At 32.9% G+C, this 57,671-nt stretch carries 54 protein-coding genes; 34 read left to right on the top strand and 20 right to left on the bottom strand.

All coding sequences use genetic code 11. From position 1 onward, the window contains the following. Nucleotides 1–82: 82 nt before the first annotated feature. Nucleotides 83–280: a cold-shock protein gene (locus tag BUC09_RS00270; RefSeq protein WP_073307553.1), complete on the top strand. Its 198-nt coding sequence runs from the start codon at nucleotides 83–85 to the stop codon at nucleotides 278–280. Nucleotides 281–364: 84 nt separating this feature from the next. Here BUC09_RS00270 and BUC09_RS00265 read toward each other — a convergent pair whose 3' ends face one another. Next, nucleotides 365–805, bottom strand: coding sequence for a nucleoside deaminase (locus tag BUC09_RS00265; RefSeq protein WP_073307551.1), 441 nt, complete (start codon nucleotides 803–805; stop codon nucleotides 365–367). A gap of 38 nt (nucleotides 806–843) precedes the next feature. Here BUC09_RS00265 and BUC09_RS00260 point away from each other — a divergent pair, with 38 nt between their 5' ends. Further along, complete coding sequence (locus tag BUC09_RS00260) at nucleotides 844–2,619, top strand: 1-deoxy-D-xylulose-5-phosphate synthase (protein ID WP_073307549.1); 1,776 nt, start codon at nucleotides 844–846, stop codon at nucleotides 2,617–2,619. A gap of 51 nt (nucleotides 2,620–2,670) precedes the next feature. On the opposite strand, the gene BUC09_RS00255 is transcribed toward BUC09_RS00260, so the two are convergent. The 10 genes from BUC09_RS00255 to BUC09_RS00210 form a co-directional block, all read right to left on the bottom strand. Further along, nucleotides 2,671–5,436 (bottom strand): T9SS-dependent M36 family metallopeptidase, encoded by a 2,766-nt coding sequence (locus BUC09_RS00255; protein ID WP_073307547.1) that lies wholly within the window; start codon nucleotides 5,434–5,436, stop codon nucleotides 2,671–2,673. An 87-nt stretch (nucleotides 5,437–5,523) separates the two neighbouring features. Further along, nucleotides 5,524–6,864: a deoxyguanosinetriphosphate triphosphohydrolase gene (locus tag BUC09_RS00250; protein ID WP_073307545.1), complete on the bottom strand. Its 1,341-nt coding sequence runs from the start codon at nucleotides 6,862–6,864 to the stop codon at nucleotides 5,524–5,526. A gap of 62 nt (nucleotides 6,865–6,926) precedes the next feature. Beyond that, nucleotides 6,927–7,370, bottom strand: a complete 444-nt coding sequence (locus tag BUC09_RS00245; RefSeq protein WP_073307543.1) for a GNAT family N-acetyltransferase — start codon at nucleotides 7,368–7,370, stop codon at nucleotides 6,927–6,929. After that, a complete protein-coding gene (locus tag BUC09_RS00240; protein ID WP_073307541.1) occupies nucleotides 7,367–7,591 on the bottom strand; it encodes a hypothetical protein in 225 nt (74 codons plus the stop codon). Before BUC09_RS00240 ends, BUC09_RS00245 begins: the two co-directional genes overlap by 4 nt. Before the next feature lie 74 nt (nucleotides 7,592–7,665). Continuing rightward, nucleotides 7,666–8,121: a hypothetical protein gene (locus BUC09_RS00235; RefSeq protein ID WP_073307539.1), complete on the bottom strand. Its 456-nt coding sequence runs from the start codon at nucleotides 8,119–8,121 to the stop codon at nucleotides 7,666–7,668. A 32-nt stretch (nucleotides 8,122–8,153) separates the two neighbouring features. Next, a complete protein-coding gene (locus BUC09_RS00230) occupies nucleotides 8,154–8,558 on the bottom strand; it encodes a hypothetical protein (RefSeq protein WP_073307537.1) in 405 nt (134 codons plus the stop codon). A gap of 383 nt (nucleotides 8,559–8,941) precedes the next feature. Then, nucleotides 8,942–11,365 (bottom strand): ribonucleoside-diphosphate reductase subunit alpha, encoded by a 2,424-nt coding sequence (locus tag BUC09_RS00225; protein WP_073307535.1) that lies wholly within the window; start codon nucleotides 11,363–11,365, stop codon nucleotides 8,942–8,944. 192 nt (nucleotides 11,366–11,557) lie between these two features. Beyond that, a complete protein-coding gene (locus tag BUC09_RS00220) occupies nucleotides 11,558–12,535 on the bottom strand; it encodes a ribonucleotide-diphosphate reductase subunit beta (protein ID WP_073308988.1) in 978 nt (325 codons plus the stop codon). 277 nt (nucleotides 12,536–12,812) lie between these two features. Then, entirely contained in the window at nucleotides 12,813–13,385 is a 573-nt protein-coding gene (locus BUC09_RS00215) for a DUF3109 family protein (protein WP_073307533.1), read from the bottom strand. Nucleotides 13,386–13,432: 47 nt separating this feature from the next. Beyond that, nucleotides 13,433–14,173, bottom strand: coding sequence for a hypothetical protein (locus tag BUC09_RS00210; RefSeq protein WP_143161833.1), 741 nt, complete (start codon nucleotides 14,171–14,173; stop codon nucleotides 13,433–13,435). A 92-nt stretch (nucleotides 14,174–14,265) separates the two neighbouring features. Here BUC09_RS00210 and BUC09_RS00205 point away from each other — a divergent pair, with 92 nt between their 5' ends. The 3 genes from BUC09_RS00205 to BUC09_RS00195 are packed head-to-tail and all read left to right on the top strand — an operon-like array spanning nucleotide 14,266 to nucleotide 15,696. Further along, nucleotides 14,266–14,841: a MarC family protein gene (locus BUC09_RS00205; protein WP_200778468.1), complete on the top strand. Its 576-nt coding sequence runs from the start codon at nucleotides 14,266–14,268 to the stop codon at nucleotides 14,839–14,841. Nucleotides 14,842–14,880: 39 nt separating this feature from the next. Next, nucleotides 14,881–15,084 carry a hypothetical protein gene (locus BUC09_RS00200; protein WP_073307530.1) on the top strand — a complete coding sequence of 68 codons (204 nt, stop codon included), beginning with the start codon at nucleotides 14,881–14,883 and terminating at the stop codon, nucleotides 15,082–15,084. Next, a complete protein-coding gene (locus BUC09_RS00195) occupies nucleotides 15,085–15,696 on the top strand; it encodes an FAD-dependent oxidoreductase (protein ID WP_073307528.1) in 612 nt (203 codons plus the stop codon). It abuts the gene before it with no gap. A 5-nt stretch (nucleotides 15,697–15,701) separates the two neighbouring features. On the opposite strand, the gene BUC09_RS00190 is transcribed toward BUC09_RS00195, so the two are convergent. From BUC09_RS00190 to BUC09_RS00180, 3 genes are read right to left on the bottom strand one after another with little or no spacing between them, the layout of a single operon-like run. Next, complete coding sequence (locus BUC09_RS00190) at nucleotides 15,702–17,279, bottom strand: S41 family peptidase (protein ID WP_073307527.1); 1,578 nt, start codon at nucleotides 17,277–17,279, stop codon at nucleotides 15,702–15,704. Then, complete coding sequence (locus BUC09_RS00185; protein ID WP_073307525.1) at nucleotides 17,280–17,708, bottom strand: deoxycytidylate deaminase; 429 nt, start codon at nucleotides 17,706–17,708, stop codon at nucleotides 17,280–17,282. A 1-nt stretch (nucleotide 17,709) separates the two neighbouring features. Continuing rightward, nucleotides 17,710–18,303: a HupE/UreJ family protein gene (locus BUC09_RS00180; RefSeq protein WP_073307523.1), complete on the bottom strand. Its 594-nt coding sequence runs from the start codon at nucleotides 18,301–18,303 to the stop codon at nucleotides 17,710–17,712. Nucleotides 18,304–18,427: 124 nt separating this feature from the next. Between BUC09_RS00180 and BUC09_RS00175 the strand changes: the two genes are divergently transcribed. Beyond that, nucleotides 18,428–18,859, top strand: a complete 432-nt coding sequence (locus BUC09_RS00175; RefSeq protein WP_073307521.1) for a tellurite resistance TerB family protein — start codon at nucleotides 18,428–18,430, stop codon at nucleotides 18,857–18,859. A 55-nt stretch (nucleotides 18,860–18,914) separates the two neighbouring features. On the opposite strand, the gene BUC09_RS00170 is transcribed toward BUC09_RS00175, so the two are convergent. Next, nucleotides 18,915–19,739, bottom strand: a complete 825-nt coding sequence (locus BUC09_RS00170; RefSeq protein WP_073307519.1) for a universal stress protein — start codon at nucleotides 19,737–19,739, stop codon at nucleotides 18,915–18,917. A gap of 175 nt (nucleotides 19,740–19,914) precedes the next feature. On the opposite strand from BUC09_RS00170, the gene rimP reads away from it, so the two are divergent. The 4 genes from rimP (at nucleotide 19,915) to BUC09_RS00150 (ending at nucleotide 25,204) form a co-directional block, all read left to right on the top strand. Continuing rightward, a complete protein-coding gene (gene rimP / locus BUC09_RS00165) occupies nucleotides 19,915–20,379 on the top strand; it encodes a ribosome assembly cofactor RimP (protein ID WP_073307517.1) in 465 nt (154 codons plus the stop codon). Nucleotides 20,380–20,394: 15 nt separating this feature from the next. Continuing rightward, nucleotides 20,395–21,636 (top strand): transcription termination factor NusA, encoded by a 1,242-nt coding sequence (gene nusA, locus BUC09_RS00160; protein WP_073307515.1) that lies wholly within the window; start codon nucleotides 20,395–20,397, stop codon nucleotides 21,634–21,636. A gap of 41 nt (nucleotides 21,637–21,677) precedes the next feature. After that, complete coding sequence (gene infB, locus BUC09_RS00155) at nucleotides 21,678–24,476, top strand: translation initiation factor IF-2 (RefSeq protein WP_073307513.1); 2,799 nt, start codon at nucleotides 21,678–21,680, stop codon at nucleotides 24,474–24,476. 131 nt (nucleotides 24,477–24,607) lie between these two features. Beyond that, entirely contained in the window at nucleotides 24,608–25,204 is a 597-nt protein-coding gene (locus BUC09_RS00150) for a murein L,D-transpeptidase catalytic domain-containing protein (protein ID WP_073307510.1), read from the top strand. A 51-nt stretch (nucleotides 25,205–25,255) separates the two neighbouring features. Here BUC09_RS00150 and BUC09_RS00145 read toward each other — a convergent pair whose 3' ends face one another. Beyond that, nucleotides 25,256–26,665 (bottom strand): APC family permease, encoded by a 1,410-nt coding sequence (locus BUC09_RS00145; RefSeq protein WP_200778467.1) that lies wholly within the window; start codon nucleotides 26,663–26,665, stop codon nucleotides 25,256–25,258. Between the two features lie 90 nt (nucleotides 26,666–26,755). Here BUC09_RS00145 and BUC09_RS00140 point away from each other — a divergent pair, with 90 nt between their 5' ends. The 20 genes from BUC09_RS00140 to BUC09_RS14995 all read left to right on the top strand — a co-directional run bounded on the left by BUC09_RS00140 (nucleotide 26,756) and on the right by BUC09_RS14995 (nucleotide 49,368). After that, the gene (locus tag BUC09_RS00140; RefSeq protein ID WP_073307506.1) at nucleotides 26,756–26,986 is read left to right on the top strand and encodes a (4Fe-4S)-binding protein; all 231 of its coding nucleotides are present in this window, start codon (nucleotides 26,756–26,758) and stop codon (nucleotides 26,984–26,986) included. Then, on the top strand, nucleotides 26,979–27,284 hold the full coding sequence (locus BUC09_RS00135; protein WP_073307504.1) for a GNAT family N-acetyltransferase: 306 nt from the start codon (nucleotides 26,979–26,981) through the stop codon (nucleotides 27,282–27,284). The genes BUC09_RS00140 and BUC09_RS00135 overlap by 8 nt, the downstream gene beginning before the upstream one ends. A 47-nt stretch (nucleotides 27,285–27,331) precedes the next feature. Next, on the top strand, nucleotides 27,332–28,354 hold the full coding sequence (gene ruvB / locus BUC09_RS00130) for a Holliday junction branch migration DNA helicase RuvB (RefSeq protein ID WP_073307502.1): 1,023 nt from the start codon (nucleotides 27,332–27,334) through the stop codon (nucleotides 28,352–28,354). Nucleotides 28,355–28,446: 92 nt separating this feature from the next. Continuing rightward, nucleotides 28,447–29,370 (top strand): tRNA epoxyqueuosine(34) reductase QueG, encoded by a 924-nt coding sequence (gene queG, locus BUC09_RS00125; protein WP_084127087.1) that lies wholly within the window; start codon nucleotides 28,447–28,449, stop codon nucleotides 29,368–29,370. Nucleotides 29,371–29,435: 65 nt separating this feature from the next. Continuing rightward, the gene (locus tag BUC09_RS00120) at nucleotides 29,436–31,727 is read left to right on the top strand and encodes an NADP-dependent malic enzyme (protein WP_073307498.1); all 2,292 of its coding nucleotides are present in this window, start codon (nucleotides 29,436–29,438) and stop codon (nucleotides 31,725–31,727) included. A 92-nt stretch (nucleotides 31,728–31,819) separates the two neighbouring features. Next, the gene (gene ruvA, locus BUC09_RS00115) at nucleotides 31,820–32,401 is read left to right on the top strand and encodes a Holliday junction branch migration protein RuvA (protein ID WP_073307496.1); all 582 of its coding nucleotides are present in this window, start codon (nucleotides 31,820–31,822) and stop codon (nucleotides 32,399–32,401) included. Between the two features lie 3 nt (nucleotides 32,402–32,404). After that, a complete protein-coding gene (gene sov, locus BUC09_RS00110) occupies nucleotides 32,405–39,625 on the top strand; it encodes a T9SS outer membrane translocon Sov/SprA (protein WP_073307494.1) in 7,221 nt (2,406 codons plus the stop codon). A gap of 66 nt (nucleotides 39,626–39,691) precedes the next feature. Continuing rightward, complete coding sequence (gene gcvH, locus BUC09_RS00105) at nucleotides 39,692–40,072, top strand: glycine cleavage system protein GcvH (RefSeq protein WP_073307492.1); 381 nt, start codon at nucleotides 39,692–39,694, stop codon at nucleotides 40,070–40,072. Beyond that, entirely contained in the window at nucleotides 40,062–40,427 is a 366-nt protein-coding gene (locus tag BUC09_RS00100) for a VanZ family protein (RefSeq protein ID WP_200778466.1), read from the top strand. The genes gcvH and BUC09_RS00100 overlap by 11 nt, the downstream gene beginning before the upstream one ends. Nucleotides 40,428–40,513: 86 nt before the next feature. Continuing rightward, the gene (deoC, locus tag BUC09_RS00095; RefSeq protein WP_073307490.1) at nucleotides 40,514–41,257 is read left to right on the top strand and encodes a deoxyribose-phosphate aldolase; all 744 of its coding nucleotides are present in this window, start codon (nucleotides 40,514–40,516) and stop codon (nucleotides 41,255–41,257) included. Between the two features lie 5 nt (nucleotides 41,258–41,262). Continuing rightward, nucleotides 41,263–43,383, top strand: coding sequence for an energy transducer TonB (locus BUC09_RS00090; protein WP_073307488.1), 2,121 nt, complete (start codon nucleotides 41,263–41,265; stop codon nucleotides 43,381–43,383). Nucleotides 43,384–43,422: 39 nt separating this feature from the next. Beyond that, a complete protein-coding gene (locus BUC09_RS00085; RefSeq protein ID WP_073307486.1) occupies nucleotides 43,423–44,154 on the top strand; it encodes a hypothetical protein in 732 nt (243 codons plus the stop codon). A 110-nt stretch (nucleotides 44,155–44,264) separates the two neighbouring features. Beyond that, nucleotides 44,265–45,167, top strand: a complete 903-nt coding sequence (cyoE, locus tag BUC09_RS00080) for a heme o synthase (RefSeq protein ID WP_073307484.1) — start codon at nucleotides 44,265–44,267, stop codon at nucleotides 45,165–45,167. 6 nt (nucleotides 45,168–45,173) lie between these two features. After that, the gene (locus BUC09_RS00075; RefSeq protein ID WP_073307481.1) at nucleotides 45,174–45,758 is read left to right on the top strand and encodes a cytochrome c oxidase subunit 3; all 585 of its coding nucleotides are present in this window, start codon (nucleotides 45,174–45,176) and stop codon (nucleotides 45,756–45,758) included. A 40-nt stretch (nucleotides 45,759–45,798) separates the two neighbouring features. Then, on the top strand, nucleotides 45,799–46,794 hold the full coding sequence (locus BUC09_RS00070; protein WP_073307479.1) for a cytochrome c oxidase subunit 3: 996 nt from the start codon (nucleotides 45,799–45,801) through the stop codon (nucleotides 46,792–46,794). 19 nt (nucleotides 46,795–46,813) lie between these two features. Further along, complete coding sequence (locus BUC09_RS00065) at nucleotides 46,814–47,164, top strand: cytochrome C oxidase subunit IV family protein (RefSeq protein ID WP_073307477.1); 351 nt, start codon at nucleotides 46,814–46,816, stop codon at nucleotides 47,162–47,164. 74 nt (nucleotides 47,165–47,238) lie between these two features. Further along, on the top strand, nucleotides 47,239–47,913 hold the full coding sequence (locus tag BUC09_RS00060) for a hypothetical protein (RefSeq protein ID WP_073307475.1): 675 nt from the start codon (nucleotides 47,239–47,241) through the stop codon (nucleotides 47,911–47,913). Between the two features lie 3 nt (nucleotides 47,914–47,916). Further along, nucleotides 47,917–48,600, top strand: a complete 684-nt coding sequence (locus tag BUC09_RS00055) for an SCO family protein (protein ID WP_143161832.1) — start codon at nucleotides 47,917–47,919, stop codon at nucleotides 48,598–48,600. Beyond that, a complete protein-coding gene (locus tag BUC09_RS00050) occupies nucleotides 48,600–49,139 on the top strand; it encodes a DUF420 domain-containing protein (RefSeq protein WP_073307471.1) in 540 nt (179 codons plus the stop codon). The genes BUC09_RS00055 and BUC09_RS00050 overlap by 1 nt, the downstream gene beginning before the upstream one ends. A 76-nt stretch (nucleotides 49,140–49,215) precedes the next feature. Beyond that, the gene (locus tag BUC09_RS14995; protein ID WP_394332997.1) at nucleotides 49,216–49,368 is read left to right on the top strand and encodes a hypothetical protein; all 153 of its coding nucleotides are present in this window, start codon (nucleotides 49,216–49,218) and stop codon (nucleotides 49,366–49,368) included. A gap of 4 nt (nucleotides 49,369–49,372) precedes the next feature. Here BUC09_RS14995 and BUC09_RS00040 read toward each other — a convergent pair whose 3' ends face one another. Further along, nucleotides 49,373–50,683 (bottom strand): DUF4403 family protein, encoded by a 1,311-nt coding sequence (locus BUC09_RS00040; protein WP_234972507.1) that lies wholly within the window; start codon nucleotides 50,681–50,683, stop codon nucleotides 49,373–49,375. 236 nt (nucleotides 50,684–50,919) lie between these two features. On the opposite strand from BUC09_RS00040, the gene BUC09_RS00035 reads away from it, so the two are divergent. The 3 genes from BUC09_RS00035 (at nucleotide 50,920) to tsaB (ending at nucleotide 54,467) form a co-directional block, all read left to right on the top strand. Beyond that, nucleotides 50,920–52,356, top strand: coding sequence for a TolC family protein (locus tag BUC09_RS00035; RefSeq protein WP_073307467.1), 1,437 nt, complete (start codon nucleotides 50,920–50,922; stop codon nucleotides 52,354–52,356). A gap of 7 nt (nucleotides 52,357–52,363) precedes the next feature. After that, nucleotides 52,364–53,701, top strand: coding sequence for an efflux RND transporter periplasmic adaptor subunit (locus tag BUC09_RS00030; RefSeq protein ID WP_073307465.1), 1,338 nt, complete (start codon nucleotides 52,364–52,366; stop codon nucleotides 53,699–53,701). Nucleotides 53,702–53,798: 97 nt separating this feature from the next. Further along, on the top strand, nucleotides 53,799–54,467 hold the full coding sequence (tsaB, locus tag BUC09_RS00025; protein WP_073307463.1) for a tRNA (adenosine(37)-N6)-threonylcarbamoyltransferase complex dimerization subunit type 1 TsaB: 669 nt from the start codon (nucleotides 53,799–53,801) through the stop codon (nucleotides 54,465–54,467). A gap of 4 nt (nucleotides 54,468–54,471) precedes the next feature. Here the strand turns inward: tsaB and BUC09_RS00020 are convergent, their stop codons facing one another. The 3 genes from BUC09_RS00020 to BUC09_RS00010 form a co-directional block, all read right to left on the bottom strand. Then, nucleotides 54,472–54,828: a YtxH domain-containing protein gene (locus BUC09_RS00020; protein ID WP_073307461.1), complete on the bottom strand. Its 357-nt coding sequence runs from the start codon at nucleotides 54,826–54,828 to the stop codon at nucleotides 54,472–54,474. Between the two features lie 99 nt (nucleotides 54,829–54,927). After that, nucleotides 54,928–55,128: a dodecin family protein gene (locus tag BUC09_RS00015; protein WP_073307459.1), complete on the bottom strand. Its 201-nt coding sequence runs from the start codon at nucleotides 55,126–55,128 to the stop codon at nucleotides 54,928–54,930. A 66-nt stretch (nucleotides 55,129–55,194) separates the two neighbouring features. Next, nucleotides 55,195–56,091 carry a NifU family protein gene (locus tag BUC09_RS00010; protein ID WP_073308980.1) on the bottom strand — a complete coding sequence of 299 codons (897 nt, stop codon included), beginning with the start codon at nucleotides 56,089–56,091 and terminating at the stop codon, nucleotides 55,195–55,197. 101 nt (nucleotides 56,092–56,192) lie between these two features. Here BUC09_RS00010 and BUC09_RS00005 point away from each other — a divergent pair. After that, a partial coding sequence (locus tag BUC09_RS00005; RefSeq protein WP_200778465.1) for a choice-of-anchor L domain-containing protein occupies nucleotides 56,193–57,671 on the top strand: 1,479 nt, incomplete at its 3' end.

The following is a 57,671-nucleotide window of genomic DNA, read 5'->3' as shown; positions in this document are numbered from 1 at the left end:
TTTATAAAATAAATTTGGCAAAAATTTTTTGTCTCGATAAAAAGTATATCTTTGATTTATTATTAATTTATTTTTTCAAAGAATGCGCACAGGCAAAGTTAAATTTTTTGTTGAATCTAAAGGTTTTGGATTCATAACTGATGATGAAACAGGGGCAGATATTTTTGTTCACGTTACTGGTACAAACGGTAAAGAACTAAAAGAAGGTCAAAAAGTTTCTTTCACAGAAGAAGACGGTCGTAAAGGTAAAGTTGCTACTAATGTAGTAGTTATCGAATAATATATATATAGTATTTTTTGATTACCAGAATGAAGGTTACACCACGCCAATAGGCGTGGTTTTTTATTTTAAAAAGAATTTTTTTTATCTTTTCCTTCTAAAAAAATCTTTCATTAAAGTAGCACATTCATTTTCCATGATACCAGAGACTAGCTCTGTTTTTGGATGAAGTTTTCCTCCCATAGCTCTAAATCCTCTATGCTCATCTGAAGCTCCATAAACAATTTTTGATATTTGGCTCCAGTATAAAGCTCCAGCACACATTTGACATGGTTCTAGAGTCACATAAAGTGTACAACCTTTTAAATATTTTCCTCCCAAGAAATTAGCCGAAGCAGTTATGGCTTGCATTTCAGCATGAGCAGTAACATCATTTAACATTTCTGTCAAGTTATGACTTCGAGCAATTATTCTATTTTCTACAACAATAACAGCTCCAACAGGTATTTCTCCTCGGTCAAAGGCTACTTCTGCCTCTTGCAGAGCTTTTTTCATAAAGTACTCGTCAGTGAAAATATTTTCCATGAAAACAAAAATACAATTTCATATTGTACATTTGCAGTATGTCAAGCAATCTCCTACAAAATATTAACTCTTCTTTGGATTTAAAGAAGCTAAAAGAGTCAGAATTACCAACTCTTGCTAAAGAACTTAGAGATTTCATAATTAAAATTATTTCCCAAAAAGAAGGACATTTAGGTGCTAGTTTAGGCGTTGTTGAATTAACTATTGCATTGCATTATGTATTTGATACTCCTAATGATTTATTGGTTTGGGATGTAGGTCATCAAGCTTATGGTCATAAAATTTTGACAGGTAGAAGAGATGTTTTTCATACTAATAGAGATCTTAATGGGATTTCAGGTTTCCCTAAGAGAAGTGAAAGTCTGTACGATACTTTTGGTGTTGGGCACTCATCTACTTCTATATCTGCAGCTCTAGGTATGGCATTAGCTTCTAATTTGAAAAATGAATTCGATAAACAACACATTGCAGTAATAGGAGATGCCTCAATTGCTTCGGGAATGGCTTTCGAAGCGTTAAATCATGCTGGTGTTACTGATGCTAATTTATTGATTATTTTAAATGATAATGCTATTGGTATCGATCCAAGCATTGGTGCTTTAAAAGAATATCTTGCTTCTTTTAAAGAAGGTGATGTGCATGAAGAAAACAATATTTTTAAAGCTTTAAATTTTAATTATTCAGGTCCAATTGATGGTCACGACTTGGACGCTTTAATTTTGGAACTAAAAAGATTAAAAGCGGTAAAAGGGCCTAAATTCCTTCATGTAATTACAACCAAAGGTAAGGGATTACAATTAGCTGAAGAAAATCAAGTAAAATATCATGCACCTGGGAAATTTGATCCGGAAACAGGTAAAATATATCCCAAGGAAGAAGAGGGTTTACCCCAAAAATTTCAGGATGTATTTGGGCACACATTAGTTGAATTAGCTGAAACTAATGAAAAAATTATAGGAGTAACACCTGCAATGCCTTCGGGTTCTTCGTTAAAATACATGATGGATAGATTTTCAGATAGAGCATTCGATGTTGGTATAGCAGAACAACATGCGGTTACATTATCCGCAGGAATGGCAACGCAAGGCATGATTGTTTTCTGTAATGTGTATTCTACTTTTTTGCAAAGAGCATACGATCAGGTAATTCATGATGTGGCTTTGCAGAATTTGCCAGTAATATTCTGTCTAGATAGATCTGGCTTTGTTGGTGAAGATGGAGCAACACATCATGGGCTTTTTGATTTGGCTTTTTTAAGTTGTGTGCCTAATATAATTATTTATGCTCCATTAAATGAGATAGAATTAAGAAATATAATGTTTACGGCTCAATTAGGATTAAATCATCCAATAGCAATCCGTTATCCAAGAGGTAGAGGATTTATAAAAGACAATTGGAAATTGCCTTTCGAAAAATTAGAAATTGGTAAAGGGTTTTGCCTGAAAGAAGGTAGTAAAGTTGCAGTCATTTCTACTGGGACAATAGGTAATAACGTTATAGAAGCTATTAAATTGGTTTCTGATAATTCAAAATTAGCGCATTATCATTTTCCTTTTGTAAAACCTTTAGATATAGGTTTATTAATAGAAATTGGAGGGAAATTTGATGTAGTAATTACAGTTGAGGAAGGTGTGATTAATGGTGGTTTTGGAAGTTTAGTTGCGTCTTTTTTTAATGAAAATGAATTTAAAATAAAGATTAAAAAATTAGGTATACTTGATGAATTTATTGAACAAGGTTCTGTTGCAGAATTACAGAAGAACTCAGGATTAGACATCCAGTCATTGCTAAAGATTTTTGAAAAGATGATATAAAAAAGGCACTCAAATTGAGTGCCTTTTTTATATCAATACATCTTAATTAATTTAGTTAAGAATAATTTTCTTAGTATAGTTAAGTTCATCACCGCTGATTTTTACAGCATAAACACCAGCTTGTAAATGACTTAGGTCAATAGATTTTTCATTATTGAATTCAGTACTGTTTAATGAATAAACAACTCTTCCATTTAAGTCAATAACTTGAACAGTTGCTTTCCCAATAAAGCTATTAATTTTAATATTTACTAAACCATTAGAAGGGTTAGGGTAAATGGTAATTTTATCGCTGTTGTCAAATTGACTTACACTAAGTGTACAATTTGGTCCAGGTGCTGGCTCAGTAAAGTCTTCAACCTGATCTTGAACTCCAGCAATACCAGAGTTAGTTCCTGATGAAGCGTTAACCCCCATTCCTCTTCTAGCAAATGTTTTCCAAATCATACAGTAGTCTTGTCCGCCAGTACTAGCCTGATCAGCTGCTATTATTGCATTTCTACAGTCAATAAGACTTGGATTTGCAGGAGTAAGTTTTAATGCATCCACAACTAGTCTCATTACTTTGTTATTTCCAGCAGTACCATTGTAGATGTTTGAGCTATAGCCATATTTGTCGATATAATTCCATGCTAAATCCCATAGCATAACTGCCCATATTGATCCTAAGCCATGAACATTTACATAGTCAACACCATTGTCTGTATACCATTGGTTGTTAGTATCTCCAAAAGTATGTGGATTCACAGCCATGTCAGTAGAGTATCTGTATTCTCTAATTCCATCACCATTTGTTGGTTGTCCAACTGCAAAAGTGCCAATTCCTCTAGCATCATTACGAGTATCTCCTGGTTTAATTTGCATCATTAACCAAAACCAATCTGACCATCCTTCACCAGGCTGTTCAGGTGAAGCTAATGCATTACCTCCGCCAACTAATCTAGTAGAAATTCCATGTCCGTACTCGTGAGCAATGATACCATTATCAAAATCACCATCTGCGTAAGCATAAGAGTCAACGGATGATAAGCTAACATTAACGGTTCCGCTTGATATAGCTGAAATTAATGCTTCACCTTCTGTTTGTGTAATACTTACAGCAGGAATTGTTATTGCTGGATTATCACCTGCCATTGAAATAGTTCCAGCTGTATTGTTTACAATAATTGCAGCTATAGCTCCAGCATCTTGAACAGCTTTTACTTTTAAATTAAAAGGACAAGAACCTCTTCTAATTACTGCTATTTTACCTGTCATTGAACCAGCAGGTAGGGATGCTCCTGTTGTAGTATCAGTACAAGCGTCTGATGTGTCCGGACTTCCATCATTAACTAATTGAAGTGTTCCGGTTAGTGCCGAAGGAGCAATGGGTAAATGTATGTGGCCTTCATTGAAAGCATTTTCAATTACTTGATAAGATGTTCCTGACAAAGAACCGCTAGTAACAGTTAAATTAGAGAATTTTCTTCCACTTGTCCAAAGAAACATTTGCATTCTAGGTCTAGAACCATCTCCAGGAGTGGCAAAATTTGCATTATTGTAAGTTGGAGTTGCTAAAAATGAACCATCTTGAGATTCTGCATTTACAGGATCGTTACCTCCATAATTAGCATTGTTAGGATTATTTGGGTCAATTTTTCTCCCATAATTAGAAGTTTGAAAATTTCTATTAACTTCATTAAAACCATACTGATACCATAAATCATGCATTATGTTATTCATGTAGAATAAGTTTGTATTTGCGGCGTTTACGTATGTTTTAGGAGATGTTCCAGTTCCATTGTATGGATAATCAAATGTTAGGTTTGGATAAGTTCCTGTTGAAGAGTTAGTGTAAGTGGCAGGACTACCTGGAGAATCAATGTCATTAAAGTCAGAATATACATTTACATTGTTTCCTCTTGTTGAGTTGAATTGTGTTGGTGTAGTTCCCCCACCAATTGTGTTGTTTGAGTTATGCCATCCATTTGGTGAAGCAGCAAGTGTAGAAGGGGCTAAAACTGTTGTAGCTTCAGGATTAGTGATTAACTGTCTTGCAGAATGATTTGGACTTTCGTAATTCCAAGGAATAACTCTGTAGTTTGTTGTTCCGGGGGTCAAGAAAGTAGATTTTGCTTCAGTTTTGAAGAAATTATTTTGAAACTCTGAATCTAATTCTTTTATATGATTATGACCAGAATGATTTTTCACTTCATGATTACATCTTAAAACCAAATCCCTTTTTTCTAAAATGTTTCCATCTTGAGCATCAATTTGAACATACCAAAGATGATCATTGCTTTGATTGTAAAATTCATAACTCCATGCTAAACGTAAGCTTTTTTCGGTAGTTTGATAATATACTAATTTAGCATTTATTGGATCTTCTGAAAGTAGACCATTGCTTAATTTGTATTTGTTGCCTTGATTTTCAATTATATTTGAATTGAAATTAGCTTCTCCTAGTTGTGTTAAAGCTCTTGAAAAACCTTCAACAACATTTAACTGAGGTTGGACTGTATTTACTTTTGAAGATAATTCAGAAATAAAACCAGAAGGGTTGTTTATAACTTGTTTGTCTTTTATCCAAAAATAAATATATGATTGAAAAATATCAATTCCTTGGTAAGACTGCTTAATATAACAATTTTCAATACCTGTTGTTTCAGAGCTCGTGATGTTTTCAAGATTCCAATCTTTTGATTCTTGGTTGTTTAGTTGATACTTTTGTGCGTTAGCATTAATGTATCTTTGAATAATCTCACCATTTGATTGAGAAAAACCAGAAACAAAAAATCCAAACCCAGCACAAAGTGACATAAGTAGATTTTTTTTCATAAAGTATAAGTTATAGTTGAATTAATTTTTGCAAATATATGATTTTGTACTAATTATGATAGTTAAATATTGAGTTATTTCTGTTTTTTATTTATTATCACTAATTATTTTGTTAAATTTTAAAGCATTTCCATCAGTAAGCATAGAAACAAAATGACAAATATGTAAAAGTCGTTCGTAAAGAGTTTCTTTATCGATGTGATGTTTTTCAGGTAGGATTTTAAGTAAAAGATTATCAAAATTTGAAGTTTTTCCTTCTGCTTTGTTATTATAGGCAGTAATGAATTTATCTAAAAGATTATTTATGATCTGGTAACCGTTAATTTCTTTTTCTATCACCTCTCTGCTTTGATATATATTTTTTACACTAAGCTTAATGATGTCATTCATCTGGGCTTTGTATTTACTTTTATCTGTAAGTGCAAATGGAAACAGACCTTTTAAAATTGCTTCTTCATTTTCTATAAATACTTGAACAGCGTCATTAATTAAGCTTCCTATAGCTAAAGCTCTTAAATAACTTATTCGATCTTCTTTAGTAGTAAGCGCTTTATATTTTGATGAATCGATAGAATCTTTTACGAGTTTTATTAAATATTCTAAGGCATAATCTTCAGAAACTAAACCTAAATTAATTCCATCTTCAAAATCAATAATGGTATAGCAAATGTCATCAGCAGCTTCTACAAGATAGGCTAGTGGATGTCTTTCGTAGCCAATATCATTCCCTGTTTTGTTTGGAATTAAACCAAGTTCATTGGCAACTTCTTTAAAAAAGGTTTTGTCTTGCTGGAAGAAACCATATTTTTTATCGGCTATATTTTGAGTCGGTTTTTTAGGAAGACTTTCTTTAGGATATTTCATAAAAGCTCCTAAAGTGGCATAAGTGAGACGTAAACCTCCTTCGACGCCTGGTCTGGTTCCTGTTACTACCGAAAAGCCATTGGCATTTCCTTCAAAATCGATTAAATCTTGCCATTCTTTCTCAGTCAATTGACTTTTATATTTTTGTCCGTTGCCAATGGAGAAATATTCGCCAATAGCTTTTTCGCCTGAATGTCCAAATGGCGGATTGCCAATGTCGTGTGCTAATGAAGCTGCGGCTACAATAGCTCCAAAATCATTGGCCTGATAACCATGGATTTCTTTAAGGTGTGGATGCTTTTCTAAAATTTTTTTTCCAACCAATCTTCCTAATGATCTCCCCACAACAGAAACTTCTAAGCTGTGAGTTAAACGAGTGTGAACGAAATCTGTTTTTGATAACGGAATAACTTGTGTTTTGTCTTGAAGACTTCTAAAAGCTGCCGAAAAAATGATACGGTCATAATCTACCTCGAATCCTAAACGAGTTTCATCTTGTTCTTTTCGTAATCTTTTACTTGTGTCGCCTTGACGTTTTAATGACAGCAATTGTTCCCAGTTCATCATAGGATTGTATTTTTCTAAATTTTAGAATAATTTTTTTAAAGAAGTCGAAGATAGTGATTTTAGCTATCTTTTTTCATGCAAATGCTATTTTCAACCCCAACGTATTGACCGTAATTTGGGATAAGATGATAGCCTGTTTTTTGGTATAAAGAAACTGCGCTAGTTAGTTTTGGTGAGGTTTCAAGAATATAGGAAGTAAATCCTTTTTCTGTTGCCCAGTTTTCTAATTCGGTTAGAATTATGCGAGCTATTCCTTTGTTTCTGTGGTTTGGGTGCACAAACATTCGCTTAATTTCAGCAGTGGTGTCATCGTATTTTTTAAATCCACCACAGCCAACAGCTTGTTCATTTTCGTAAATAACCAATACATTTTCTAGTACGACATTGTTGTAGAAGGCAAAAAATTCTCTTTCATCTCCATCAATATCAACTAAATATTCATCAAAGAGGGCAGATAGTTTTTTGAAATCTAGATTATCAGAATTGGTCTTTACAAGGTTCATTTTTTATCGTTGGCTAAAAAGAAGTTGCTTGATTTTTTAGGGTATTTATCGTAGCTTTTATCGCTAGGATTTTCAATTACAGTTTTTAGATTGACAATATCACCAATTTTAAAGTTTTTGGCAGTGTATTGATAATCCAACAAGAATTCGCCACAGAAATAATTTCCATCTGCATCTTGTTCTATAGCTCCTGTATACACTCCTTTTTTATCTTTTGACATAATTTTTTATTTCCTTCAAAGATACGTATTTGTTAACAAAAAAAAACAGCCATCGGGAGATGGCTGCTTGGAAATTATGCTGCAAATTTTAATAGCTCAAGAGATATTTGAATCATAGATTCAAACGTTGGCTCATTGTCTTTATAGATAATTAGACTACTAACATCGATATTTGATCTAATTTTCTCTTTATTCTTTATATAAAATGTTTTGCAGCTTTTATTGTAGCCTAGAACAAAAGCAATCTCGTCAAATTCGCCTTTATCTAAAAATGGAATTTTAGAATATTCGTTTAATTCCATATTATTAAATAGTTGTAGAAGAATTCCTTTTAAATGATTGCTATTTGAACCGTTTGAAACTTTAAATATTCTCTCTTCTTTACCAAAACCAATATTTTTTTCTGTTGGATTTTGGTTAACAAGTCTTACTTCTTTTAAGTTGCCATTTTCTAGATGATTCTTCAAGAAGTATCTAGGTGGAGCTTGCTTTAATTCTAAAGTATAATTTGAAACCCCTTTATTTCTCATGAAGTTATTAAAAGCCGAACTGAAAATTGTTTTTACACCATGATTTTCTTTTCTTTAACAATTAAATAACCATACTTTGAATTTTTAGGTATGTATATCAAAAAGAAAAAGCGCTTTGAAACTAAATTATCAGCTTTAATGTCGATAATTTTTTCATTCGTCGCTCTATCTTTTAATTTTCCTTTTTCACCCGTGTAAGACGAGTCAAAATAACCCGAAATTGTTCTGTTGTTATGATTTAATTTTTGAACGCCATCGAGTGTAAATGTTCTGTATTTACCTTGACTATCAATATAATCTCTTATGTTTTTGTTAATGTAAGCACAAAAATCATTCATTGTGTTTAATAAATCTTCTTCTTCATTGTAGAAGTTTAGTACCTGCTGTTCTTTCGCTTTGTTTAATATTGAAAAGCGATAAATTTCGATTTTTACCATTGTAAATTAAGAATTTAATTGTTGATAACTTTTCTCAATCCCTTATAAAGATTGGATTTTAGTTTTAAAATATTAACTGTTTTAAATTCTGTGAAAATTTAACTTGGAAAGAAGATTTCGATTTTCTACATTTGGTGTATGAAAAAAGTAGGTGAGGTAACCTCATCATCTTTATAACTTAAAATTAATGGCCGGCAAGCTTTAATCATTTAAGTTTCCAAGTTAGGGATGTCTCACAGATGTCCCTTTTTTTATTTTCTTTTTTTACCTCAGCATTAAATTAAAGGTTAAAATTCTATAAAAAGGCTTCTAAATAGAAGCCTTTAATTATTACAAAGATAATAGAAAGAATCGATATAAAAAATGTTCTATATAAACTTTTTCTATGACCCACACATTTCGCAGTCTTCAGGACCGGCATTTTTAGCCAGTTCAATCATAGCTCGGTATTCTTCGGCGCTCATTGGAGCAGGTTCGGCAACCACTTCCATAGTGATAGCTTGTGCTTCTTCTTTTATAACAACTGGTTCTTCTTTTTTGTCGTTATTCAAAGTAAACTTGATTGCATCTACAGCCGCTTTGGTTCTTAAATAATACATTCCAGTTTTTAATCCTGACTGCCAAGCATAGAAATGCATAGAAGTTAGTTTTGCATAAGTTGCTCCTTCCATGAATAAATTCAGAGATTGTGATTGGTCAATAAAATAACCTCTGTGGCGTGACATATCGATAATGTCTTTCATTGACATTTCCCAAACTGTTTTGTATAATTCTTTCAAGTCCTGTGGAATGGCATCGATATTTTGTACCGAACCGTTATGACGCATGATTTGTTGTTTTAAATCTTCGTTCCACAATCCTCTTTTTACCAAATCCTCTAGTAAATGTTTGTTTACTACAATGAATTCCCCCGAAAGTACTCTTCTTGTATAAATATTTGAAGTATATGGTTCAAAAGCTTCGTTGTTTCCTAAAATTTGTGATGTAGAAGCCGTTGGCATTGGTGCCATTAATAGCGAGTTACGTACTCCGTGCTCCATTACTTCTTTTCTAAGTGAAGCCCAGTCCCAACGCCCTGATAAGTCAGAATCTTGAATTCCCCAAAGGTTATATTGGAATTCTCCTTGTGAAATAGGAGATCCTTGGAATGAAGAGTATGGTCCTTCTTCTTTTGCCATTTCCATCGAAGCAGTAACTGCCGCGAAATACATCGTTTCGAAGATTTCCTGATTCAATTGTTTTGCTTCGTCGCTGGTAAAAGGCATTCTCAATAAGATAAAAGCATCGGCTAAACCTTGAACACCTAATCCAACTGGACGGTGACGCATGTTAGAGTTTTCGGCTTCTTTTACTGGGTAGTAGTTTCGGTCGATTACTTTATTTAAGTTGCGAGTCACACGTTTGGTTACACTATATAATAAATCGTGGTTGAATTTTCCGTTTTCAATAAACATTGGTAACGAAATCGAAGCCAAGTTACATACGGCAATTTCATCAGCCGAAGTGTACTCCATAATTTCAGTACATAAGTTTGATGAACGAATCGTTCCCAAATTCTTTTGGTTTGATTTACGGTTCGCCGCGTCTTTATATAACATGTAAGGAGTACCAGTCTCAATTTGAGATTCTAAGATTTTCTCCCATAATTCACGTGCTTTGATGGTTTTTCTTCCTTTGCCTTGTGCTTCGTATGAAGTGTATAATGCTTCGAACTCATCACCATATACGTCGTATAATCCCGGACATTCGTTAGGACACATCAAGGTCCAAGTAGAATCTTCCTGAACACGTTTCATAAACAAATCGGAAGTCCACATCGCAAAGAATAAATCTCTGGCACGCATTTCTTCTTTTCCGGTATTCTTTTTCAAGTCTAAGAAATCGAAAATATCAGCATGCCAAGTTTCTAAATAAATGGCAAAACTACCTTTACGTTTTCCTCCACCTTGGTCTACATAACGAGCGGTGTCATTGAAAACACGTAACATTGGAACAATTCCGTTAGATGTTCCGTTAGTTCCACGAATGTAAGATCCAGTAGCACGAACGTTGTGAATAGATAATCCGATACCTCCAGCAGATTGCGAAATCTTAGCCGTTGATTTTAGCGTGTCATAAATTCCGTCAATACTATCATCTTGCATTGATAATAAGAAACATGATGACATTTGTGGTTTTGGAGTACCTGCATTAAATAAAGTTGGTGTCGCGTGGGTAAAGAATTTTTTAGACATTAAATCGTATGTTTCAATCACCGATTCTAAGTCGTTTAAGTGAATTCCCACCGAAACACGCATTAACATATGTTGAGGGCGTTCTACAATTTTACCATTAATTTTTAATAGGTAAGAACGCTCTAAAGTTTTGAATCCGAAATAATCGTAATTAAAGTCACGATTGTAGATAATGTGCGAGTTTAGGAACTCCGCATTTTCCATAATTACTTTGTGTACTTCTTCTGATAAAAGAGGTGCTTCCTGATTGGTTCTAGGATTTACATAATGGAACATTTCATTCATCGTTTCTGAAAACGATTTGTTGGTGTTTTTGTGCAAATTAGAAATAGCAATACGGGCAGCTAATTGTGCATAATCTGGATGCGTAACAGTCATTGATGCAGCAGTTTCGGCAGCAAGATTGTCAAGCTCCGAAGTGGTTACTCCATCATATAATCCTTCAATAACACGCATAGCTACTTTTACAGCATCTACCATGTCATTTAAACCATAGCATAGTTTTTTAATTCTATCTGTGATTTTGTCAAACATTACTGGCTCTTTGTGGCCATCTCTTTTTACAACGTACATAAATGTTAGTTTTTTGAAAATAGACAATCCCTTCTCTATCTTCGGGTTCTTATTTGATTTTATTGATAATAACGCAAGTCTCCCGACTTTTTATGCGTTTTATTGTGAATGTTGTCTTCGAGAGCCTCAGACAACGCGAGAACCTCAGATGATTTTGGTGGTTGAGGTTCTCGAAACCACCTTTAGTTTATATTAAAAATCGGCGTCGAAACTAATTTTGTTAGCTTCAGTGTCATTGTTCATAACACCAGCTTTTTGGTATTCAGCAACACGTTTTTCAAAGAAATTTGTTTTTCCTTGTAATGAAATCATATCCATGAAATCAAAAGGATTTGTTGAATTATATTCTTTATTACAACCTAATTCTACTAGTAATCTATCAGCAACGAACTCTAAGTATTGAGTCATTAATGTAGCATTCATTCCAATTAAACTCACTGGAAGAGATTCTGTAATAAACTCTCTTTCGATGTTTAATGCATCAACAATGATTTCTCTAATTCTAGCTGTAGGAACTTTGTTCATTAAGTGATGATTGTGTAAGTGTACAGCAAAGTCACAGTGAACACCCTCATCACGAGAAATTAATTCATTAGAGAATGTTAATCCTGGCATTAAGCCACGTTTTTTTAACCAATAAATTGAACAAAATGCTCCTGAAAAGAAGATTCCTTCTACGGCAGCAAAGGCAATTAAACGTTCAGCAAATGAATCAGATTCAATCCATTTTAAAGCCCATTCTGCTTTTTTCTTGATAGCTGGAAATACGTCTAAAGCATTGAATAATTCATTCTTTTCATTGTCATCCTTTACGTAAGTGTCAATTAATAAAGAGTACGTTTCGCTGTGAATGTTTTCCATCATGATTTGGAAACCATAGAAAAATTTTGCTTCAGGATATTGAACTTCGTTTACAAAGTTTTCAGCTAAGTTTTCATTAACAATACCATCAGATGCTGCGAAAAATGCTAAAATGTGTTTTATAAAATATTTTTCGTCATCATTTAATTTATTGTTCCAATCTGACAAGTCTTGATGCAAATCGATTTCTTCGGCAGTCCAAAAACTAGCCTCCATTTTTTTGTACCATTCCCAAATATCATGATGTTTGATCGGGAAAATCACAAAACGGTTTTTGTTTTCTTGTAAAATAGGTTCAATAGTAGCCATAGCCATTTGAAAATTAGAGATTTAAAATTTTGATTTTTGTAACGATTGGGGTTTACAAAGATTCGAATTTGAAATCAAAAATGAAAGACATAGTTATTCACAATTAGCTTGAGTTTTTAACAACTCAGTAAAATAAGGGTCTCGCAAAGTTTTTAATTTAAAATACTGAAAATCAATATTTTAAAAATTGTATTTTTCTGAAAGTATTGTAAAATAAGGCCTTGAAGATTACTCTAAAAAGATGAAATTTTGCCTTAGAAGATTAATTGTTTTTTATCTATTTTCCAGATTGTAAATCTTTGGCTACTTTTTCTAATTCTTCGTACCACTCAATGCCAAAACGTCTAATTAAGGCTTCTTTTACAAATTTATAAACAGGAACTTCTAATTCTTTTCCAAGAGAACAAGCTGGAGAGCAAATATCCCAGCGATCATAATTAACAGCCTGAAAACTACTAAATTCTTTAACACGAATTGGGTATAAGTGACAAGAAACGGGTTTTTTCCAGTCAATTAGCCCTTGATTGTAAGCTTGTTCGATACCGCAAAGCGCTGTCTCTTTGTCAAAAATAACATAAGCACAGTCTTTATTGTCTATTAGTGGAGTTTCTAAATCTCCATCTTTTCCTTTCAACCAAGTACCTTGCTCCTCAATTGCTGCTATACCTTCAGGACGAAGAAATGGTTTTATAGTAGGGTATATTTTTTCCAAAATAGCTGTTTCTTCTTCTAAGAGTGGTGCGCCGGCATCTCCGTCTACACAACAAGCTCCTTTGCATGCAGTTAAATTGCACACAAATTCTTTTTCAAGAATATCCTCAGATACTATGGTTTTCCCTAATTGAAACATTTTGTCCTTTTTTTGAGGCGCAAAAGTACATGTTTTATTTGCAAATTTTACATGAACTGATAGTCTGATTTGTTAAAAGTATGACTCTGTTGTTTTAGAGATGTACAAGTCATGGTCATGTTTTTCGATTTTTCTTTCAAATCTGTATAATCCATAAACATGGTCAGTGCTTTTTGACCCGGCTTAAAAATATCTTTGATAGCTGCTGGTAGTGAATTGTTTTGTTGTGATTTAAACATTTCTGAAAAGCCAACTTTAGCTTCATCAGTGTAATAAATTATAATTTTAGAGTCTGAACTCGTGGCTTCAAGACCTTTACAGCTAAATCCTAAAAACGTTTTGTTTGGGAGTTTTTTATAAGTGTATTTTTTTGTGTTTGCAGAAGTAGATGAATCAATATTGTCTGGAATTTTTGAAGCCATGGCTATTTTTTTACCACTTTTATTGAATGAGTTTACCATCAATCTACTTTTAGTATCCATAATCATGAACATTTCAGAGCCTTTTTGATTCATGTTTGCTCCGTAGTAACTTGCATTAGGTTGTAAAAAATAATCAATATTCATTTCTTTTCCAGAAGATGTTTTCATTATCAATGTGTATTTCCAACTAAAATCATATTTGCTAGGAATTGAAGAAGCATCAACTTTGTTTTTACCATACATCATTGCATTTTGCATTGCTTTTTTTTGAGCTTCTGTTGGTTGTTGAGCCACAATATAATTGCTCATAAAAAGACTAAGGAATGCAATAAAAATAGTTTTTGGACTTTTCATTTTATGTATCATGTTGTTTTAGTTTGATTTACAGTAAATTTAAGAATTATATCTAATTGTTTAGTAGTTGTTTAATTTAAATATCTTTGTAAGAAAAATTGATTATGATTTTTGACTGGAAAGAAGTTTTTACTGTGGGAATGGTTTTGTTTGCTGTAATTGATATTGTAGGGACAATCCCAATTATTGTTGATTTGCGTAATAAAATTGGGCACATTCATGCAGAAAGAGCCAGTGTGGTTTCTGGATTAATCATGATTACCTTTTTATTTGTTGGGGAAGGAATGTTGAAGTTTATTGGTGTAGATGTTAAATCCTTTGCGGTAGCAGGTTCAATAGTTCTATTTTTTTTAGCACTTGAAATGATACTTGGAATTAGTATTTATAAAGATGATGAACCTAAAACGGCCAGTATCGTGCCTCTTGCTTTTCCACTTATAGCTGGAGCTGGAACTATGACAACTTTATTATCTCTTCGTTCAGAATACCAATCTATCAATATCGTTGTTGCTATACTAATTAATATAGTAATAGTTTACATGGTTTTGAAACTTTCAGGGAAAATTGAAAAATTACTTGGACCAACGGGTTTAGGAGTGGTTCGAAAGGTTTTTGGAGTAGTTTTACTTGCTATAGCTGTTAAATTATTCGCTGCTAATGTTAAAGGTCTATTTGTTTAGTAGTAAAAGTTTTAATTTTGTCTAATAATTAGTTTTAAAATGAAAATTTTTACTTACATAGTACTTGTTTTGGCTGTAATATCTATTGTTGTTAATATCACTATGCTGGATTTAGATAACTTATTTGAAGGCGATAGTTTAGTGGCGTTAATTGGGATATTAGCTATTTTGTGTGCTGTTGTAATCCTTTTAATATTTAGAATCTCTAAATCAATAGACGAAAAACTAAAAAGACAATCGTAAATGTTTGATGTTTTAATAATTGGAGGAGGAGTCTCTGGATTTTCTTGTGCCCTTGTTTTAGGGTCGGCTCACAAAAAGGCTTTTGTACAGGACAAAAAGATTGGAATTATTGCACATCAAAAGGCTTCTTCTTTACAAGATGCCATTTTTTACAATGCTTACGGAATAGAGTCTGGTAAATTAGGTTCGGACTTATTAGTTGAAAGTGTTGAACAACTTCAAAAAAATTATCCTCATATAAATCAAATTGAAGGGGAAAAAGTAATAAAAGTAATTTCTGTCAATGATGGATTCGAAATTGTTACCAATAAAAACACATACTCTTCAAAAATTATAGTTATTGGAGTAGGTTCTTCTAATTTGTTTACTATTGAAGGCTTGATGGATTATGTAGAGCCACATCAAAAGTCTTTGCCAGAGAAACAACGTATTCAACTTAAAAATATAGACCAAAAAGTTGCAGAAGGTATTTATGTGACGGGAACACTTGCTGGACACAGAAGCCAATTAGCTATCGCGGCTGGAAGTGGGGCGGCTGTTGCTACTGATATTTTGGTTTTATGGAATAACGGTATTGAAACTCATGCACACGACAGCATAAGAGTGAAGTAGTTTTATTAATGTTTCAACGCTTCTTTAAGCATTGTGTCATCTTTTAATATTACATGATAATATTGATTCTCACCTAAGAGTTGACGGCAAAACTCTGCTGCAAGATATCGCTTTACAAAAGTTGGATTAGAATTTAAATCTACAAACGAATCAGACCTGTGTATGAAATCACTAAACTTGAAAAAGTAGTCGTCTGTTATAGTTATTTCTTTAATCAAATCAGTGTAATTTAGTTTTTCAAAATATTTTCTGTTTTTATCTATTTCCTTAAACACATAATTAGTCACAACTCCTGACTGCATTAATAAAGGTACAATTTCATTTCCTTTAGAAGCTTCAAGCGGAACAAAAACATCAGGAACAATGCCTCCGCCACCATAAACAACTCTTCCCTTAGGGGTTTTAAATTTTAATGTGTCAGCAATTTTTATACTGTCTTTTGAGTACATTTCTCCGTTGTGGTATCTGTTCATGAAATCATTAAAATATTCTTCATTTCCTCCATGATCATAAGGTTTTTGTATTGATCTTCCCGTTGGAGTGTAGTAACGAGCTATTGTAAGTCTTACACTTGAACCATCTTTAAAAGGCATGTCACGTTGCACCAATCCTTTTCCAAAAGAACGTCTTCCAATAACTAATCCTCTGTCGTTGTCTTGTATGGCTCCAGCTATAATTTCACTGGCTGATGCTGTGTTTTCGTTTATTAAAACTGTTATTTTTCCATTTTCAAATGAACCATAATCTGTCGCAAATGTTTTATCTATGCGATTCTTTTTGTTTTTTGTAAAAACGATTAGTTTTTTTTCTGGCAGAAATTCATCAGCAATGGCAACAGCTTCTTCTAAATAGCCTCCTCCATTATCTCTTAAATCTAAAATAAGCTCCTTAGCACCTTGTTTAATTACTTTGGTAAGTCCTGATTTGAATTCTTTGAAAGTTGTTTCAGCAAATCGATTGATTTTTATATATCCAATTTTCTTATTAATCATTAATGCAATGTCAACGCTTTTTACAGGTATTGTGTTGCGATTAACTGTTGTGTTGAACTTTCTCTTCTCGGATTTTCTGTAAACTGTAAGTGATACCTTTGAGCCAATTTCTCCTTTTAGTTTTTTATAGAGTTTGTCTGTGTTTATTTTCTTTCCAAATAATTTTTCGCCATCTGCAGCTAATATTCTGTCGCCAGATTTTATGCCCGCTTTTTCAGAAGGGCCATTTTTTACAGGATTAATAACAATTACCGAATCATTTTCAATAAAAAAATTAACACCTATACCTACGAAGTCACCTTTCATTTCTTCTGCCACTTGTTGTGCTTCGTTTTTAGCGATATACACAGAATGTGGGTCGAGCTTTTCTAATATTCCAGTTACGGTTTGATCTACAATGGAGTCGGTGTCTATGTTGTCTACATATTCCGAATCAATAAATTCTATGAGTTTGTTTAGTTTTTGCTTTGTTTCGTTTTGAATAGATGTCCTGTCAGATGAAGGGGCTTTGATAAAAATTCCGCCCAATAAAAATCCTACAGCTATTGCTGAAAAGATAATAATTGGGAAATATACTTTATCAATTTTCATTTAATCTAGTTCTTCTATTAGTGTAAGTTCAACGCCAGCTTTTTTTAAAAATTCCAAACCCGAATTGTCTTTATACCCCTCGTGGTATACCACTCTTTTGATGCCGGATTGATGTATTAATTTACTGCATTCTTTGCAAGGTGAAAGAGTTATATATAATGTAGCGTCTTTACATGATTGGGTCGAATTAGCAACTTTTAAAATTGCATTTGCTTCAGCATGTAAAACGTACCAATGGGTTAAATTATTTTCATCTTCACAGCAATTTTCAAAACCTGAAGGAGTTCCATTGTAACCGTCAGATATTATCATTCTATCACGCACAATAATCGCGCCAACTTGTTTCCTCCTACAATATGAAAGTTTGCTCCACTCTTTTGCAAGTCTTAAATAGGCTTTGTCGTATTTGTTTTCTTTTTTTTCTGTCATTTTATCTATTCCAAATTGGGCTTTGTATGATTAAGGGAACCACGACTCCTATTATAAATGCAGACATTACTAGTGTCCAATCTCTTTTTGAAAACCTAAATACAGTTTGAACTAAATAAGAAATTATTAAAACCACAAAAACTACTATAATTTGTGCGGCTTCTATTCCTAATGCAAATTCACCTAATGGTAATAATTTGTCAGTTGCATTTCCTGGTAAAATAGTTTTAAAATAATTTGAAAAACCTAATCCGTGGATAATTCCAAAAAACAAAGTTACAATAGCAGAAACAGTTATGCTTTCATTTTTTCCAGATTTTCCAGCAGAAAAAAGATTAAATATGGCTACTATAAGTATTGTAATTGGAATGACAAATTCAACTAAATTTTCTTTAATGTAAACGATGCCGAAAACAGATAAGATTAGTGCTAATGAATGTCCAATGGTAAATAAGCTTACTAGTATAAACAGTTTTTTCCAATCGTTAAATGAATAAGGAACTGTTAGTGCAATTAAAAAAAGAACATGATCGTAGGCATGAATGTCTAAAACATGCTTCAATCCTATATTGAAGTATAGCCAAAACTCTTGCATAATTGATGGGTTAAAGGATTTTCAAACTTACAAATTTATTCGTTTATGCATTTTATAGAATGATACAATTTTTTGATAACATTTTTTTTATAAGTACATTTGTTAGAAATTAAAACTATACACCATGTCATTTTCAGATTTATTTGATAGCGAATTTAAGGCAAGAAATAAAGGTCATTTTTCAGCAATTGTGCGTGTTGCTATTGCAGATGGTGATTTAAGTGAGGAAGAAAAGCAATTTTTAGATAAGCTTAAAAACCGTTTAGAAATTTCAGATGCAGAATACGAAGAAATTTTAGATAATCCTTTAAAATACCCTATTAATCCACCTTCTTTACATACTCAAAGAATTGAGCGTTTGTATGATTTGTCAAGAATGGTGTATGTGGATCATGTTTTAGGGCCAAAACAAAAAGAGATTTTAACAAAGTTTGCATTAGCTTTGGGCTTTACTCCAGGAAACGTGAGTTATATTGTTGATAAAGCTTTTTCCCTTTTGATGCTTAATGTAGATTTAGATACATTTGTGTACGAAATGCAACACATGAATAAATAAAAAAGTCCCTTTTTAAAAGGGACTTTTTTGTTAATAACAATTGTATTTATAAAAATTAAATTTTAAAAGTAATTACTGGTTTAGATGCATGGTTTACTAAGCCTTCACTTATACTTCCATTAAAAAAGTGGTATAAACTTGTTCTTCCATGTGTTACCATTCCTATAACATCAGCGCCAACACTATTAGAGAAGTTTAAAATTCCTGTTTCAACATTAGAGTCGTTGTAGATATGTAGTGAATAATTAGTAATTGGGTAACTCGCCACAAAATCTTTCATAATTTTTTGTGCAGCGTGAGATGTTTTAAAGCTATTAGGTGTATTAATCATCACTAAATCAATATGTGATCCTAATACTTTTGCAAAAGCAACAATTTTTTCAAATGGTTTTCTAGCTTCTTCAGAAAAGTCAGAAGCGAAAACAAATCTGTCGGTTTTGAAATTAGTTGTTTCGTGTTTTATTATTAATACTGGCGCTTCAGAAGTTCTTACAATTTTTTCAGTTGTAGAACCTACAAACATTTCTTGAAAGCCAGAAGCTCCGTGCGATCCCATTACAACTAAATCTATGTCGTGTTTTTGGCTTGATTTTATGATGCCTTCAAAAGCCCTTTCGTATTTTATAGCTTCAGTAACTTTAATTCCTTCTAAATAATCTTTAGTTAATAATTCCTCTAGTTTTTCGTTAGCTTTTTTCATAAAAAGCATAATCTCTGGTATGTCTGCGCCGTGGCTTACTGCATCAGCCATTTGGCCCGGGAATTCAAGCATGTGTACAATGAAGATTTCTCCGTCGTTATCTCTAGCAATTTGTGCAGCAACTTTTAGGGCATACTCAGCGTGTTCGGAAAAATCCGTTGGAACTAATATTCGTTTCATAATTAGTGTATTTAATGTTAATACTTTAGTGAAAGTCAGAATTGTACATTAAAGGTAAGAAAATATTTAACATAACGCAAAATTTCATTTTTACAAAAAAAGTAGTATATTTGCGCCATTATTTAGTAGTTTTTTAAATAATGAGGCACGCACAGCGTGCCTCTTTTTATACAAAATGGGTTTTAAAGACAAAGTAAAACAATTGTTAGATGCAGGCTTGGAAGAACATCCAGACTTGTTTTTAATTGATTTAACAATTACCGATAGTTACAAAATTATTGTAACTTTAGATGGTGATAATGGTGTTCAGTTGCAAGATTGTATTAACATTAGTCGTGCTATTGAACACAATTTAGATCGCGAAGAGCAAGATTTTTCACTTGAAGTTGCTTCAGCGGGAGTTTCTGCACCACTAAAGCTTGTTCGTCAATTCAAAAAAAATATTGGCAGAACATTAAAAGTTAGAACAGCAAATCAAACAATTGAAGCATTGTTAATTGATGCTTCAGAGGAAGATATCACACTTGAATGGAGTTCAAGAGAGCCTAAAAAAATAGGAAAAGGAAAAGAAACCGTGCTTCACAATGAAAAAATTGCTTATAGCGATATTGTGGAGGCAGTAGTTACTATAATATTTTAAAATTAAAGAGTTGGCATGGAGAATTTAGCATTAATAGATTCGTTTTCAGAATTCAAAGATGATAAACTGATAGATCGCGTAACGCTTATGGCGATTTTGGAAGATGTGTTTCGTAATGCATTGAAGAAAAAATACGGATCAGATGATAATTTTGATATCATTATCAACCCTGACAAAGGGGATATGGAAATCTGGAGACGTAGAGTTATTGTTGCAGATGAGGATTTAGATTTTGAAAATGAAGAAATATCTCTTTCAGAAGCTCGTAAAATTGAGCCCGATTTCGAAATAGGAGAAGAAGTATCTGAAGAAGTGAAGCTTATCGATTTAGGAAGAAGAGCTATTTTGGCTTTACGTCAAAACTTGATTTCTAAAATTCACGAACATGATAATACAAATCTTTACAAACAATTTAAAGATTTAATTGGAGATATTTATACAGCAGAAGTACACCATGTACGTCCAAAAGCTGTAATTTTGGTAGATGACGAAGGAAACGAAATCGTATTACCAAAAGAAAAGCAAATTCCATCAGACTTTTTCCGTAAAGGAGACAACGTTCGTGGAATTATTGAAAATGTTGAGCTTAAAGGTAATAAGCCGCAAATTATAATGTCAAGAACATCTGAGAAATTCTTAGAGAAATTATTCGAACAAGAAATTCCAGAAGTATTTGACGGTTTAATTACTATCAAAAAAGTAGTTCGTATCCCAGGAGAAAAAGCAAAAGTTGCTGTAGATTCTTATGATGATAGAATTGATCCAGTTGGTGCTTGTGTAGGAATGAAAGGTTCACGTATTCATGGAATTGTTCGTGAATTAGGAAACGAAAATATTGATGTAATTAATTATACAAATAACTTACAGTTATATATAACAAGAGCATTAAGCCCTGCTAAAGTATCTTCAATCAAAATTGACGAAGAGAAAAAAACAGCAGAAGTATATTTAAAGCTAGAAGAAGTATCTAAAGCTATTGGTCGTGGAGGTCACAATATTAAATTGGCTGGTCAATTAACAGGATATGAACTAGATGTAATTAGAGAAGGAAACGTAGCAGAAGACGATGATGTTGAATTAACAGAGTTCTCTGATGAAATCGACGGATGGATTATTGATGAGTTTGCAAAAATTGGTTTAGATACAGCAAAAAGTATTTTAAGTCAATCAGTAGCAGATTTAGTTCGTCGTACAGATTTAGAAGAAGAAACCATTCTTGAGGTTATCAAGATTTTAAAAGAAGAATTTGAAGATTAATCACCATAATCCACAAATAAAATAAACCATAAATAAAATTTATGTCTGAAGGAACAATAAGAATAAACAAAGTTTTAAGGGAATTTAATATTTCGTTAGAAAGAGCTGTCGATTTTTTAAAGGACAAGGGCTTTACTATTGAGTCTAATCCAAATACAAAAATCACTGACGAAATATACAATATCCTTTCTAATCAATTTGCTGGAGACAAAGGAAACAAAGATGCTTCAAAAGAGGTTAGTGAAGAAAAAAGAAAAGAAAAAGAAGCACTTCGTTTAGAGCGCGAACATGAAATTGAGGAAAAACGCAAACAAGATGAAGAGCGTGCTCGTCAAGAAGTGATCAAAGCTAAAGCAAGTGTTATAGCTCCAAAACAAGTGGGTAAAATTGATTTAACTCCTAAGCAACAACAACCTGTTGCAGAAGTTAAACCAGTTGAGCCTGAAATTGTAGAGCCTAAAAAAGAAGAGGTTAAGCCAGTTGAAGAAGCACCAAAAGCGCCAAAGGTAGAGCCTGTTATAAAAGCAGAAAGTAAGCCAGTTATTGAGAAAAAAGTAGAGAAGCCAGTTTCAAATCCTTCAGACGAAACAGCTGCCGAAGAAACTCACGAAACACAATATCAAAAACTTTCAGGAACGACTTTTACAGGAAAAACAATTGACTTGTCTCAATTTAATAAGCCTAAAAAGAAACCAGAAGATAAAAATCAGAACCAAAATAAACCAGGGAATAATAACCAAAATGCTGGTGGTGCTGATAAAAAGAAAAGAAATAGAATTCCTTCAAAACCTGGACAACCAGGACAAGGTGGTGGACAGCAAGGACAGGGTGGTCAAAACAGACCTCAAGGACAAGGTGGTTTTAACAAACCAGGAGGAAGTAAACCTTTTGGAAAAGGAAACAATACTCGTCCTGCAATCGTAAAGGTTGAGCCTACCGAAGAAGAAGTTAAAAATCAAATTAAAGAAACTCTTGAAAGACTTCAAGGGAAAGGAAATAAATCTAAAGCGGCTAAATATCGTCGTGACAAGCGTGATTCACACCGTGAACGTACAGAAGCTGAATTAGCAGCACAAGAAGAAGGAAGCAAAACGCTTAAAGTAACTGAGTTTGTTACTGTTGGTGAAATTGCAACTATGATGGATGTGCCTATTACTAAAGTTATTGGTACATGTATGTCACTTGGTATCATGGTAACCATGAACCAACGTTTAGATGCAGAGACTTTAACAATTGTTGCTGATGAATTTGGATATGATGTAGAATTTATTACTACAGATATTGAAGAAAACATTGAAGTTGTTGAAGATAGACCAGAAGATTTAAAACCTCGCGCACCAATCGTAACTGTAATGGGTCACGTTGACCACGGTAAAACATCATTGTTGGATTACATCCGTAAAACAAATGTTATTGCAGGTGAGTCAGGGGGTATTACACAGCACATTGGAGCATACGGTGTAGAGTTAGATAACGGTCAAGAAATCGCTTTCTTAGATACACCAGGTCACGAGGCGTTTACCGCGATGCGTGCTCGTGGAGCCCAAGTTACTGATATTGCAATTATTGTAGTGGCTGCCGATGATGATATCATGCCACAAACAAAAGAAGCAATCAGTCACGCACAAGCAGCTGGTGTTCCTATTGTGTTTGCTATCAATAAAGTAGATAAGCCAACGGCTAACCCTGAAAAAATTAAAGAAAAATTAGCTGCCATGAACTTCTTGGTGGAAGATTGGGGTGGGAAATACCAATCACATGATATTTCTGCAAAAACAGGATTAGGTGTTAAAGAATTATTAGAAAAAGTATTACTAGAAGCTGAGGTGTTAGAGCTAAAAGCTAATCCTAATAAACCAGGAGTAGGAACTGTAGTAGAAGCATTCTTAGATAAAGGACGTGGATACGTTTCAACAGTATTAGTTCAAGCAGGTACAGTAAAAGTTGGAGATTATATCTTAGCAGGTAAAAATCATGGTAAGATTAAGGCAATGCATGATGAGCGTGGCAAAAACGTGAAAGAAGCAGGTCCATCTACACCAATTTCAATTTTAGGTCTTGATGGTGCGCCAACTGCCGGAGATAAGTTTACAGTTTATGAAGACGAAAGAGAAGCAAAACAAATTGCTGCTAAACGTACTCAATTAATGCGTGAGCAGTCAGTTCGTGTACAACGTCACATTACGTTAGATGAAATTGGACGTCGTATTGCTTTGGGTCAATTTAAAGAATTAAACATTATCCTTAAAGGAGACGTGGATGGTTCGGTTGAAGCATTATCAGATTCATTCTCTAAATTATCTACTGAAGAAATTCAAATTAATATTATTCATAAAGGAGTTGGAGCTATTACAGAATCTGACGTAATGTTGGCTTCTGCTTCAGATGCAATCATTATTGGATTTAACGTTCGTCCTGCTGGAAATGCTAAACAATTAGCAGAGAAAGAAGAAATCGATATCCGTCACTATTCAATCATCTATGCAGCGATTGACGATTTACGTGATGCGATGGAAGGAATGCTTTCTCCAGAAATGAAAGAAGAAATTACTGGTACTGCAGAGATCAGAGAATTATTCAAAATTTCTAAAGTGGGAACAATTGCTGGATGTATGGTTACTGATGGTAAAATCTTTAGAGCGAATAAAATCCGCTTAATCCGTGAAGGTGTTGTAATTTACACTGGAGAATTAATTGCGTTGAAACGTTTCAAAGATGACGTTAAAGAAGTTTCTAAAGGATATGACTGTGGTATGCAAATTAAAGGATACAACGATATTCAAGAATATGATATCATTGAAGGATTCACTGAAGTTGCAGTTAAGAAAAAATTGAAATAATCGTTAAAGATTTATCATAAAAAAAGCTCAATCGAATAGATAGGGCTTTTTTGTTTTTAACTGAATTACTGGTACTATTTTTGAGGACTTAAATAGTGTAAAATTATTCTTTAACAATATTAAAATCTTCTATGAAGTCTCTTCTAATCTCTCTGTTTATTCTTTTGTCTTTTTGTCAAAATTCTGAAAATAGAGAAACCTCAAAAAAAGAGTATAGTACATATTCTAAAGAAGCTTTACAGTTTTGTAAAAAGAATAAATTAGAAAGCAATTATTTTTTATTGGCTGATTTAGGTGTTCATTCAGGAAAAAAGAGATTATTTAAATATGATTTCAAAAAGGATACAATAGTTTCCTCTTACATGGTTAGTCATGGTTGTTGTGATAGTATGTGGGGTCAAACTTTTACAAAAAATGATCCAAAAATTAGCAATGAAGCCGATTCACATTGTTCATCTACTGGCAAATATATCATTAAGGAAAGAGGTGTGAGCCAATGGGGAATCAAAGTAAAATATCTTTTGCATGGTAAAGATAAAACCAATTCAAATGCTTTAAATCGAGCAATAGTGTTACATTCTTGGGAGGAAATTCCAAATGAAGAGGTTTATCCCAAAGGAACTCCCGAAGGTTGGGGGTGCCCAGCTGTTTCAAATGAAGCTATGCGAGAAATTGATAAATTATTAAACCAATCAAAAAAACCTGTGCTACTTTGGGTTATAAAATAAAACCCGATAGCTAAATTATCGGGTTCTTTTTAATTATTATGTAAGGAATTATTAAACTTCTTTTCCTTTGGTTAAATAATAAATTGGAATTCCTGCTAACATGATTAGCACTCCCCATCCACAAGTACTTGTTCTGTCAATTAACAGCATAACACAAATGGCTGATGCGACTATGATGTATAGAGCTGGGAGAAAAGGATAAGCAAAAGCCTTGTATGGTCTTTCGGCATCTGGCATTTTTTTACGTAAGATGAAAATCCCATAAATGGTAAGGATATAGAAAATGATAACAATAATCATTACAAAATCTAATAAATCACCATACTTTCCAGTCAAACATAAAGCAGAAGCCCAAATACACTGAATCCATAATCCCCATCCTGGAACACTTGCATTATTTAAGTTTGCAGCTTTTTTAAAGAATAACCCATCTTTTGCCATAGTGTAATATACACGCGATCCAGCCATAATTAGGCCGTTGTTACAACCAAAGGTTGAAATCATAATCATTATTGCAATAATAATGGTTCCAGTTGCTCCAAAAATATGTTCAGAAGCTACTACGGCAACTCTGTCAGAAGGAGCAAATGCAATTTCTTGTAAAGGCATCACTGCAAGGTACATTAGGTTGGCTAAAATGTAAATAATACTAACAATTAATGTTCCTAAGAAAAGACTTAGACCTACATTCCTTTCAGGGTTTTTTATTTCACCAGAAATAAATGTTACTCCATTCCAAGCGTCACTTGAAAATAATGACCCTACCATAGACGCGGCAATAGCTGAAAGTAAAGCATATCCTCCAACTTCCGTCCAAAGATTTGTTTCCTTATTAAATGATTGGGCAGTCCATGCATTTGTCCAATTGGCATTCCAGATATCACTTTTAGCAGCAAGTATTAATCCGAAGATAATTAATCCGAAAAGGGATGCTATTTTAGTAATCGTAAATATTTTTTGAATTATTTTTCCGTTTTTAACACCGCGACTGTTAATGTATGTTAGGATAATAATGGTTGCAATAGAAACCAACTGCGCAGCACTTAATTTGAAAGAATCAGTTTCAATCAAAAAATTATTTTCGCTAAATGCTGGAATTAGATAGGCAGCAAATTTTGAAAAAGCAACGCCAACCGCTGCAATTGTACCTGTTTGTATAACTGCAAAAAAACTCCAGCCATATAAAAAGGCAATCAGTTTATTGTACGCCTCTTTTAAATAAACATATTGACCTCCAGCTTGAGGAAACATTGAGCTTAATTCTCCGTAGCTTACAGCTGCGGTCATAGTAATTAGGGCAGAAACAATCCAGATAAGAATCAACCATCCAGCACTTCCTACATTTCTAGTAATATCAGCACTTACAATAAAAATACCTGAACCAATCATCGAACCTACAACAAGTAATGTTGCATCCATTAGACCAAGCTCACGTTTAAAATTTTGTTTTTCGTCTTGCATAATTTTTTGGTTAGTTTTGATAAAGATATAAAAACAAATAGTATAGCGAGTTTTTTTGTAACTTTAGTAAAACATTAATTTTTTGAAAAGATGGAACATGTAAAAGAGTATACTAATGGGGAGGTTACAATAGTTTGGAAACAAGAATTATGCGCTCACTCCGGAATTTGCGTTCGAGGGTTGCCAAATGTTTTTAAGCCAAAAGAAAAACCTTGGATTCATCCTCACACAAGCACTTCAGATGAATTAGTGAATCAAATTAAAAAATGCCCCTCTGGAGCATTGTCGTTTTATTATAATAAGGATAAAAAAGATGAGTAACATATCAGAAAAATCAATAGTAGTTAATCAAGAAAAAAAAAGATTTGAATTAGAAGTAGAAGGAAAAATCGCTTATATAGAATACATTTTAAACAATGAAAATATTATGTTTCTTACTCATACCGAAGTACCTGTTGGTCTAGAAGGAAAAGGTGTGGGTTCTGCAATCGTATCAAAAGTATTAGATTATATCAAAGAAAACGGATATACGCTAGCACCGCTTTGTCCTTTTGTGGCTGCATATGTGAAGCGTCATCCTGAACGAAAAGAAATTTTGGCTAAAGGTTACAATGTTTGATAGGATAATAACCTAATCCCACAATAAACTTTTTCTATCTTTGCTGAATGAATGAAAACTTGAATCCAAATAAAGAACGTTTTTCTCCAGAAGAAGTTGATATTGAAAAGGCACTAAGGCCTCTTTCATTCGATGATTTTACAGGTCAAGATCAAGTCCTTGAAAACCTTAAAATCTTTGTACAAGCTGCTAATCTTAGAGGAGAAGCATTGGATCATACTTTGTTTCATGGCCCTCCTGGACTAGGTAAAACTACATTGGCAAATATATTAGCTAACGAATTAGGAGTGAGTATCAAAATCACTTCAGGACCTGTGTTGGATAAACCTGGAGATTTAGCGGGTTTGCTAACAAATCTTGATGAGCGTGATGTTTTATTTATTGATGAAATTCACCGTTTGAGTCCTGTGGTCGAAGAGTACCTATACTCGGCTATGGAGGATTTCAAAATCGATATCATGATCGAGTCAGGGCCTAATGCAAGAACTGTTCAAATCAATCTTAATCCTTTTACATTGGTAGGAGCCACAACACGTTCAGGTTTGTTAACCGCTCCTATGCGTGCTCGTTTCGGAATTCAATCACGTTTACAATATTACAATACCGAATTGCTGACGACAATTGTACAGCGTAGTTCTTCAATTTTAAAAATGCCTATTTCGATGGAAGCGGCAATAGAAATTGCAGGCAGAAGTAGAGGTACACCTCGTATTGCTAATGCTTTATTACGTCGTGTGCGTGACTTTGCTCAAATAAAAGGAAATGGTAAAATTGATATCGAAATTGCTCGTTTTGCTTTAAAAGCCCTACATGTTGACGCTCATGGGTTGGATGAGATGGATAACAAAATCCTTACCACCATCATTGATAAATTTAAAGGAGGTCCTGTTGGGTTAACAACTCTCGCAACAGCAGTTTCAGAAAGTGGTGAAACTATCGAAGAGGTTTATGAGCCGTTTTTAATTCAGGAAGGATTCATTATTCGTACCCCTCGAGGTCGTGAAGTTACCGAAAAAGCATACAAACACTTAGGAAGAGTTCGTGGTGCCAATCAAGGCGAATTGTTTTAGGGCATTCCCCTTCGGGCAAACGGCTTCGCCTCGTGTCCCTTCGGGTCGGGCTTTACGCGCTACATGGTAGCTTGCTTCAATCCCTAATGCAAATGAATACTAAAGAAAAATACTCACAGTTAATTAAATCCGAAGCTTTACGCCTTGGGTTTCTTTCTTGTGGTATTTCTAAAGCTGGTTTTCTAGAGGAAGAAGCACCTAGGCTTGAAAATTGGCTTAATAAAAACATGCACGGCCAAATGTCGTACATGGAAAACCATTTCGACAAGCGACTCGATCCTACATTATTAGTGGATGGTGCTAAAAGTGTTATTTCTCTTTTGTTAAGTTACTATCCTTCAGAAATTCAAAATGAGGATTCCTATAAAATATCTAAATACGCTTACGGGCAAGATTATCACTTTGTAATCAAAGACAAACTCAAAGATTTATTGCGATTTATCCAAACTGAAATTGGAGAAGTTCAAGGAAGAGTTTTTGTTGATTCGGCGCCAGTTTTAGACAAAGCTTGGGCAGCCAAATCAGGTCTTGGGTGGATTGGTAAAAATTCAAATTTAATTACTAAACAAGTTGGTTCGTTTTACTTTATTGCCGAATTGATTATCGATCTGGAACTTGAATATGATTATGCTACAACTGACCATTGCGGTTCATGTACAGCTTGTCTAGATGCTTGCCCTACACAAGCCATTGTTTCACCGTATGTCGTTGACGGAAGTAAATGTATTTCCTATTTCACTATAGAACTTAAAGAACAGATTCCTTACGAAATGAAGGGAAAATTTGATGATTGGATGTTTGGTTGTGATGTGTGCCAGGACGTTTGTCCTTGGAACCGTTTTTCAAAACCGCATCAAGAACCTTTGTTTAATCCAAATTCTGAAATTTTATCCTACTCTAAAAAAGATTGGGAGGAAATAACCGAAGAAGTTTTTAAAGCTGTTTTTAAAAATTCAGCTGTAAAGAGAACAAAATTAGAGGGTTTAAAAAGAAATATTAGCTTTTTAAAAGATTAATCCATAAATCTTTCTTACTTCGCTTACATCTTTTAACTTTGCAAGTTCCAATTATTCTTAAAAATATGGCAGACGATAAAAAACGCAGAGAAGCTTTACTATATCATGCAAAACCACAACCGGGTAAAATAAAAGTGGTGCCTACTAAAAAGTATGCTACACAAAGAGACTTGTCTTTAGCTTATTCGCCAGGAGTAGCTGAGCCATGTATCGAAATTGCAAAAGATGTAGATAAAGTCTATAAATATACAGCAAAAGGTAATTTAGTCGCAGTAATCTCTAACGGTACTGCAGTTTTAGGTTTAGGTGACATAGGTCCCGAAGCTTCAAAACCTGTAATGGAAGGAAAAGCCTTGTTGTTTAAAATTTTCTCTGATATCGATGTGTTTGATATCGAGGTCGACGCAACAGATATTGATAAATTTGTTGACACTGTTAAGGCAATTGCTCCAACTTTTGGGGGGATTAACTTAGAGGATATTAAAGCTCCTGAATCTTTCGAAATTGAAAGACGTTTAGTAGAAGAATTGAATATTCCAGTAATGCATGATGATCAACATGGAACAGCAATTATTTCTTCAGCTGCTTTATTGAATGCATTAGAATTAGCAGAAAAAAATGTAGAGGATATTAAATTGGTAGTTTCTGGAGCAGGATCTGCAGCTTTAGCATGTGCAAATTTGTATGTTTTGTTAGGAGTTAAACCAGAGAATGTCATGATGTTTGATGTTAATGGAATGCTCACAACTTGTAGAGAAGATTTATCTGATTTACAAAAAAGATATGCAAAATCATGTGATCCCAAAACTCTAGCAGAGGCTTTAGTAGGAGCAGATATGTTTTTGGGTCTTTCGGCTGGAAACATTTTAAAACCTGAAATGTTGTTAACCATGGCAAAAAACCCTATCGTTTTTGCAATGGCAAATCCAGTTCCTGAAATAGATTATAATTTGGCCATAGCGACTCGAGAGGATATTATTATGGCAACTGGTCGTTCAGATTATCCTAATCAAGTAAATAATGTTTTAGGGTTCCCATATATTTTCCGTGGTGCACTAGATGTTCGAGCTACAAAAATTAACGAAGCAATGAAAATGGCTGCGGTAAAGGCTTTGGCATGTTTGGCAAAACAATCTGTTCCTGAACAAGTGAACATAGCTTATGGAGAAACAAAACTTAACTTCGGTCGTGATTATATCATTCCTAAACCATTTGATCCACGTTTAATTGCAGAAGTGGCACCAGCTGTTGCAAAAGCCGCAATGGAAAGTGGAGTAGCTCAAATAGAAATTACAGATTGGGATAAATACAAAGATGAGTTGTTAGAAAGATTAGGTTCCGATAACAAAATGGTTCGTTTGTTAGCCAATAGAGCTAAAACAAATCCAAAACGAATCATTTTTGCAGAGGCAGATCATTTAGATGTTTTAAAAGCAGCCCAAATAGTTCTTGAAGAAGGAATTGGAATTCCAATTTTGTTAGGTAATAGAGAAATTATTCTAGAGCTTAAAGAAGAAATAGGTTTTGATGCAGAGGTAACAATTTTAGATCCTAAAACTAAAGAAGAGGATGAACGCCGTTTGCGATATGCAGATTTATATTGGGAGTCGCGTAAACGAAGAGGAATTACTTTGTTAGATGCACAAAAATGGATGCGCGAGCGCAACTACTTTGCTGCTATGATGGTAAATAATGGAGAGGCAGACGCTTTGGTTACTGGATATTCTAGAAGTTATCCTTCAGTTGTTAAACCAATGATGGAATTAATTGGTAAAGCTCCAGGAGTGACTAGAATGGCTACTGCAAATATGATGATGACTCCTCGTGGTCCAATGTTTTTATCTGATACAGCAATCAATACAGATCCATCAGCAGATGACTTGGCTAAAATTGCATTAATGACAGCGAAAACTGTTAGAATGTTTGGAATGGAACCAGTAATCGCAATGATGTCTTTTTCTAATTTTGGTTCTTCAAATACTGAAAGCGCTTCAAAAGTAAGAGCAGCAGTAGATTATTTACATAATTATTATCCAGACTTAATAGTTGATGGAGAAATTCAAACAGACTTTGCTTTGAATCCAGAAATGCTTAAAAGTAAATTTCCATTTTCTAAATTAGCTGGTTATAAAGTAAATACTCTTGTTTTTCCTAATTTAGATGCTGCAAATATCACTTACAAAATGCTTAAGGAATTATATAAAGTTGACTCAATTGGCCCAATTATGTTGGGTATGGCTAAGCCAGTTCATATATTTCAATTGGGTGCAAGTGTTGAAGAAATGGTAAATATGGCAGCAGTTGCAGTTGTAGATGCTCAAGAAAAAGAAAAAAAGGGAAAAATAACCAAAAATTAACTTTTTAGTTTATCGATAAATCTAACAGTTAGACCGACAAAATAATTGAAATTGAAGAAAATTACTATATTTGGAGGTCAAGGAGACTAGTCATGATTGCACACATTCAAGGAAAATTAGTAGAAAAAAACCCGACAGAAGTTATAATAGACTGTAATGGAGTGGGTTATCAAATTAATATTTCCTTACATACCTTTGGCTTATTGCCAAATACTGACCAAATTAAACTGTTTACACATCTCTTAATCAAGGAAGATGGTCATACACTTTTCGGTTTTGTTGAAAAATCTGAAAGAGAAATTTTTAAATTATTAATTTCTGTTTCTGGTATAGGGGCAAATATTGCTAGAACAATGTTGTCTTCAATAGAACCTAAGCAAATAATTAACGCCATTGCCTCAGGTGATGTGTCAACGATACAGTCTATCAAAGGGATTGGTGCAAAAACTGCACAAAGAGCCATTTTAGATCTGAAAGACAAAGTGTTAAAGTTATATGATATAGAAGAAGTTTCACTTGTAGCAAACAATACAAATAGAGATGAAGCGTTATCTGCTTTAGAAGTTTTAGGATTTGTTAGAAAAGCATCTGAAAAAGTAGTAGATAAAATCGTTGCCAATACGCCTGACGCATCAGTGGAAACCATTATTAAACAAGCGCTAAAAAACTTATAATCGTTGAGACATTTAACAATATATTTTTCGAATACCTTTAAAAAGAACAGTCTAACTTTACTGTTTTTATTAATTTTTACCACTTCTTTTTCTCAAATCAATCAAGATACTGTTAAAGGATATAATACCGGAGCTTTAGATATGCCTAATCCTTCAAGTATTCTTGAGGCTTATGAATATGATCCTGTAAGTGATAGATATATCTACACTAAAACTTTTGATGGATTTAATATTGACTATCCTATTGTTTTAACACCTGAACAATACCAAAAACTTATTCAAAAAGAGGCTGTTAGAAATTATTTTCAGAAAAAATCCGATGCTGTAGATGGGAAAAAAGCGGCAAGTAAGGATGGAAAAAAAGATTTATTACCTAGATATTATATTAACTCAAGTTTTTTTGAGTCTATTTTTGGAAGTAACACTATTGATGTTAAACCAACAGGAACAGTAGAGATAGACTTTGGAGTAAGACATTCAAAGCAAGATAATCCTGCATTTTCCCCTAGAAATAGACGAACAACAACGTTTGATTTTGATCAACGTATCAGTTTAAGTTTGTTAGGACAGGTTGGGACAAGATTGAAAGTAAATGCAAATTATGATACTGAATCAACATTTGCATTTCAAAATTTAATAAAACTTGAATATACTCCTACAGAAGACGATATTCTTCAAAAAATTGAAGTGGGTAACGTAAGTATGCCTCTTAATAGTACTTTAATTAGAGGAGCGCAAAGTTTATTTGGAGTTAAGTTGCAATTGCAATTTGGAAGAACTACAGTAACAGGAGTTTTTTCAGAACAAAAGTCTCAAACTAAAACTGTTACTTCTCAAGGAGGTGGATTAATTCAGGATTTTAGTTTGTTTGGCTTGGAGTATGACTCAGATCGTCACTTTTTCTTATCACAATATTTTAGAAATCGTTATGATGAATCATTAAAGCAATACCCAATTATTGATTCAAGAGTGCAAATCACCAGAATGGAGGTTTGGGTTACTAATAGACAAAATAGAATTAATACGTCATCGGATGGTAATAATTTAAGAAATATTATAGCATTGCAAGATTTAGGAGAGTCGAGATCTTTGACCGTTCCTGACTCTCAAATTATAGGAATTGATTTGGCTGCAAATCCAAATTTTGTTCCTCCAACTGTGCCTTTTGATGCTCCTGCAGACAACGAAAACAATGGTTTTGACCCGGCAAAAATTGTTTCAGGTACTGGTAATTTGAATTCTGGGATAAGAGAAGTGGCGACTGCAGGTCAAGGATTTACAGGATTAGCAACAGCTCCAACAGAAGGTGTTGATTATTCTAAATTAGAGAATGCTCGTAAGTTAACTTCAAATGAATATACGTACCACCCTCAATTGGGTTATATTTCACTTAATCAGAGATTAGCAAACGATGAGGTTTTAGCAGTAGCTTATCAATATACAATTGCTGATCAAGTTTATCAAGTTGGAGAATTTGGTAATGATGGAGTTGATGCTACTAACACGAGTACTGGAGCGCCAACAACTCAAGCATTAATTCTTAAAATGTTAAAAGGGAATTTAACAAATGTAGACAAACCAGTTTGGAATTTGATGATGAAAAATATTTATCAAATCCCAGGAGCCTATCAATTATCCTCTGAGGATTTTAAATTAAATATTTTATATACAGATCCTTCTCCATTAAATTACATATCACCTGTTGCAGGAACTCCATTCCCAACTAATCCATCTGTTGAAAATGAAGTTGAAAGTACTCCTCTATTGAGAGTTTTTAATTTAGATAGATTAAATCCAACAAACGATCCTCAAAATAGAGGTGATGGTTTCTTTGACTTCTTGCCTGGGTTAACAGTAGATACTCAAAACGCTAGAATTATATTTACAACAGTAGAACCTTTTGGTAAACTATTGTTTGAAAAATTAAGAAATAGTGCTGCAGAAAATTATGATGGAAATCCATTAACAAGTGATTATAATGATAATCAAAAAAAGTATGTATTTAAAAACTTATACCGTAAAACTCAGGCATTAGCTCTTCAAGATAGTGATAAAAACAAATTTCAACTAAGAGGAAAATTTAAATCTTCTGGTGGCGAAGGAATTTCATTGGGTTCTGCTAATGTGCCAAGAGGTTCAGTAGTAGTTACAGCTGGAGGTAGAGTTTTACAGGAAGGAGTAGATTACACCGTAAATTATCAAGCGGGTAGAGTTCAAATTTTAGATCCATCATTGCAAGCATCTGGAATTCCTATTGAAGTTTCTGTTGAGAACAACTCTGTGTTTGGTCAACAGACAAGACGTTTTATGGGTGTTAATATAGAACATAAATTTTCTGATAAATTCCAAGTAGGTGCAACTTTCCTAAAAATGACAGAAAGACCATTTACTCAAAAAACGAACTATGGTCAAGAATCTGTTAATAATTTAATATATGGTGCTAATGTGAATTATTCTACAGAAGTACCATTGTTTACAAGATTAATTAACAAATTACCAAATATAGATACAGATGTTCCTTCTAATTTATCTTTTAGAGGGGAATTTGCAATTTTAAAACCAGGGACACCTAAGACAGATAAATTTGAAGGTGAAGCTACGGTTTATGTTGATGATTTTGAAGGCTCTCAGTCTACTATTGATATGAAATCATCTTTAGCATGGACATTGTCTAGTGTGCCTAAGGGTTTTGGTGGAGAACTACCGGAGAATGATTTAAATTACGGAAATAAAAGAGCTAAATTGTCTTGGTATACAATAGATCCAGTCTTTTATACGAACCAAAGACCTTCTGGATTAAATGATAATGATTTTTCTAGAAATGATACACGCCGCGTATATATTAACGAAATATTCCCTAATACAAATATTGCCGCAGGACAAACAACTGTTGTGACAACATTGGATATGACTTACTATCCAACTGAAAGGGGGCCGTATAATTTTAATCCATCTTCAGTAAATAATGTTTTGCCAAATCCACAAGATAACTTTGGAGGAATAATGCGTTCAATAAATTCTACAAATTTTGAGCAATCAAATGTAGAATATATTCAACTTTGGGTTCTTGATCCATATCATGGAACTGCTTCAGATGCTAATCCAGCGAATGTAGGTAAACTTACTTTCAATTTAGGGGAAATTTCTGAAGATATATTAAAAGACGGTAGAAAATTATATGAAAATGGACTTCCTGCTGGTGGTTCAAATCCAAACATTATAGACACTAACTGGGGGAAAGTACCAGCAGCTCAATCCTTGATTTATGCTTTTGATACTAATGAAGCAAATAGAACTCAACAAGATTTAGGTTTAAACGGTTTGACAGATGCAGAAGAGGCTGCTAAGTTCCCTGCATTTGCTGGTGATCCAGATCCAGCACAAGATAATTACCAGTACTTTTTAAATGCTAGTGGTCCAGTTATTGACAGGTATAAAAAATACAATGGATTACAAGGGAACTCGCCAGTAAATGTGTCTGACAGCAATAGAGGTTCGTCAACTAATCCAGATGTAGAGGATATTAATAGAGATAACACTATGAATACTATTGAGGCTTATTATAAATTCTCAATAGATATTAAACCAGGAATGGTTGTTGGAGATCAATATGTTTCAGATGTTAGAGAAACCCAGGTAACGTTAGATAATGGTAATACTACTCAAGCGAGATGGATTCAATTTAAAATTCCAATTCTCGAGGCTACAGCAGCAAACATTGAAGGAGGTATTTCAGATTTTAGATCTATTCGCTTTATGAGAATGTTTATGTCTGGTTTTACCGAAAAAATGACATTAAGGTTGGGTTCTTTAGATCTTGTTAGAGGAGAGTGGAGAAGAGTAAATACTTCTTTACAACCTACAGTTGATAATGATCCTTCTGATGATCCAACTGGGTTTGATGTTTTGGCAGTTAATTTGGAAGAAAATAGTTCTAGAAGTCCTATCCCTTATGTAATGCCACCAGGAGTTCAGCGTGAGCAATTATATAATAATAATTCGGTTGTAAATCAAAATGAACAATCATTATCATTAAGAGTTTACGATAAAAATAATCCACAGTCAGGGACACAAGGACTTGAGCCAGGTGATGCAAGAGCAACATTTAAAAATGTTAGTGTTGATATGCGTCAGTACAACAAATTAAAAATGTTCTTGCATGCAGAATCATTACCAACACCACCAGAGACATCACCTGTTCAGTCTGATCAAATGTCTGCTTTTATTCGTTTTGGAAATGACTTTACAGAGAACTTTTATCAGGTAGAAATTCCATTAAAAATAACTTCGCAAACTGCCAGAACAGCAGAGGAAATTTGGCCAGAATCCAATGAGATAGATTTAAAGACATCATTGCTTACTGCATTAAAAGTACTAAAAGTTCAAGGAGCATTATCGGCAGATCCTGAAGGTATTTCGTATTTAGATGAAGATGATCCACGTTTAGATCCATCGGCTTCAAGTAAACCTAATAAATTGAGATTGGGTATAAAAGGAAATCCAAATTTTGGTTTTGTGAGAACTTTAATGGTTGGAGTTAAAAATAATAGTTCAGGATATGTTAGAGGTGAAGTTTGGTTCAATGAACTTCGTTTGGCAGATGTTGATAATGAAGGAGGAAAAGCAGCTATAGCGAGCTTAGATACAAATTTAGCAGACTTTATGACCCTTTCAGCTACTGGAAGAATGAATACAATAGGATTTGGTGGTATCGAAGAAAGTCCTAATGAAAGAAGTCGTGAAGAAGCACAGCAATATGATATTGTTACTAATGTTAACTTAGGTAAGCTTTTACCCAAAAAATGGGGAATTAATTTGCCATTTAATTATGCTGTAGGTGAAGAAATTATAACTCCTGAGTATGATCCACTTTATCAAGATATCAGGTTAAAGCAATTGTTAGATGTTACGACAGATGAAGCTAAAAAAGACGAAATTAAAAATAGAGCTGAGGATTTTACTAAAAGAACTAGTATCAATTTCATTGGAGTTAAAAAGGATAGAGCCCCTGAACAAAAGCAACATTTTTATGATCCAGAAAATTTAACTCTTTCGTACTCGTTTAATGAATTGCATCACAGAGATTTTGAAATAGAGGCATTGCTTGATCAACAAGTAAGAACTTCAGCAGACTATGCTTATACATTTAAGCCTAAAACTGTTGAGCCATTCAAGAAAAATCAATTCTTGAAAAAAAGCGCATATTGGAAAATGTTAAGTGATTTCAACTTTAATTTTTTACCAAATAATGTCAATTTTAGTTCAACGATTTTGCGTCAGTTTAACAAACAGCAATTTCGTTTAGTCGATGATGTTCAAGGAATTCCAATTAGTCCATTGTATAAAAGAAACTTCATGTTTAATTATAACTACGGATTCAATTTTAATCTAACAAAATCACTTCGATTAAATTATACTGCAGCTACAGGAAATATAGTTCGTAATTATTTTGATGAAGAAAACAATCCTAGAACAGATTTTACTATTTGGGATGATTATTGGAATATTGGAACACCAAATCAACATAATCAGCAACTGACGGTTAATTATGAATTACCTATTAATAAAATTCCAGTATTATCATTCATAAAATCAGATTATACTTATACTGGAGATTATTCATGGACAAGAGCTTCAATACAAGCACAAAATTTTAATGGATATAATTTAGGGAATACTATTCAAAATGCTAATTCGCATAAATTAAATACTTCTTTCAATATGTCTACATTGTATAAGTATATTGGATTAGTAAAAAGAAGTGAGAGGGTTCAAAAATCAAAACAGCCAGTAACACCTCCTGTAGCACCTAAACCTGGAGAAAAAGTTGTGGCGAAACCTAAGACAAAAGTTGCGCAACCAAATATCTGGATTGATGGATTAATTGGATTAGCTACTAGTATTAAAAACGTTCAAATTAATTATAATGAAACTAACGGGACAATGCTTCCTGGGTATATGCCATCAATAGGTTTCTTGGGGTCTTCTCGACCTTCTGTAGGATTTGTTTTTGGTTTGCAAGATGATGTTCGTTTTGAAGCAGCTCGCAATGGATGGTTAACAAATTATCCAGAGTTTAATCAAAATTTCACGCAAATAAATAATAAACAAATTACGGGTACAGCTAATTTAGAACCTTTCCCTGATTTGAAAATTGATTTAACTGCTGATAGAACTAAAGCTGCAAATTTCTCTGAACAGTTTGACGCTGTTAATAATCAGTATACTTCGCACTCGCCGTATAATACTGGAAATTTTTCTATTTCGACAGTAATGATCGGAACTTCTTTTCAAAAAAGTGATGAAACATCTTTTGCAGCATTTCAAGCATTTAGAGGTAATAGAATTATTATTGCTAATAGGTTAGCTGTTCAAAGAGGTATCGATATAAATGACCCTGCTAACTTAGATGCTGATGGCTATCCTAAAGGTTATGGAAAAAATAGTCAACAAGTATTATTGCCAGCATTTTTAGCTACATATACTAGCGATTTTAGAAATGCGTCTAAAGTTCCACTAACACCATTCAGAAGCTTTCCAATTCCGAACTGGAATGTAAAATATACTGGCTTGATGAGGTATAAATTCTTTAAAGATAGATTTAAGCGTTTTTCTTTGCAACATGCATACAAAGCAGCTTACACTTTGAATTCATATCGTTCGAATTTCGAATATGATAAAGATCCTAATTCACTTGATGCAGGAGGCAATTATCAAAGTAAGATTTTAATTTCAAATGCAAATTTAACAGAACAGTTTAGTCCATTAATTCGATTAGATTTTGAAATGAAGAGTTCTATTAAAGTTCTTGCCGAGATGAAAAAAGACAGAACTTTATCGATGAGTTTCGATAATAATTTGATGACAGAATTGTCTGGTATCGAATATATATTTGGACTTGGGTATAGAATAAAAGATGTGAAAATTAGATCTAGACTAGCTGAAAATGCTCTAGGCTTAATTAAGAGTGATGTGAATATTCGTGCAGATGTATCTCTTAGAAATAATAAAACAATTGTTAGAAACCTTGACTATGATAATAATCAATTAGGTGGAGGACAAAAAATCATTTCAGGTAAACTTACTGCTGATTATGCCTTTAGTAAAAATTTAACGACACTATTCTTTTTCGACTACTCATTCTCAAAAACTGTAATATCTACGTCTTTCCCTATAACGAATATTCGTTCAGGATTTACACTTAGATATAATTTTGGAAATTAATCTTAAAAAAGAATTAATTATTGTTGTAATAATTTTACTTTTGTTTGAAATTAAAATACTAATAAAATGAACATACCAACTAATTTAAAGTACACTAAAGATCACGAATGGGTTAGCATTGAAGGAGATATTGCTACAGTAGGAATTACAGATTTTGCTCAAAAAGAATTGGGTGATATTGTATATGTTGAAGTGGATACTTTAGATCAAACATTAAGTAAAGATGAAGTTTTTGGTACTGTTGAGGCAGTAAAAACAGTTTCAGATTTATTTTTACCTCTTTCGGGAGAAATAGTTGAATTTAATGATGAATTAGAATCAAATCCAGAAGTGGTTAATTCTGATCCATATGGAGCTGCATGGATGATTAAAGTAAAAATTTCTGATGCTTCAGAAATAGATTCTTTGCTTTCAAGTGAGGACTATAAAGCACTTATTGGCGCCTAATAAATATACGTTTTGGGTTGCGGTCTTTTGGACAACTATAATTGTTTTTCTTAGCTTTAAAACACCAAGTTCTGAACCAAAATTGTATTTCGAAAATGCAGATAAAATTGTGCATTTTACATTCTATTTTGGTTTTGTTTTCTTATGGTTTAGATTTCTCCTTTTTCAAAAAAATGGAATATTTAGAAACTTATTTGTTTTGGTTTTAATAGCTATTTTTTTAGGTGTTTTGATTGAGATATTACAAGGTTTATTAACCACAACTAGACAGCCAGATGTGTGGGATGCAGTTGCAAATAGCTTTGGAGCTTTAATGGGGGCAATTGTTTCCTATAAAATTGTTTATAAGAGCTAGACTAAATCAAATCGCTTTCAAATAAAATTAAAAAAACATCCCACTTCGGTGGGATTTTTCTATTTTTATAACCTTATAATTATGTTATGAATATTAAGCAATATTTAGATTCTACTTACTTAAAAACTGCAGAGCAAGCGGGTTTGTCTGAAAAAGATAATACCAAGGTTGTAGAAGGGTTTATTCAAGAAGCAATTGAAGAAGGATTTAAGCTTATAATGATTCGTCCTGATAAAGTTTTACTAGCTCATCAGATGATTACAAAAGCTAAATCAGATGTTTTGGTTGGAACTGTAATCGATTTTCCAGATGGAACTTCAGAATTTGATGTTAAGATCCAAGAAGCTCAATCTGCAATTAATAATGGAGTTGATGAGTTAGATTATGTGATAAACTATAGAGCTTTTCAAAAAGGAGAAATAAATTTGGTTAAAAACGAAATTATTGAATGTACAAAACTTGGACTATCTAATAAAAAAGTGGTTAAGTTTATTATTGAAGTAGCAGCGCTTACTGATCAACAAATAATACAAATTTCCGCTTTGATTAAAAATACTATAATTAGTAACTTTAAGGAAAATGATTATCAAAATGTGTTTGTGAAGTCTTCAACTGGATTTTTCAAAACAGAAAACGGATTGCCAAATGGAGCTACTGTACATACAATAAAAATGATGCTTGAAAATTCATGTCCTTTGCCTGTTAAAGCTGCTGGAGGAGTGCGTACTATTGAAGAGGCTATCGAGATGATAAAATTAGGGGTGAAGCGAATAGGTACTTCGTCTGCAAAAGCAATTTCTCAAGGAGAAATTTCAAATGATAATTATTAGACTACATGAAAAAAATCTTTCTTCTTATATTTTTTGTTGGCCAAATAGCTTTTTCTCAAGTAAGTAATCAGGAAAAGTTTCCTGTTTTTTCTGCTTGTGAAAGTACTTTCGATAAAGATTTGGAAACTTGTTTTTATAATCAAATACAAGATTTTGTTTTTCAAAATTTTCAAGTTCCAGAAGTAGCAAAACAAAATAATTTCAAGGGGAGAGTAATTACTCTTTTTGAAGTAGATACTGCTGGTGTTTTTAAGGTTTTATATGTAGATGCACTTTATCCTGAATTAATAACAGAAACAAAAAGAGTGTTTTTGGCAATGCCAAAAATAAAGCCAGCAACATATAACGGAGTGCCAACTTATGCAAAATATACTATAAATATTGCAATACCTTTAAAGAGCACTGCTGATATTGATGAAGAAAAAAGAATGGAGATAGAAAGAAAGGAAAACGATCCTAAGTTTCTAGCAAATAAAGTTCATCCTGAATACGATCAAGTATCAATAAATTATAAAGAATTTAAAAATCCTAATTTTTCTAGTAATCTAAATATTCCGTTTTCACATAATTATTACTCTCAATTTGATCAACAAATCAATCAAATTGGGACAAATAATCACACTGGTTCTAAGCCTTATACTTATAATGAGGTGGCAAAGTACTATGATTTTAATGAAGCTTACAATCAAATAAAATTAAATAAGCAAAGTTGGGTTGGAAGAAAACTTTTTGATGAAAACATGGTTGCTATTCAAGGTGAAGATTATTGGTTCACAATTAATCCGGTTTTTGATCTTCGTTTAGGAAAAAGCAATCCTACTAAAGAAGATTATACTTTTGTGAATACGAGAGCAATTAATATTCAAGGAGGTTTAGGAAGTCAGCTAAATTTTACTACAACAATCTATGAGAGTCAAGGAGTGTTTGCTGATTACTATAATAGATATGCTGTTTCAATAAAACCATCAGGAGGTAATCCAGCTATTGTTCCAGGCATAGGTCCAGCAAAAGAATTTAAAGAGACTAAATTTGATTTCCCTTCGGCTGATGCCAATATTACTTTTAAACCTAGTAGGTTTTTTGATTTTCAGTTAGGTTATAGTAGAAATTTTATTGGTGATGGATATCGTTCATTGCTGGAAGGTGATGGTGCAAGTCCGTATCCGTTTTTTAAAATAAATACTACTTTTTGGAAAATTAAGTACACTAATACTTATATGTGGTTAAAAGATGTTAGGTCTGATGTAACTGCAGATAGAACTTATGCAACGAAGTACATGGCTAACCATTATTTGAGTTGGAATGTTTCTAAAAGGTTGAATATAGGTTTTTTTGAATCAGTTGTTTGGTCTAATCAAAACGAGAGAGGATTTGATGTGAATTTTGTTAATCCAATTATTTTTTATCGTTCTGTAGAGTTTGCTTCGTCATCAAGAAGTGGAAATGCTGTTTTGGGTGTTACTTCAAAATATAAATGGAACAATTTTATTAATTTTTATGGCCAATTTTTGTTAGATGAGTTTGCAGTTGGAGATATGAAGGCAGGAGAAAGAAGTTGGCGTAATAAATTTGGTTATCAATTAGGGGCTAAATATTATAATGCTTTTGGTGTAAAAAGACTTTATTTACAAGCTGAATACAATCATGTAAGACCTTATGTTTACGCTCATAGTAATCCTTTAACAAATTATGGGCATAATAATCAAAGTATGGGTCATATTTGGGGTTCAAACTTTAGAGAAATTACAGCCATTGCACGATACAATAAAAAAAGATTATTTGGTGAGTTAAAAGTTAGTGCAGGAGTAAGAGGATTTGATATTGACACTCCAGACCCTAATGATGTTGAAGCAAATTATGGGTCTAATATTTATTTGAGTTACGAAGATAATCGTCCATACGATAAAGGGGTGACTATTGGTCAGGGAAATAAAGCTAATATCGTAATTGCTGATTTTCAAGCAGGATACTTATTGAATCCGTCAACAAATATGAAGTTGTTTGGAAATTTCATATATCGAAAATTTACTCCTCAAGTTGATACTCAAAATGTTTTTAAAGAAAATACAACTTGGTTCTCTGTAGGTTTACGATCTGATTTGTTTAATTGGTACTTTGATTATTAATTGTATTAAATAATAAGTTTAACATTTTTTATTTTCGTTATGAAAAAAGCATTAGCCTTTTTAAGTCTTTATTTGTTTTTAAGTTGTAGTACAAGTATTTCTACAAAATTGGTGAACAAAAGTTTTGAAAAATTAAATGATGTTTCTAAAATAGTTGTTTTAGAAGAAAATGAAGAATTACCTATTAATTCTGAGTTTGTGGGAGATGTTAAAATAGGAGATTCCGGATTTACTACAGATTGTGATTACAATAAAGTAATTTCGGATGCTAAAAATGAAGCTCAGAAAGCTGGCGCTAATTTGGTAAAAGTGATAAAGTTGAAAAAGCCTACGGCTCTAGGTAGTACTTGTTATCGGTTAAAAGCAAAAATGTATAGAAACTTAAATGATGATCAGCTTTTGACCTTAATTAATAAAAGACAAGAAAAAAACAAATCAAGACTTCCTGCAGATGCGGACTATGCATTAATTCATTTCTATAGACCTGTTTTGGGTTCAGGAGCATTACTTTACTACAGTATTAAGGATAATAACGATTCAGTTGTTGGGAAATTAGAGAATGGAAGAAAATTCGTATATAAAACGAAAAAGTTTGGAGATCAAACTTTTTATGCTCGTTTAGAAACAAAAGAAGAGATAAAGATTAATGTAGAAAAGGGAAAAGAATATTTTGTAAGATGTGCCATAAAAATGGGGGTGGCTGTTGGTAGACCAGTTCTTGATGTTGTGGAAAATCATAAAGGCATTGAAGAGTTTAATTCCTTAAAATAAATTTTTGTTCTTTTTGTTTTCTTTTGTTAAAAGTGTAAATTATCCTGATTTGATTTGATTTTTCACATGGCTTATCCCTATCTTTGCACCAGTTTTAAAAGTATGCTGTCTTGAGCAATTCAAATACGTCATTTTCAATACAATCTGTTCTAATAGACTTTAAAGAGATAACTAAAGCTGGTCTTGCGATTAGTGTAGTTTTTTCATCACTCGCTGGATACTTGTTGGGTGTTGATGGATTTTCTACAGATAATATATATGTCTTGTTAATGCTGGCTATTGGTGGATACTGCATGGTTGGGGCTTCAAATGCATACAATCAAATCATAGAAAAAGATCTTGATGCTTTAATGGATAGAACGAAAAATCGTCCTATTCCTTCTGGAAGAATGTCTGTTAAAGCTGCGTTTGTTATCGCTTCTCTTTTAACTATAATAGGATTAACTATCCTTTATAATATTAACGAAAAAACAGCCATGTTTGGCGCAATTTCAATTTTCTTATATACTTGCGTATACACACCACTTAAAACAATAACACCACTTTCTGTTTTTGTTGGGGCTTTTCCTGGGGCTATTCCTTTTATGTTAGGTTGGGTTGCTGCAACTGGAGAATTTGGAATTGAAGCAGGGACACTTTTTTTAATTCAGTTTTTTTGGCAATTTCCACATTTTTGGGCTATTGGTTGGTTTTTATACGAAGATTATAAAAAAGGAGGTTTTTATATGCTTCCAACAGGGCATAAAGACAAATCAACTGCAATGCAAACTATTTTGTATACAGTTTGGTTAGTCGTGGCTTCAATTTTACCTACTTTTGGTTATACTGGTCAATTGTATCTGTCGACAGTGGCTACAATTATTGTTGTTTTACTAGGATTATGGATGTTAAGAGCGGCAGTAATGTTGTATCAAAAGCGAGATGATAAAACGGCTAAAACATTAATGTTGGTTAGTGTTTCGTATATTTCACTTTTGCAAATAGTGTATATAACAGATAAATTTTTAAGATAAAAAGATATGGAGGCGATGACAATGCAAGAGCATAAACAAAAGACAGCAAGATCATACAAGTTAATTTTGCTTTTTGGGATGCTAAGTATGTTTATGATGTTTGCGGGTTTAACAAGTGCGTACTTGGTGAGTGCTTCAAGAAAAGATTGGGTGCATAATATGGTGATTCCACCTGTTTTTACTATTAGTACAGTAATGATTGTTTTAGGTAGTATAACATTTCATTTGGCAAAAAAGTCAATTCAAAAAGATAATCGAAAAAGAACTACTTTTTTTTTACTCACTACTTTAATTTTGGGTATTGGTTTTGTTATTTGTCAATTTGAAGGGTTTGATTATCTTTTTAAAAAGAATTTATTTCCAGTTGGAGGTGTGGGGTCAATCAATGTTGCTTTTCTGTATGTTTTGGTTTATTTACACATGGCACACTTGTTTGGAGGAATAATTTCTTTACTAATAGTAATTTATAATCATTTTAAACAAAAATACAACTCAACTCAAACCACTGGAATTGAGCTAGGTGCAATGTTTTGGCATTTTTTAGACTTTCTTTGGGTATATTTGTTTTTGTTTTTGTATTTCGTGAAATAAGAAAAAAACGTACATTTGACAACTTTTTAATTATAATTCTATGGCAACGACAGTTACTACAAGTGCTGAAGGTAAAACTTGGGGCGGCGGAAATGAGCCGATGAATGCAAGCTATGGTAAAATGATGATGTGGTTTTTCATCGTTTCCGATGCTTTAACATTCTCTGGATTCCTTGCTGCTTATGGTTTTTCAAGATTTAAATTTATTGAAACATGGCCTTTGGCTGATGAAGTGTTTACTCACTTCCCATTCATGCACGGAGTGCCGGCGCCAATGTATTATGTGGCGTTAATGACTTTTATTCTAATTTTCTCATCTGTAACTATGGTATTAGCTGTAGATGCAGGACACCAAATGAAAAAGAATAAAGTAGTTTTATATATGTTCTTAACCATTATTGGTGGTTTAATTTTCGTTGGTTCTCAGGCTTGGGAGTGGAAAAACTTCATTAACGGTGAGCATGGGGCTATCGAAACAAAAGGAGGGTCGTTATTACAGTTTGTGAAAGTTGATAAAACTCAACCTTCTGGTTATGCTAGAGTTTCACTTTCTGAATTTGCTTCAAATACTCCAGAAGAGAGAATTCAACACAAGAGAAGTAATGGAGTTTGGTTTTTTGATGAGTCAGCTTTACCTTCTGTTTCTGTGAATCAAGTTGTTGAAGGTTTCAAAGCTAATGAAGAAATTTTAGTGCGTTCTGAAAAGATTGACGCTGCTACAAAACATAAAATCGTTTTATCTCGTGAAGAGTCTTTGAAATTAGTAGAAAATGCTAAATATGTAGTAGAGGGAGCTAATTTAAAACGTAATGAGTACGGAAACAGATTGTTTGCAGATTTCTTCTTCTTTATTACAGGTTTCCACGGTTTCCACGTATTCTCAGGAGTAGTTATTAATATTATCATTTTCTTAAATGTTTTATTAGGTACTTACGAAAGAAGAGGAAGCTATGAAATGGTAGAAAAAGTTGGATTATACTGGCACTTTGTAGATTTAGTTTGGGTATTCGTATTTACATTCTTCTATTTAGTGTAATTAAAAAGATTAAATTATTATGGGACACGCACACGAATCAAACGTTGGTAGAATCTGGAAAGTTTTCGGAATTTTATCTTTAATTACTATAGTTGAAGTTGCATTAGGTATTTATAAACCACATTCATTGCATTTTACAAACGTGTTAGGGATGAACTTGTTAAACTGGATTTTCATCATTTTAACAATTGCTAAGGCTTACGGAATTATGTGGGCATTCATGCACTTAGAGGGTGAAACTGCATCGCTTCGTTGGTCAATTGTAGGGCCGCTAGTATTTTTGATTATCTATTTGGTTTTCATTTTACTTGTTGAAGCAGATTATATTTATGACGTATTTAAAACTTCTACTATTAAGTGGAATTTTTAACAACATATTATTGAAAATTAAATCCCGATTCGTCGGGATTTTTTTATTTTTGTACCCACTAAATTTCTTTTCTAATGAAGAAAAAAATAATACTCCTTACTTTGTTGGCGTTGCCAATAGTTATTTATTTAATATTTGCATCAGCAACACACAATCAACTTTTTTTACCGACAATTTCTAAAAATAATAAAGAGCTTCCTGAGTGGTCTTCTTTAGATGGGAAAAGGGTTTCTTTAAAAGATAAAATTACGGTCTTAGGGTTTATTGGAAGTGACATAAAAAGAAATCAAGGAAATATCTTTAATCTTAATCAAAAAATATATGACAAGTATGTTGGGTTTAAAGATTTTCAGGTTGTAATGATTGCCAAAGATGGATCTCAGGATCAGGTTAAAGAATTGATCGAAAAGTTGTCTGGATTTACAGAAAATATGAGTGCTTGGAAATTTGTTTTTGCAAAACCCGATGAGATTCAATCGTATTATGATAGTTTTCATTTGGTTGGAAAGCTTGACGCTGACAAAAGTACTTCTGAAGTGATAATTCTAGATAAGGATAGGAATCATAGAGGACGAAAAGGTAAAAACAAAGAAGGAATAGAAGAGTACAAAGAGAGTTACAATACAATTTCGGCTGCGGATTTGCATAATGATATGTCTGACGATGTTAAAATAATGCTTCGCGAATATAGATTAGCTCTTAAAAGAAATAACAGCAAGAAGAATTTCCGTTTACACGAAAAAAAATAAATAATGAAAAATAAGTCTTACATAGGAATGGCTTTTGTCATTTTAGTTTTTGGAATCTTTTTTATCCCTAAAATAGTTGAACGTATAAAGAACAATGATGTTGTTAAAGGAGACCGTCTAAATTCTATTGGTGATGTTAGTACAGCTAAATCAGATTTGATGACTATTGGACCAGTGCCTAAGTTTTCTCTAACTAATCAAGAAAATAAAACGATCACAAATGATACCTATAAGGGGAAAGTATATGTAGTTGAGTTTTTCTTTTCAACTTGTCCTACAATATGCCCTATTATGAATAGAAATATGAAGTTTATTCAAGAGAGTTTTGCATCTAATACTAATTTTGGTATAGCTTCAATAACAATCAATCCGGAAAATGACACTCCTGAAGTATTAAAAAAGCATGCAGAGGATATTCAGGCAAAAGGAATAAATTGGAATTTTTTAACAGGTGATAAAGCTACAATTTTTGATATTGCCAATAAAGGATTCAATTTATATGCAGGTGAGAATAAAAACGTAAATGGGGGTTTTGAGCATTCTGGTTTATTTGCATTAATAGATAAAGAGGGTAACATTAGAAGCCGTAAAGACGATTTTGGAAATCCAATAATTTATTATGATGGGTTAAAAGAAGAAGGAGTGAAACAGTTAAAACAAGACATAACAAAATTATTAGCAGAATAATGGAAAACAATACAGAAAAAAAGTATAACGTTTGGATTACAATTTTATCAGTTGCTATTCCTTTAGTAGTGGCACTTTTGTTTAAAGTGAAATTGAAAGATTTTGGTTTTGATGTTGAGCCTCTTTCTTTTCTTCCTCCTATTTATGCGACTATAAACGGTATTACAGCAGTTATTCTAGTTTGGGCGGTTATTTCTATTAAAAATGGAAAAAGAAAGCTTCATGAGAATTTAATGAAGACGGCAATTGGTTTGTCTGTTGCATTTTTAGGAATGTATGTTGCGTATCACATGACAGCAGACGCAACTCCCTACGGAGGAGAAGGTGCTATGAGAGCAATTTATTTCTTTATTTTGATTACTCACATTACCCTTTCAATAGCGATTATACCATTAGTTTTAATTACTTATGTTAGGGCTTTGGCAGAGCGTTTTGATAGACACAAGAAAATTGCAAAAATCACATTTCCTATTTGGTTGTATGTTGCTGTTACTGGAGTAGTGGTGTATTTAATGATTTCTCCGTATTATGTTAATTAGTCAGAAGTTAAAAAAAATTCTTCTTTTACTTATCACTTTTTGCTTACTGCCAATTGTTTCAAATGCTCAGTGTGCAATGTGTCGTGCTTCTTTAGAAAGTACTGGTGATGTTTCTCAAGCGGAGGCAGTCAATGATGGTATAGTGTATTTAATGGTAATTCCTTATATCTTGGTTGGTCTTATTGGGTTTGCTGTTTATAGAATGTATCAAAAGAAAAAAAGTAGTTAAGGAATTATAGTCCATTAACTGTTACTTTTACGTTTCCAGTAATATTTAGAAATGCAATTATTGATGAATTGGTAAGTTGCACTTTTTCAAAAGTGATATCATTCATTTTTCCATTCACAAAAACGCCTGTTACAGGAGAATAATTGTTTAAATATTGAAGCATTGTTTTCTTTCCTTCTTCTAAATTGGGTTGTATTGAATAGCGGCAACTTTCTTTGATTTTAGTCAAAACCATGCCTTGAAAAAGCCAATTGGCTGTTTTCATTAAGCGACTTTTAGTTTCTAAAGCATAGTCTAATTCATCAAAATACAATTCTTTTTTATCTGCATCAAATTGCGGAAATCCAGAAAGATAAATTCTTCCGTTAAGGCTACCGGTCATATCCAATGCTATAATCATTTTTCCTTGTTTGTGCCAAATTTGCACATTTTGAACCACTACTTTTCTTTTGCCTGAGCCAAATACTTGCCCTTTGAAATTTTGTGTCATAATTCTAGATGCATCTTGGTAGGTAGATACAGCAGTAATATTGGCAACAACTCTTTCAGGTAAGTTGGATGTGGTTTTTAGAACAATTTTGTTTCTGTCAAAGTTTGATTTTGGCTTTAAGCCAATACTTGATTCCATCAAACATTTTAATCCAACAGTCAAGTTAACCGAATTTGATTTAAGTTGCGCCTCTGTAGTGTATAGTTCTTGTGGTGTAACTTTTAACCAAGATTGATAGGTTTGGCTCATTTCGATTGGATCGCTTACTTTTTGCATTAAGTCAAGCATGTTCGATTTGAAATCTAATGTTTTATTGAGCGATTCGTCTATTTTTCTCTCAATTTTAGATTTGAATATTTTAATTGTAGGATTTACTAAATACGTTATATAAACTTGTTTTCCTGCTATAGTTACTGTTGGGCTTTCTTGCCAATCGATATTTTCTAGAGAAGTAGTTGTAGAAACTTTCCAATTACTCATTTTTACATCACTCAAAAGAGTGACAGTTCCATTCAAATTGAATTCTCTAATATCGAATAAATTCATGCCTAGCGCATCTGTTCCATATTTTACTTTGGCCCATATTTTTAAAGGAACTATAGTTTTAAGCTTATTGTTTTCTTCTGAAATTACAATAGGAGCACTTTTCCAAATTTTCATTTGAGTTTTATCGTCTTCTAAATTCGAATCCTCATAAATTAATCCATTTAATGACTTGTTAGTTTGAGTTTCAATGTCTTTAAGAGATAAGTTTACAGGAAAACTAATATATGAGGATGTAATGGGGTATTTTATGGGTAATGCCTCATCTGGTTCGGGTTTCATCAATTCAATTTTTTGAGAACTTGAACAGCTATTAAATAAAAATCCTATGAAACTGAAGGCCATAGCAAACAAAAATCTTTTCATAACAATATCTTGATGAGCAAATGTAAATTATTTTCTAAAAAATATTGTTTGTGAAATGTAACAAAAAAGAGAAATCGATGTCTTATTGAGAAAATTATGTAAGATTTAATTGGTAAAAACAATTAGGTTTTGAGATATACTTTCAAATACAAATGAAGAACTTAAAAATTAGCGGTTTACTTGTAATTCTTTTCATGTCGTTTCAGTCTTTTGGACAACAAAAAAAATGGACATTAGAAGAATGTGTAGATTACGCCATTAAAAACAATATTTCCATTAAGCAAATCTCTTTAGATAATCAAACGTCTAGAATAAGTAAGAGTGATGCGATAGGTAATTTTTTACCTACAGTAAACGGTCAAGCCTCACACTCATGGAATATTGGTTTGAACCAAAATATAACAACTGGTTTGTTAGAAAATCAAACAACTCAGTTTACTTCGGCGGGATTAAATGTTAATGTTGACATTTATAAAGGTTTGCAAAATCAAAATCAACTTAGAAAAGCAAATCTTTCTATTATTTCTTCGCAGTATCAGTTAACTAAAATGCAAGAAGATGTTTCGTTAAATGTGGTAAATGCTTATTTGCAGATTGTTTTCAACAAGGAAACTTTAAAAGTGCAACAAGAGCAATTGGCCTATGACACTAAACAGTTAGAGAGATCTAATGAATTGTTAGAAGCTGGTGTAATACCTAAAGGAGATATACTAGACATTAAGGCAACTGTAGCTTTGGATAATCAAAGATTGATTGCTGCCGAAAATGCATTGCTAATTTCAAAACTAAGCTTGGCTCAGCTATTACAATTAAAAGATTTTAAAGAGTTTGATATTGTAGATGGAGATACAGTTGTTCCAGAGAGTTCAATCCTGCTTCAGGATCCAAAAGCAATAGTGGATAAAGCTAAAGAGTTAAGAACAGAACTTAAAATTGCTCAAACTAATGTTTCAATTGCTGAAAAAGATGTTAAGATTGCTCGCGGTGTATATCAGCCAACCTTAACAGGTTTTTACAGTTTTAATACAAGAGCTGCTTATTCAGATAGAGTAGTGGGTATTGTTCCAAATGCTTCTAATCCAACTTCAGTGATTGGATATGTTGATGGGACAGGTCAGCAAGTAGTTCAACCAAATTTTTCCCCGATTCTAGGAAAGCCTGACGCTATTTTTAATCAGTTTAGTGATAATAAAGGTCAAAACTTTGGATTGTCACTTCAGGTGCCAATTTTTAATGGTTTTGCAGCTAGAAATAATGTTTCAAGATCAAAGATTGCTTTAGAGCGTTCAAAAATTGCATTGCAACAATCAGAAATTGATTTAGAAAGAACAGTTTACACAGCTTATACAGATACAAAAGGTGCACAAAAATCATACGAAGCAGCTTTAGTAACTTTTGAAGCTAGACAAAGCGCTCTTGAATATGCAAAGGAAAGATATGAAGTAGGACTTATGAATGTTTTTGACTACAATCAAGCACAAAATATGTTTATTAATGCTCAATCGGAAGTATTAAGAACAAAATACGACTATATTTTTAGAACCAAAATTTTAGAATTTTATTTCGGTATTCCGATTTTTTCAAAATAATACTATCATGACAAAAAAGACTAAATATATACTACTTGGAGGAACTGTTTTGTTCATAGTTGCTTTACTAGGTTTAAGCAAAAGTGGAGTAATTGGTAACAAAAAGAAGGGTACTGAGGTTGAAATTACTAATGTTGAACAACGAACTGTTGTTGAAACTGTTTCGGCTACAGGAAAAATTCAACCTGAAGTAGAAGTTAAAATATCTTCAGAAGTTTCGGGTGAAATTATTGCTTTGCCAGTTAAAGAAGGGCAAATAGTTAAAAAAGGAGATTTGTTGGTTAGAGTTAATCCAGAATTATATGTTTCAGGATTAAATAGATCAAAATCTGGATTGTCTAATACTAAAGCAGGTTTAAGCCAAGCAGATGCTCAGTTTAAAGAAGCAAAATCAAATTACGATCGTAATAAGAAACTTTTTGATAAAGGTGTTATTTCACGTTCAGAATGGGAAAAAACAGTAGCTACTTTTGAAGGAGCTCAAGCAGCCAAACAAGCAGCATATTATAATGTTGAGAGCGCAGCAGCAACTGTAAGTGAATCAAAAGAAAACTTAGGGAAAACCGCTATTTATGCACCAGTAGACGGGACTATTTCGAAACTCGATGTTGAGTTAGGTGAACGAGTTTTAGGAACACAACAAATGGCAGGTACAGAAATGATGCGTGTAGCCAATCTAAACAATATGGAGGTTGAAGTTGATGTAAATGAAAATGATATTGTAAAAATTGAGATTGGAGATTCTGCAAAAGTTGAAGTAGATGCGTATCTAAAAAAAGAATTTAAAGGTGTAGTAACAAGTATCTCAAATTCTGCAAGTACTGCACTTTCTGCTGATCAAGTAACTAATTTTAAAGTAAAAGTTAGAATTTTAAAAGAGTCTTATGCAGATTTGGTTAAAGGGAAACCATCAAATTTTTCACCGTTTAGACCAGGAATGACAGCTACAGTTGATATCATCACAGAAAGAAAAGAAAATATTGTAGCAGTGCCTATTAGTGCTGTAGTAATGAGAACTGATACAACAGCAGCCAGAAATACTTTTGTTGATGAAAATTCTGAAGCAGAAAACTCTGATGGTAAACCAACAGTAAAAAGTGAAAAGCGCTACGAATGTGTTTTTGTAAAAAATGGTGATAAAGTCAAATTAAGAATTATAACAACTGGTATTCAAGATGATACTTTTATCGAAGTACTTAGTGGTTTGAAAAAAGGTGAAACTATTGTTTCAGGACCTTATACGGTTGTTACTAAAGAACTTAATCCAGGAGATCAAGTATATGTAAAGACTAAGGAAGAGAAGGAAGCTGAAAATAAAAAACTAAAAGAAAATAAAACTAGCTAAAAATTAAATTTTAATTGATTATTTATAAAAGCTCTTTAACTTTTAAAGTTTTGGAGCTTTTTGTTTTTTAATACCTTTGTGCTTATAATAAATAGCTATGACTTATATTCTTTCTATAGAAACATCAACAAAAAATTGTTCAGTATCATTATCATTAAATGGAGAAACAATTAGTACCAGAGAGGCTTTTGAAGATGGTTATTCTCATGCAGAGAAGCTGCACGTTTTTATTGAAGAGGTTTTGAAAGAATCTGAAATTGAATTTTCTAAGTTAAATGCAGTTGCTGTAAGTCAAGGTCCTGGATCTTATACAGGATTGAGAATTGGCGTTTCTGCCGCCAAAGGAATTTGTTACGCTTTAAGCATTCCTTTAATTGCTTTAGATACTTTAGAAATTTTAGCTCGTGAACTTTCTGTAAATGATGATGTGGTTGTTCCAATGATAGATGCTAGAAGGATGGAATGTTACACAGCAATTTTCAGCTCTGATTTTAATTTAATTAGAGAAGTCAAATCTGAAATAATTAATGAAGAGTCTTTTTCTGAAATTGAAAATAAAATACATTTTTTAGGTGATGGAGCATCAAAATGTAAAGAGGTTTTAAAAGGAGACAAGTTTATTTATCATGATGAGTATGTTTTCCCTTCTTCAAAGCAAATGGGAAATTTAGCATTTGAAAAATATAAAAAAAGCGACACAGTTAATGTCGCTTACTTTGAGCCTTTTTATTTAAAAGATTTTATGATAACTACATCTTCTAAATAAATTACTATTTAGTTTCTTCTGAAGGAGTATCGTTTAATTTTTCATCAACAAAATTATTGGCTTTCTCTTCAGCTGTATCTACAGCTCCATGAGCTAATTCTTCAACTTTATCTATAACGGCGTCAGCTTTTTCTTTTACTGTTTCTACAATATTATCGATTGTTTCTGCTGCTTGCGGTACAAATTCTTTAACTTTTTCACCTGCTTTTTCAGCAAAATCTTCAACTTTGTCAACAAGTGGCGCTGCACTTTCTTTTGCTTTAGCAATAGCGTCATCAGCAAAATCACTTACTTTTTCAGTGATTTCCTCTACTTTTTCTTTTGAACCAAATAGATTCTTAAAAAAACTTCCAATTCCCATTTTGTTTTGATTTTAAGTTAATTACAGTAATATTACGAATTTTTTTATTAAAATAGAATAAAAAAGCACTTCGTTGGAAGTGCTTAATTTTTTAATTTTTTATTCTATTTCGAAAGTTAATTTTAAATTAACTCGATACTCAGTCACTTTACCGTCTTTTACTGTGGCACTTTGATCTTGTACATACACAGAACGAATGTTCTTAACTGATTTTGATGCTTTTTCCACCGCTTTTGCTGTAGCATCTTCCCAGCTTGTTGTTGAACTTGACAGAACTTCAATTACTTTTAATACTGACATAACATAGATATTTTTAGTTGTTAATTAGTATTAAAGTTATGAATTTAAAAATTAATAACAGAAATCTTAACCGTTTAATGCTTCCACTTTAAGCTCTTGATCATGAAGCATTTCTTTTAACATGTTTTCAATACCGTTTTTAAGAGTGAATGTTGACGAGGGACATCCGCTGCAGGCTCCTTGTAAAATTACTTTTACTGTTTTATCGTTTTCAGAAAAAGAATCAAACAAAATATTTCCACCATCAGCAGCAACGGCAGGTTTTATATATTCTTCTATGATGTTAATTATTTTTTGAGAAGTAACATCTAGATTATCAAAATTCTTGATTTGCTGTTTTTCTTGTTTATCTAAAGTTTCAATTTTTGTTTCATCAACAGCAATTTTTCCACTTTCTATAAACTCTTTTATAAAAGTTCGGACTTCATTAGTAACATCTTGCCATTCACTAACTGAATATTTAGTTACAGAAATGTAATTTTCATCAATAAAAACTTCTTTAACAAAAGGGAAGTTGAATAATTCTTTTGCTAGAGGCGAAGCTTGTGTTTCATCAATATTTTTACATTCAACAATGCTCTTTGTAAGTAGCCTACTTGCAACAAATTTCATCACTGAAGGGTTCGGGGTGCTTTCTGCATAAACAGTTAGTGCAACTTTTTTGTTTTCTTCCTTTGGCTTTACTACTTCTCCACCAGCGTTAACATAGGCTTCCATTTGTTCAGCAACTTCTAGTTTAACATCATCCCATTCTACAATGCTAAATTTTTCAATTGCTATGAAGTTTCCTGAAATATATACTGTTTTTACGAATGGTAGATAAAAAAGCTGTTGTGCAAGAGGTGAATCTTTACACTCGTCGATATTTTTAAACTCAAAACTTTGATTTGGGCTAATAAAATAAGAAAATTCAAATTTTAAAATATTCGGATTTTGAGTGCTTTTTATGGTAATTAATTTCATTACTGTGATTTTTTTTGCAAAATTAACAAACAAAATCCATTTGAAAGTGTAAATTTGGCAAATTATAACTTTTTAACGTTTATTTTAACACACAACTATAAATGAAGAAACTTTACTTATTGTTTTTACTGTTTTTTGTGTTTTTTGCTCAAGCACAGCTTACAGTAAACAATACTCAAACACCAGCACAGTTAGTGCAAAACGCTTTGGTGGGTAATGGAGTCACTCCATTTAATATAAAATTTAACGGTTCAACAGTAAATGCTAATGTTGTTAGAGATCAGGTGGGTGAATTTACTACTAATTTTAATCCTACTAATTTAGGTTTGGATCGAGGTTTGATTATGACTACTGGTAAAACACAAGTTGCACTTGGTCCGAATAATGTTCCTGGCGCTAGTAGTCCTCCTGCTTTTCCTTTTGTTGGAGATCCTGATTTATATTTGTCAATTAATCCTCCAGGGACACAACCTATAAATATTAAAGAGATTGATAATGTGGCCGTTTTAGAATTCGATTTTTTGGCGACTGGTCCAAGTTTGCGATTCGATTATGTCTTTGCATCTGAAGAATATCCAGATTATGTTAATGCAAGTTTTAATGACACTTTTGGGTTTTTCTTAAGTGGTCCAGGGATTTCAGGTCCTTACAGTGGAAGTGCTATAAATATAGCTTTGATTCCTAATACAGCTATTCCGGTTTCTATTAATACTGTTAATAATGGACTCAATAATAGTGGTGTTTGTACAAATTGTGCTTATTATTATAATAATTCTAATATTGGTGTGAATCCTACAACATGGAATCCGGCTTACACCGTACAGTATGATGGTTTTACAAGAGGCTTGAGTGCTCAAGCTGAACTTTTGTGTGGACAGGTATATCACATTAAATTGGCTATTGCTAACGTAGAGGATGACGCATTCGATTCTGCAGTCTTTCTTAAAGATTTCGAAATCGAACCAATGGTGCTTACTGACGGCTCTGGAGCTGATTCTTATTTAGGATGTGAAGGTTCAGTTATCATTAATTCTGGACTAAGCCCAACTGGTAACACTTTTGTTTGGACACAAAATACTAATGTAATGACTGGAGTTAATACCCCATCCATTACTGTTACAGAACCAGGTAATTATCAATTAAGTGTTTATAATTCTACTGGATGTTTGATAGCTCAAGATGATATTGATGTTACTTATTACACAAATCCTTTAATAGTGCCTCAAGATTTAGTTGCTTGTACTACTGCAACTGGTCCTCCTTATACATATGACATAAATCAGAATACTTATATGCTTGATGGTCAAAGTCCTTCAGATTTCAGTTTCGTATATCATTCTGGTTCTGCTACAGGTCCTGTTATACCAAACGGGAATTTAGCTGCTTATTCTAGTACAGGTACAGGAGAGTCTATTTGGGTTGTGATCGAGGATTTAAATAATACGGGATGTACTTTTGAAACATCTTTTCTTTTAAATACTACCCCTGGTCCTAGTGGCAGTTTTAGTTATGCCTCATCATCATATTGTGAGTCTATTACTACGCCAGTTGCTGTGACTTTATCGGGATTAACATCTGGG

The sequence above is a fragment of the Flavobacterium terrae genome, from assembly GCF_900142035.1.
Classification (GTDB): Bacteria; Bacteroidota; Bacteroidia; order Flavobacteriales; family Flavobacteriaceae; genus Flavobacterium; species Flavobacterium terrae.
Note: the sequence above shows the minus strand (reverse complement) of the source record. Positions and strands in the feature narration are given on the sequence as shown.

What these genes read in the sequence shown, in the direction of transcription:
- BUC09_RS00270 (WP_073307553.1), top strand. Translation starts at nt 83, where the DNA reads ATGCGCACAGGCAAAGTTAAATTTTTTGTTGAATCTAAAGGTTTTGGA.
- BUC09_RS00265 (WP_073307551.1), bottom strand. Translation starts at nt 805, where the DNA reads ATGGAAAATATTTTCACTGACGAGTACTTTATGAAAAAAGCTCTGCAA.
- BUC09_RS00260 (WP_073307549.1), top strand. Translation starts at nt 844, where the DNA reads ATGTCAAGCAATCTCCTACAAAATATTAACTCTTCTTTGGATTTAAAG.
- BUC09_RS00255 (WP_073307547.1), bottom strand. Translation starts at nt 5,436, where the DNA reads ATGAAAAAAAATCTACTTATGTCACTTTGTGCTGGGTTTGGATTTTTT.
- BUC09_RS00250 (WP_073307545.1), bottom strand. Translation starts at nt 6,864, where the DNA reads ATGAACTGGGAACAATTGCTGTCATTAAAACGTCAAGGCGACACAAGT.
- BUC09_RS00245 (WP_073307543.1), bottom strand. Translation starts at nt 7,370, where the DNA reads ATGAACCTTGTAAAGACCAATTCTGATAATCTAGATTTCAAAAAACTA.
- BUC09_RS00240 (WP_073307541.1), bottom strand. Translation starts at nt 7,591, where the DNA reads ATGTCAAAAGATAAAAAAGGAGTGTATACAGGAGCTATAGAACAAGAT.
- BUC09_RS00235 (WP_073307539.1), bottom strand. Translation starts at nt 8,121, where the DNA reads ATGAGAAATAAAGGGGTTTCAAATTATACTTTAGAATTAAAGCAAGCT.
- BUC09_RS00230 (WP_073307537.1), bottom strand. Translation starts at nt 8,558, where the DNA reads ATGGTAAAAATCGAAATTTATCGCTTTTCAATATTAAACAAAGCGAAA.
- BUC09_RS00225 (WP_073307535.1), bottom strand. Translation starts at nt 11,365, where the DNA reads ATGTACGTTGTAAAAAGAGATGGCCACAAAGAGCCAGTAATGTTTGAC.
- BUC09_RS00220 (WP_073308988.1), bottom strand. Translation starts at nt 12,535, where the DNA reads ATGGCTACTATTGAACCTATTTTACAAGAAAACAAAAACCGTTTTGTG.
- BUC09_RS00215 (WP_073307533.1), bottom strand. Translation starts at nt 13,385, where the DNA reads ATGTTTCAATTAGGGAAAACCATAGTATCTGAGGATATTCTTGAAAAA.
- BUC09_RS00210 (WP_143161833.1), bottom strand. Translation starts at nt 14,173, where the DNA reads ATGATACATAAAATGAAAAGTCCAAAAACTATTTTTATTGCATTCCTT.
- BUC09_RS00205 (WP_200778468.1), top strand. Translation starts at nt 14,266, where the DNA reads ATGATTTTTGACTGGAAAGAAGTTTTTACTGTGGGAATGGTTTTGTTT.
- BUC09_RS00200 (WP_073307530.1), top strand. Translation starts at nt 14,881, where the DNA reads ATGAAAATTTTTACTTACATAGTACTTGTTTTGGCTGTAATATCTATT.
- BUC09_RS00195 (WP_073307528.1), top strand. Translation starts at nt 15,085, where the DNA reads ATGTTTGATGTTTTAATAATTGGAGGAGGAGTCTCTGGATTTTCTTGT.
- BUC09_RS00190 (WP_073307527.1), bottom strand. Translation starts at nt 17,279, where the DNA reads ATGAAAATTGATAAAGTATATTTCCCAATTATTATCTTTTCAGCAATA.
- BUC09_RS00185 (WP_073307525.1), bottom strand. Translation starts at nt 17,708, where the DNA reads ATGACAGAAAAAAAAGAAAACAAATACGACAAAGCCTATTTAAGACTT.
- BUC09_RS00180 (WP_073307523.1), bottom strand. Translation starts at nt 18,303, where the DNA reads ATGCAAGAGTTTTGGCTATACTTCAATATAGGATTGAAGCATGTTTTA.
- BUC09_RS00175 (WP_073307521.1), top strand. Translation starts at nt 18,428, where the DNA reads ATGTCATTTTCAGATTTATTTGATAGCGAATTTAAGGCAAGAAATAAA.
- BUC09_RS00170 (WP_073307519.1), bottom strand. Translation starts at nt 19,739, where the DNA reads ATGAAACGAATATTAGTTCCAACGGATTTTTCCGAACACGCTGAGTAT.
- rimP (WP_073307517.1), top strand. Translation starts at nt 19,915, where the DNA reads ATGGGTTTTAAAGACAAAGTAAAACAATTGTTAGATGCAGGCTTGGAA.
- nusA (WP_073307515.1), top strand. Translation starts at nt 20,395, where the DNA reads ATGGAGAATTTAGCATTAATAGATTCGTTTTCAGAATTCAAAGATGAT.
- infB (WP_073307513.1), top strand. Translation starts at nt 21,678, where the DNA reads ATGTCTGAAGGAACAATAAGAATAAACAAAGTTTTAAGGGAATTTAAT.
- BUC09_RS00150 (WP_073307510.1), top strand. Translation starts at nt 24,608, where the DNA reads ATGAAGTCTCTTCTAATCTCTCTGTTTATTCTTTTGTCTTTTTGTCAA.
- BUC09_RS00145 (WP_200778467.1), bottom strand. Translation starts at nt 26,665, where the DNA reads ATGCAAGACGAAAAACAAAATTTTAAACGTGAGCTTGGTCTAATGGAT.
- BUC09_RS00140 (WP_073307506.1), top strand. Translation starts at nt 26,756, where the DNA reads ATGGAACATGTAAAAGAGTATACTAATGGGGAGGTTACAATAGTTTGG.
- BUC09_RS00135 (WP_073307504.1), top strand. Translation starts at nt 26,979, where the DNA reads ATGAGTAACATATCAGAAAAATCAATAGTAGTTAATCAAGAAAAAAAA.
- ruvB (WP_073307502.1), top strand. Translation starts at nt 27,332, where the DNA reads ATGAATGAAAACTTGAATCCAAATAAAGAACGTTTTTCTCCAGAAGAA.
- queG (WP_084127087.1), top strand. Translation starts at nt 28,447, where the DNA reads ATGAATACTAAAGAAAAATACTCACAGTTAATTAAATCCGAAGCTTTA.
- BUC09_RS00120 (WP_073307498.1), top strand. Translation starts at nt 29,436, where the DNA reads ATGGCAGACGATAAAAAACGCAGAGAAGCTTTACTATATCATGCAAAA.
- ruvA (WP_073307496.1), top strand. Translation starts at nt 31,820, where the DNA reads ATGATTGCACACATTCAAGGAAAATTAGTAGAAAAAAACCCGACAGAA.
- gcvH (WP_073307492.1), top strand. Translation starts at nt 39,692, where the DNA reads ATGAACATACCAACTAATTTAAAGTACACTAAAGATCACGAATGGGTT.
- deoC (WP_073307490.1), top strand. Translation starts at nt 40,514, where the DNA reads ATGAATATTAAGCAATATTTAGATTCTACTTACTTAAAAACTGCAGAG.
- BUC09_RS00090 (WP_073307488.1), top strand. Translation starts at nt 41,263, where the DNA reads ATGAAAAAAATCTTTCTTCTTATATTTTTTGTTGGCCAAATAGCTTTT.
- BUC09_RS00085 (WP_073307486.1), top strand. Translation starts at nt 43,423, where the DNA reads ATGAAAAAAGCATTAGCCTTTTTAAGTCTTTATTTGTTTTTAAGTTGT.
- BUC09_RS00075 (WP_073307481.1), top strand. Translation starts at nt 45,174, where the DNA reads ATGGAGGCGATGACAATGCAAGAGCATAAACAAAAGACAGCAAGATCA.
- BUC09_RS00070 (WP_073307479.1), top strand. Translation starts at nt 45,799, where the DNA reads ATGGCAACGACAGTTACTACAAGTGCTGAAGGTAAAACTTGGGGCGGC.
- BUC09_RS00065 (WP_073307477.1), top strand. Translation starts at nt 46,814, where the DNA reads ATGGGACACGCACACGAATCAAACGTTGGTAGAATCTGGAAAGTTTTC.
- BUC09_RS00060 (WP_073307475.1), top strand. Translation starts at nt 47,239, where the DNA reads ATGAAGAAAAAAATAATACTCCTTACTTTGTTGGCGTTGCCAATAGTT.
- BUC09_RS00055 (WP_143161832.1), top strand. Translation starts at nt 47,917, where the DNA reads ATGAAAAATAAGTCTTACATAGGAATGGCTTTTGTCATTTTAGTTTTT.
- BUC09_RS00050 (WP_073307471.1), top strand. Translation starts at nt 48,600, where the DNA reads ATGGAAAACAATACAGAAAAAAAGTATAACGTTTGGATTACAATTTTA.
- BUC09_RS14995 (WP_394332997.1), top strand. Translation starts at nt 49,216, where the DNA reads ATGTGTCGTGCTTCTTTAGAAAGTACTGGTGATGTTTCTCAAGCGGAG.
- BUC09_RS00040 (WP_234972507.1), bottom strand. Translation starts at nt 50,683, where the DNA reads ATGAAACCCGAACCAGATGAGGCATTACCCATAAAATACCCCATTACA.
- BUC09_RS00035 (WP_073307467.1), top strand. Translation starts at nt 50,920, where the DNA reads ATGAAGAACTTAAAAATTAGCGGTTTACTTGTAATTCTTTTCATGTCG.
- BUC09_RS00030 (WP_073307465.1), top strand. Translation starts at nt 52,364, where the DNA reads ATGACAAAAAAGACTAAATATATACTACTTGGAGGAACTGTTTTGTTC.
- tsaB (WP_073307463.1), top strand. Translation starts at nt 53,799, where the DNA reads ATGACTTATATTCTTTCTATAGAAACATCAACAAAAAATTGTTCAGTA.
- BUC09_RS00020 (WP_073307461.1), bottom strand. Translation starts at nt 54,828, where the DNA reads ATGGGAATTGGAAGTTTTTTTAAGAATCTATTTGGTTCAAAAGAAAAA.
- BUC09_RS00015 (WP_073307459.1), bottom strand. Translation starts at nt 55,128, where the DNA reads ATGTCAGTATTAAAAGTAATTGAAGTTCTGTCAAGTTCAACAACAAGC.
- BUC09_RS00010 (WP_073308980.1), bottom strand. Translation starts at nt 56,091, where the DNA reads ATGAAATTAATTACCATAAAAAGCACTCAAAATCCGAATATTTTAAAA.